This is a genomic window from Mesotoga sp. H07.pep.5.3, assembly GCF_002752615.1.
GTDB lineage: Bacteria > Thermotogota > Thermotogae > Petrotogales > Kosmotogaceae > Mesotoga > Mesotoga prima.
On sequence record NZ_AYTV01000026.1, the window covers coordinates 1 to 57671 of the forward strand.

The 57671-nt window shown below is 46.2% G+C and carries 57 protein-coding genes and 1 pseudogene; 38 read left to right on the forward strand and 20 right to left on the reverse strand.

Annotated features, from left to right (window positions below):
* Positions 1 to 316: 316 nt before the first annotated feature.
* From V513_RS12895 to V513_RS12905, 3 genes are read left to right on the forward strand one after another with little or no spacing between them, the layout of a single operon-like run.
* Positions 317 to 1945: an ABC transporter substrate-binding protein gene (locus V513_RS12895; RefSeq protein WP_099773058.1), complete on the forward strand. Its 1629-nt coding sequence runs from the start codon at positions 317 to 319 to the stop codon at positions 1943 to 1945.
* Between the two features lie 27 nt (positions 1946 to 1972).
* On the forward strand, positions 1973 to 2893 hold the full coding sequence (locus tag V513_RS12900; RefSeq protein WP_099773059.1) for a hypothetical protein: 921 nt from the start codon (positions 1973 to 1975) through the stop codon (positions 2891 to 2893).
* Between the two features lie 25 nt (positions 2894 to 2918).
* Positions 2919 to 3527: a bifunctional 4-hydroxy-2-oxoglutarate aldolase/2-dehydro-3-deoxy-phosphogluconate aldolase gene (locus V513_RS12905; protein WP_099773060.1), complete on the forward strand. Its 609-nt coding sequence runs from the start codon at positions 2919 to 2921 to the stop codon at positions 3525 to 3527.
* Here V513_RS12905 and V513_RS12910 read toward each other — a convergent pair.
* From V513_RS12910 to V513_RS12930, 5 genes are read right to left on the reverse strand one after another with little or no spacing between them, the layout of a single operon-like run.
* On the reverse strand, positions 3508 to 4941 hold the full coding sequence (locus tag V513_RS12910) for a rhamnulokinase (protein ID WP_099773061.1): 1434 nt from the start codon (positions 4939 to 4941) through the stop codon (positions 3508 to 3510). The genes V513_RS12905 and V513_RS12910 overlap by 20 nt on opposite strands.
* Complete coding sequence (locus tag V513_RS12915; RefSeq protein ID WP_099773062.1) at positions 4938 to 5927, reverse strand: carbohydrate kinase family protein; 990 nt, start codon at positions 5925 to 5927, stop codon at positions 4938 to 4940. Before V513_RS12915 ends, V513_RS12910 begins: the two co-directional genes overlap by 4 nt.
* Positions 5924 to 6571: a transaldolase family protein gene (locus V513_RS12920; protein WP_099773063.1), complete on the reverse strand. Its 648-nt coding sequence runs from the start codon at positions 6569 to 6571 to the stop codon at positions 5924 to 5926. Before V513_RS12920 ends, V513_RS12915 begins: the two co-directional genes overlap by 4 nt.
* A 43-nt stretch (positions 6572 to 6614) precedes the next feature.
* On the reverse strand, positions 6615 to 8033 hold the full coding sequence (locus V513_RS12925; RefSeq protein ID WP_099773064.1) for an L-fucose/L-arabinose isomerase family protein: 1419 nt from the start codon (positions 8031 to 8033) through the stop codon (positions 6615 to 6617).
* A 40-nt stretch (positions 8034 to 8073) separates the two neighbouring features.
* Positions 8074 to 9099 carry a LacI family DNA-binding transcriptional regulator gene (locus V513_RS12930; protein ID WP_257212155.1) on the reverse strand — a complete coding sequence of 342 codons (1026 nt, stop codon included), beginning with the start codon at positions 9097 to 9099 and terminating at the stop codon, positions 8074 to 8076.
* Positions 9100 to 9447: 348 nt separating this feature from the next.
* Between V513_RS12930 and V513_RS12935 the strand changes: the two genes are divergently transcribed.
* Positions 9448 to 13902 (forward strand): ABC transporter substrate-binding protein, encoded by a 4455-nt coding sequence (locus V513_RS12935; protein ID WP_099773065.1) that lies wholly within the window; start codon positions 9448 to 9450, stop codon positions 13900 to 13902.
* A gap of 390 nt (positions 13903 to 14292) precedes the next feature.
* Here the strand turns inward: V513_RS12935 and V513_RS12940 are convergent, their stop codons facing one another.
* Positions 14293 to 15864, reverse strand: coding sequence for an IS1634 family transposase (locus tag V513_RS12940; RefSeq protein ID WP_099773066.1), 1572 nt, complete (start codon positions 15862 to 15864; stop codon positions 14293 to 14295).
* 240 nt (positions 15865 to 16104) lie between these two features.
* Here V513_RS12940 and V513_RS12945 point away from each other — a divergent pair, with 240 nt between their 5' ends.
* The 3 genes from V513_RS12945 to V513_RS12955 are packed head-to-tail and all read left to right on the forward strand — an operon-like array spanning position 16105 to position 19144.
* A complete protein-coding gene (locus V513_RS12945) occupies positions 16105 to 17601 on the forward strand; it encodes an ABC transporter substrate-binding protein (protein ID WP_099773067.1) in 1497 nt (498 codons plus the stop codon).
* Positions 17598 to 18224: an ABC transporter substrate-binding protein gene (locus V513_RS12950; protein WP_180274904.1), complete on the forward strand. Its 627-nt coding sequence runs from the start codon at positions 17598 to 17600 to the stop codon at positions 18222 to 18224. The genes V513_RS12945 and V513_RS12950 overlap by 4 nt, the downstream gene beginning before the upstream one ends.
* Before the next feature lie 53 nt (positions 18225 to 18277).
* On the forward strand, positions 18278 to 19144 hold the full coding sequence (locus V513_RS12955; protein WP_099773069.1) for a DUF6305 family protein: 867 nt from the start codon (positions 18278 to 18280) through the stop codon (positions 19142 to 19144).
* 369 nt (positions 19145 to 19513) lie between these two features.
* Here V513_RS12955 and V513_RS12960 read toward each other — a convergent pair whose 3' ends face one another.
* The 4 genes and pseudogenes from V513_RS12960 to V513_RS13785 all read right to left on the reverse strand — a co-directional run bounded on the left by V513_RS12960 (position 19514) and on the right by V513_RS13785 (position 21841).
* Positions 19514 to 20413 (reverse strand): ROK family protein, encoded by a 900-nt coding sequence (locus tag V513_RS12960; protein ID WP_099773070.1) that lies wholly within the window; start codon positions 20411 to 20413, stop codon positions 19514 to 19516.
* Positions 20400 to 21026, reverse strand: a complete 627-nt coding sequence (locus tag V513_RS12965; protein WP_099773071.1) for a bifunctional 4-hydroxy-2-oxoglutarate aldolase/2-dehydro-3-deoxy-phosphogluconate aldolase — start codon at positions 21024 to 21026, stop codon at positions 20400 to 20402. The genes V513_RS12960 and V513_RS12965 overlap by 14 nt, the downstream gene beginning before the upstream one ends.
* Before the next feature lie 186 nt (positions 21027 to 21212).
* Positions 21213 to 21503 (reverse strand): annotated as a pseudogene (locus V513_RS12970) (protease inhibitor I42 family protein); the annotation flags it as partial.
* A gap of 128 nt (positions 21504 to 21631) precedes the next feature.
* Positions 21632 to 21841, reverse strand: coding sequence for a protease inhibitor I42 family protein (locus V513_RS13785; protein ID WP_373561620.1), 210 nt, complete (start codon positions 21839 to 21841; stop codon positions 21632 to 21634).
* Between the two features lie 453 nt (positions 21842 to 22294).
* Here V513_RS13785 and heR point away from each other — a divergent pair, with 453 nt between their 5' ends.
* From heR to msrA, 17 genes are all read left to right on the forward strand, one after another.
* Positions 22295 to 23059 (forward strand): heliorhodopsin HeR, encoded by a 765-nt coding sequence (gene heR, locus V513_RS12980; protein ID WP_099773074.1) that lies wholly within the window; start codon positions 22295 to 22297, stop codon positions 23057 to 23059.
* Positions 23060 to 23131: 72 nt separating this feature from the next.
* Positions 23132 to 23869 (forward strand): class I SAM-dependent methyltransferase, encoded by a 738-nt coding sequence (locus tag V513_RS12985; RefSeq protein WP_099773075.1) that lies wholly within the window; start codon positions 23132 to 23134, stop codon positions 23867 to 23869.
* Positions 23870 to 24094: 225 nt separating this feature from the next.
* Positions 24095 to 24586: a Na+/H+ antiporter subunit E gene (locus V513_RS12990; protein WP_014731278.1), complete on the forward strand. Its 492-nt coding sequence runs from the start codon at positions 24095 to 24097 to the stop codon at positions 24584 to 24586.
* Positions 24583 to 24837, forward strand: a complete 255-nt coding sequence (locus V513_RS12995) for a cation:proton antiporter (RefSeq protein ID WP_014731279.1) — start codon at positions 24583 to 24585, stop codon at positions 24835 to 24837. The genes V513_RS12990 and V513_RS12995 overlap by 4 nt, the downstream gene beginning before the upstream one ends.
* Entirely contained in the window at positions 24834 to 25178 is a 345-nt protein-coding gene (gene mnhG / locus V513_RS13000) for a monovalent cation/H(+) antiporter subunit G (protein WP_014731280.1), read from the forward strand. The genes V513_RS12995 and mnhG overlap by 4 nt, the downstream gene beginning before the upstream one ends.
* Positions 25175 to 25417, forward strand: coding sequence for a Na(+)/H(+) antiporter subunit B (locus tag V513_RS13005; protein ID WP_014731281.1), 243 nt, complete (start codon positions 25175 to 25177; stop codon positions 25415 to 25417). Before mnhG ends, V513_RS13005 begins: the two co-directional genes overlap by 4 nt.
* Complete coding sequence (locus V513_RS13010; RefSeq protein ID WP_099773076.1) at positions 25414 to 26172, forward strand: Na(+)/H(+) antiporter subunit B; 759 nt, start codon at positions 25414 to 25416, stop codon at positions 26170 to 26172. Before V513_RS13005 ends, V513_RS13010 begins: the two co-directional genes overlap by 4 nt.
* Positions 26169 to 26519, forward strand: coding sequence for a sodium:proton antiporter (locus tag V513_RS13015; RefSeq protein ID WP_099773077.1), 351 nt, complete (start codon positions 26169 to 26171; stop codon positions 26517 to 26519). Before V513_RS13010 ends, V513_RS13015 begins: the two co-directional genes overlap by 4 nt.
* Complete coding sequence (locus tag V513_RS13020) at positions 26516 to 27964, forward strand: complex I subunit 5 family protein (protein WP_099773078.1); 1449 nt, start codon at positions 26516 to 26518, stop codon at positions 27962 to 27964. The genes V513_RS13015 and V513_RS13020 overlap by 4 nt, the downstream gene beginning before the upstream one ends.
* On the forward strand, positions 27965 to 29797 hold the full coding sequence (locus V513_RS13025; protein WP_099773079.1) for a proton-conducting transporter transmembrane domain-containing protein: 1833 nt from the start codon (positions 27965 to 27967) through the stop codon (positions 29795 to 29797).
* A gap of 4 nt (positions 29798 to 29801) precedes the next feature.
* Positions 29802 to 30710: a respiratory chain complex I subunit 1 family protein gene (locus V513_RS13030; protein ID WP_099773080.1), complete on the forward strand. Its 909-nt coding sequence runs from the start codon at positions 29802 to 29804 to the stop codon at positions 30708 to 30710.
* Between the two features lie 4 nt (positions 30711 to 30714).
* Entirely contained in the window at positions 30715 to 31254 is a 540-nt protein-coding gene (gene nuoB / locus V513_RS13035) for an NADH-quinone oxidoreductase subunit NuoB (protein ID WP_099773081.1), read from the forward strand.
* Positions 31238 to 31753 carry an NADH-quinone oxidoreductase subunit C gene (locus V513_RS13040; RefSeq protein WP_099773082.1) on the forward strand — a complete coding sequence of 172 codons (516 nt, stop codon included), beginning with the start codon at positions 31238 to 31240 and terminating at the stop codon, positions 31751 to 31753. Before nuoB ends, V513_RS13040 begins: the two co-directional genes overlap by 17 nt.
* Positions 31746 to 32852, forward strand: a complete 1107-nt coding sequence (locus V513_RS13045; protein WP_099773150.1) for an NADH-quinone oxidoreductase subunit D — start codon at positions 31746 to 31748, stop codon at positions 32850 to 32852. Before V513_RS13040 ends, V513_RS13045 begins: the two co-directional genes overlap by 8 nt.
* A gap of 12 nt (positions 32853 to 32864) precedes the next feature.
* Positions 32865 to 34694, forward strand: coding sequence for an FAD-dependent oxidoreductase (locus tag V513_RS13050; RefSeq protein WP_099773083.1), 1830 nt, complete (start codon positions 32865 to 32867; stop codon positions 34692 to 34694).
* Positions 34694 to 35191, forward strand: a complete 498-nt coding sequence (locus V513_RS13055; RefSeq protein WP_099773084.1) for a ferritin-like domain-containing protein — start codon at positions 34694 to 34696, stop codon at positions 35189 to 35191. The genes V513_RS13050 and V513_RS13055 overlap by 1 nt, the downstream gene beginning before the upstream one ends.
* A 1024-nt stretch (positions 35192 to 36215) precedes the next feature.
* Entirely contained in the window at positions 36216 to 36917 is a 702-nt protein-coding gene (gene msrA / locus V513_RS13060) for a peptide-methionine (S)-S-oxide reductase MsrA (protein ID WP_099773085.1), read from the forward strand.
* Between the two features lie 660 nt (positions 36918 to 37577).
* Here the strand turns inward: msrA and pncA are convergent.
* Genes pncA through V513_RS13075 form a run of 3 tightly spaced genes read right to left on the reverse strand, consistent with a single transcriptional unit; the run spans position 37578 to position 40117 of the window.
* Positions 37578 to 38186: a bifunctional nicotinamidase/pyrazinamidase gene (gene pncA / locus V513_RS13065; protein WP_099773086.1), complete on the reverse strand. Its 609-nt coding sequence runs from the start codon at positions 38184 to 38186 to the stop codon at positions 37578 to 37580.
* Positions 38187 to 38210: 24 nt separating this feature from the next.
* Positions 38211 to 39224, reverse strand: a complete 1014-nt coding sequence (locus tag V513_RS13070) for a glycoside hydrolase family 10 protein (protein ID WP_257212134.1) — start codon at positions 39222 to 39224, stop codon at positions 38211 to 38213.
* Positions 39225 to 39265: 41 nt separating this feature from the next.
* Entirely contained in the window at positions 39266 to 40117 is an 852-nt protein-coding gene (locus V513_RS13075; protein WP_014731295.1) for a DUF4438 domain-containing protein, read from the reverse strand.
* Between the two features lie 108 nt (positions 40118 to 40225).
* Here V513_RS13075 and ylqF point away from each other — a divergent pair, with 108 nt between their 5' ends.
* The gene (ylqF, locus tag V513_RS13080) at positions 40226 to 41062 is read left to right on the forward strand and encodes a ribosome biogenesis GTPase YlqF (RefSeq protein ID WP_099773088.1); all 837 of its coding nucleotides are present in this window, start codon (positions 40226 to 40228) and stop codon (positions 41060 to 41062) included.
* Here ylqF and V513_RS13085 read toward each other — a convergent pair.
* Positions 41032 to 42267: a radical SAM protein gene (locus V513_RS13085; RefSeq protein ID WP_099773089.1), complete on the reverse strand. Its 1236-nt coding sequence runs from the start codon at positions 42265 to 42267 to the stop codon at positions 41032 to 41034. The two genes, ylqF and V513_RS13085, sit on opposite strands and share 31 nt — an antisense overlap.
* A 90-nt stretch (positions 42268 to 42357) precedes the next feature.
* On the opposite strand from V513_RS13085, the gene V513_RS13090 reads away from it, so the two are divergent.
* The gene (locus tag V513_RS13090; protein ID WP_099773090.1) at positions 42358 to 43704 is read left to right on the forward strand and encodes an FAD-dependent oxidoreductase; all 1347 of its coding nucleotides are present in this window, start codon (positions 42358 to 42360) and stop codon (positions 43702 to 43704) included.
* A gap of 59 nt (positions 43705 to 43763) precedes the next feature.
* On the opposite strand, the gene gpmA is transcribed toward V513_RS13090, so the two are convergent.
* From gpmA to V513_RS13105, 3 genes are all read right to left on the reverse strand, one after another.
* Complete coding sequence (gpmA, locus tag V513_RS13095) at positions 43764 to 44510, reverse strand: 2,3-diphosphoglycerate-dependent phosphoglycerate mutase (RefSeq protein WP_006488416.1); 747 nt, start codon at positions 44508 to 44510, stop codon at positions 43764 to 43766.
* 98 nt (positions 44511 to 44608) lie between these two features.
* Positions 44609 to 45430, reverse strand: coding sequence for an aminoglycoside N(3)-acetyltransferase (locus tag V513_RS13100; protein ID WP_099773091.1), 822 nt, complete (start codon positions 45428 to 45430; stop codon positions 44609 to 44611).
* Positions 45431 to 45465: 35 nt separating this feature from the next.
* The gene (locus V513_RS13105) at positions 45466 to 45861 is read right to left on the reverse strand and encodes a hypothetical protein (protein ID WP_236609133.1); all 396 of its coding nucleotides are present in this window, start codon (positions 45859 to 45861) and stop codon (positions 45466 to 45468) included.
* A 277-nt stretch (positions 45862 to 46138) separates the two neighbouring features.
* Between V513_RS13105 and V513_RS13110 the strand changes: the two genes are divergently transcribed.
* The 12 genes from V513_RS13110 to V513_RS13165 all read left to right on the forward strand — a co-directional run bounded on the left by V513_RS13110 (position 46139) and on the right by V513_RS13165 (position 56161).
* Entirely contained in the window at positions 46139 to 46765 is a 627-nt protein-coding gene (locus tag V513_RS13110; RefSeq protein WP_099773092.1) for an NAD(P)-dependent oxidoreductase, read from the forward strand.
* Between the two features lie 12 nt (positions 46766 to 46777).
* Positions 46778 to 47389, forward strand: a complete 612-nt coding sequence (locus V513_RS13115; protein ID WP_099773093.1) for a TMEM175 family protein — start codon at positions 46778 to 46780, stop codon at positions 47387 to 47389.
* Between the two features lie 50 nt (positions 47390 to 47439).
* On the forward strand, positions 47440 to 47796 hold the full coding sequence (locus V513_RS13120) for a DUF4345 family protein (RefSeq protein ID WP_006488403.1): 357 nt from the start codon (positions 47440 to 47442) through the stop codon (positions 47794 to 47796).
* Positions 47797 to 47882: 86 nt separating this feature from the next.
* Positions 47883 to 48599, forward strand: coding sequence for a GNAT family N-acetyltransferase (locus V513_RS13125; RefSeq protein WP_099773094.1), 717 nt, complete (start codon positions 47883 to 47885; stop codon positions 48597 to 48599).
* A 361-nt stretch (positions 48600 to 48960) separates the two neighbouring features.
* Positions 48961 to 49977 carry a 3-deoxy-7-phosphoheptulonate synthase gene (gene aroF / locus V513_RS13130; RefSeq protein ID WP_006488399.1) on the forward strand — a complete coding sequence of 339 codons (1017 nt, stop codon included), beginning with the start codon at positions 48961 to 48963 and terminating at the stop codon, positions 49975 to 49977.
* Positions 49978 to 49994: 17 nt separating this feature from the next.
* Entirely contained in the window at positions 49995 to 51254 is a 1260-nt protein-coding gene (gene aroA / locus V513_RS13135) for a 3-phosphoshikimate 1-carboxyvinyltransferase (RefSeq protein ID WP_099773095.1), read from the forward strand.
* Positions 51251 to 52033: a shikimate dehydrogenase family protein gene (locus V513_RS13140; RefSeq protein ID WP_099773096.1), complete on the forward strand. Its 783-nt coding sequence runs from the start codon at positions 51251 to 51253 to the stop codon at positions 52031 to 52033. The genes aroA and V513_RS13140 overlap by 4 nt, the downstream gene beginning before the upstream one ends.
* Positions 52030 to 53157 carry a chorismate synthase gene (gene aroC, locus V513_RS13145; RefSeq protein WP_099773097.1) on the forward strand — a complete coding sequence of 376 codons (1128 nt, stop codon included), beginning with the start codon at positions 52030 to 52032 and terminating at the stop codon, positions 53155 to 53157. The genes V513_RS13140 and aroC overlap by 4 nt, the downstream gene beginning before the upstream one ends.
* On the forward strand, positions 53105 to 54592 hold the full coding sequence (gene aroB / locus V513_RS13150; protein WP_099773098.1) for a bifunctional shikimate kinase AroK/3-dehydroquinate synthase AroB: 1488 nt from the start codon (positions 53105 to 53107) through the stop codon (positions 54590 to 54592). The genes aroC and aroB overlap by 53 nt, the downstream gene beginning before the upstream one ends.
* Positions 54589 to 55041 (forward strand): type II 3-dehydroquinate dehydratase, encoded by a 453-nt coding sequence (gene aroQ / locus V513_RS13155; RefSeq protein WP_006488389.1) that lies wholly within the window; start codon positions 54589 to 54591, stop codon positions 55039 to 55041. Before aroB ends, aroQ begins: the two co-directional genes overlap by 4 nt.
* Positions 55038 to 55397, forward strand: a complete 360-nt coding sequence (aroH, locus tag V513_RS13160) for a chorismate mutase (protein WP_006488387.1) — start codon at positions 55038 to 55040, stop codon at positions 55395 to 55397. Before aroQ ends, aroH begins: the two co-directional genes overlap by 4 nt.
* Positions 55394 to 56161 (forward strand): prephenate dehydrogenase, encoded by a 768-nt coding sequence (locus tag V513_RS13165; protein ID WP_006488385.1) that lies wholly within the window; start codon positions 55394 to 55396, stop codon positions 56159 to 56161. The genes aroH and V513_RS13165 overlap by 4 nt, the downstream gene beginning before the upstream one ends.
* Positions 56162 to 56268: 107 nt before the next feature.
* Here V513_RS13165 and V513_RS13170 read toward each other — a convergent pair whose 3' ends face one another.
* From V513_RS13170 to V513_RS13175, 3 genes are all read right to left on the reverse strand, one after another.
* Positions 56269 to 56574 (reverse strand): hypothetical protein, encoded by a 306-nt coding sequence (locus tag V513_RS13170; RefSeq protein WP_257212135.1) that lies wholly within the window; start codon positions 56572 to 56574, stop codon positions 56269 to 56271.
* A 14-nt stretch (positions 56575 to 56588) separates the two neighbouring features.
* Positions 56589 to 56939, reverse strand: coding sequence for a hypothetical protein (locus tag V513_RS14295; RefSeq protein WP_257212136.1), 351 nt, complete (start codon positions 56937 to 56939; stop codon positions 56589 to 56591).
* A gap of 111 nt (positions 56940 to 57050) precedes the next feature.
* Positions 57051 to 57671 carry a hypothetical protein gene (locus V513_RS13175; protein ID WP_006488378.1) on the reverse strand — a complete coding sequence of 207 codons (621 nt, stop codon included), beginning with the start codon at positions 57669 to 57671 and terminating at the stop codon, positions 57051 to 57053.

Genomic DNA, 57671 nt, shown 5'->3' on the forward strand with positions numbered 1-57671 from the left:
TCCTGAAGCATTCCTGCTCCGGATATTCTACTATCGTTCCTGAACACTCTTGGATGCAAGATGTTCTTGCCCAACTGGGCCTCGCAGGCTATAACCAAGGACTGGACTTATCTTGCATCCCCTGCCTCTCTTATTCTAACAAACACCAAGAACGAAAAACAGATCCTTGCTCTGGAACCAAGAACATGCTCTATTCAGTGAACGGTGAACCATTCAACGAAGAACCATTTTCTCCTGCTCTTTGTCTTTCCGAACGAAATCGAATTAGGTTTATCTAATATAATAGTGGAGAGACTTGAAGCTTTGGAGGTACCCTGTGCGGAGATTATTTCTAGTCGGTGTATTGCTAATCTTGTTGACCAGTAGTTTCTCCGAGGTTCTTAAAAGAAGAGGTACGGAAGAAGAATTCTCTTACTCGGAGTTAGCCGGAGGTTCGATTACACTGCCGGTCGATACTACGTTCAGATTCATTCCAGGCTTTGAGCTTTCGGAGGGTGATTTCTGGGTTACTTTTGCGATCCAGGATCCGCTTTTCAGATGGGCAAGCGGCGACGAATTGAGTCCTTGCCTGGTGGAAAAGTACGAGCTGTTGAATTCGAACAAGTCACTTATCATAAAGCTCAGAGACGATATTTTCTGGTATGACGGAACGCCTATAACCAGTGCGGATTTAGAGTACTCGATAAAAGCCTGGAAGAGCACCGAAAGCTCTCCGGTCTATGAGGCTCTCAATGATCCGCGGTTTGGCTGGTTTTCCGTCGTCGACAGCAAGACCGTGGTTTTCAATTTCAATGATTCGTATCCCGAATTCTTGAACTCTTTGAGAACGGGCATGCTCGCCAAACATATTTACTCCGACAGACTTGGAATCGAACCGGAGAGCCTGGAAGAGAACATGGAGATGGATAAACCACCCGTGGGAGCTACATCAGGGTCGTTCATGCTCGATCCGGCAAGCGTGAAAGGCAACATTATTCTAAAGAGAAACCCGAACTGGCACGGAGGATCTGGAGACGATCTCTTTCCGCTAGTATTCGAGAGTTGGCCTGAAAAGAGCCTTCTGGATGAAATAAGGCTCGTGGAAGTGGCGGAGCCTCTTGACAGAATTGAGATGTTCGATGCGGGCGAGCTGCATCTTCTCTTCAGTGAACCGGACCATAACGAGTCTCTTCTTAGTGAAGCTGCTTCCGGAAAGTTCAAATCGGGAAGCTTCCCGGATGGTAGTTATCACGTTATCCTCATAAATCATAGAAACGCGCTCCTGGCAGAAAGGGGAGTGAGACAGGCACTCAAGATGTCTCTTGACTACGAATCTCTTCTTGAAGCCCTCCCCAACTCCATAGGGACTTTCATCCCTGTAGATCCCAGAACGGCTATCTCTAAGACCCTGCAAGCTCAGATAGTGGATCTTCCCTACGATCCGGATAAGGCAAAGACCTTTCTTTCAAATGCAGGTTATCCCGGTAGCATAACTTTGTCGATCAAGGTCTATCATGGAGTTGAGAATATATTGCTGGAGGAGCTCCAGAAGAGCTGGGACAAGATAGGTGTGAAGCTCGAAGTTGAAAGGCTCGATTGGGGAAGCCTTCTTCGTGACATAGATGAAGGCGATTATGAGCTGGTCTATCTTCGAGTTGAGGCCTTCGATTATCCCGAGATAGCCCCATGGACCAATGAGTATGAGCATGATTTGAAGACAGGCTGGGAAGTGGGTTATGTAAATCCACAGATTTTCAGGATTATGAGAAGGGCCGCCATTGAAACTGACTGGCGAAAACGTGCTCCCTATTATCTTGGGTCATACAGGATATGGACGAACGATGTACCGGTTCTAGTTCTTGCCTACAATCTCTCTTACGCTTTCTGGAATAGCCAGCTCAGCGGGCCGGTCCCGGGCAGAGGGGAGCTTTACGAGAATCTTGCTGAATGGTATTTGCAGAAATGAAAGGACAACATAAAGGGGGTATTAAAAATGCTCTATCTTGAAAAGGAGCCTTTTAGGAGAGCACAATATACGATCCTTGAGAACGGGAGAGAACTGGAAAAGAGACTTTTCGCCTATTATTTCATGGATGGCCCGGCAAACATTGTTGTTGAGGAGATCGCCAGTTATCAGAATGTCGATGGCGGGTTTGGAAACGCTATAGAGCCGGACTTCAGATTGCCAGCGTCTTCTCCAATGGCAACGTCCGTAGCGCTTCAACACCTTGTTCACTTCGATGATTTGCCACTTGCAAAGGGAGTAATCTCGAAAGCGATTGCTTATCTGGACAACACATATGTTTCGGAAAGAAAGGGATGGTTCGCCGTTCCACGAACCGTCAATGACTACCCCCACGCTCCTTGGTGGGGATGCGATGAAGAGAAGGAAATTTGCGCAATCGATGCAAACTGGGGGAACCCAACGGCCGAGATCATAGGATATTTAACCAGGTACAGGGAGTTCACCAATCTAGATGTAGATGAGCTTATTTCTCAGGCAACCAGGTATCTGGAAAGTATGAACACGTTTACCTCTTTTCACGAGATATTATGCTTTGTAAGGCTCTACAGATTACTTGACGAAAAGACGGCCGCAAGTTTAAGGCCAAAGCTCTATGAAGCAGTCTGCACTTTGATCAGCAAGGATGAGGAGGAATGGCGGACGGAGTATGTAGCCAAGCCGCTGGATTTTGTTACCTCTCCCGAAGAGTTCTTCTGCGTCGATAGAGAGCTGATTGAAAAGAATATCGAATTCTACATTAACGAGCTTCAGACGCACGGTAAGATAAAGCCCACTTGGTCCAAGAGCTTCTACGATGGCGAGATGAGCAGGGCCTGGGATGAGTGGGTTGCTATAATAACCTTGAGAGTTCTTTTGATTCTCAAATCATTTGGAAGAATATTGCTCTAAATAGAATTCGAATGGGGGGATAGAAGTGAAGAATATTATCCTGCAGGAAAGGATAATGGCTGTCATTAGAAGCGACAGCGTGGAGAGATGTGTCGAGATTGGAAGAAGCTGTTTCAGAGGAGGCGTGAAGATCCTGGAAATAACCTTCACGGTTCCAGACGCCCCAAAGGCGATTGCAGTTCTCTCAAAAGAAATAGAGGGTGCTTACGTTGGAGCTGGAACGGTTATCACTGACGACCAGTTCAGCAAGGCAGTTAAGAGCGGCGCAAAGTACGTTGTAAGTCCGCATCTTTCCGAAGAACTTGCGATTCAGTCCAGAGCGCTTGAGACGCTATATCTTCCCGGAATCATGACGCCGACGGAGTATGTAAAGGCGACTGCGCTGGGCAGCTCGATGGTCAAAGTCTTCCCCGGCGATGTCCTTTCGCCATCCTTTGTGAAATCACTTAGGGGTCCCTTCCCCGAGGCGCTGTGTGTGGTGTCGGGAGGAGTCAATCTCGACAACATTGACACGTGGTTCAAGGCAGGCACCGCCGCCGTCGGTATAGGATCCGATCTGACTAAGGGGAGCCCGGAAGAAATAGAGGAGAAGGCAAGACAGTACGTCGCCAAAGTCAAGAATTTCTTTGGATGAAGTGTAACTTTTTCGGAGTGTATTCTTGAAAGTTGAATGAGCGTTGAATAAGATCGTGAGCCTGCGATAGGTCGCTTAGTTCTCCAAGGCCAAGCATCTGGACTATGATGTTACCCGTGGCAGTTCCTTCAGCCGGTCCTGCGACTACCGGAAGCCCTGTGTAGTCTGACACTAACTGGCAGAGAAGGCTGTTGCGAATGCCGCCGCCCACCATTCTAATGTTCCTTATTGATCGGCCGGTTATTGACTGCAGTTGTTTTCTTGTTTTCTCTGTCTGGTAAGCGATTCCTTCGATCGCGGCTCTCACGATCTCTCCCCTATTTTTCAAAGAGATTCCGAGCTTCTCGGCTTCGGAGAGTATAGCCTTCTCCATGCTTCTCGGTTTTCTGAAGGCTTCGGATTCCACATCTATTTTTCTCTCATAGCTTCTGACGGTCAGCGCCATCTCGGTCAATGCAAAGTGATCGAGATTCGGATTCGATTTCTTCCACTCCCTGAGGAGCTCTTGAACCAACCATAGACCGGTTAGATTCTTGAGCAGGCGGTACCTTCTTCCGTAGCAGCCCTCGTTGGCAAGGTTGTTTTCGATAACATCTTCATTTCTGGAAGGTTTGTCGATCAACACCCCCTCTAGGCACCAGGTTCCGGCGCTGACGAACATCGAATCATCTGAAAGATCCATGGACGAAACGGCCGACGCCGTGTCATGGCTCGCTGGCAGAATAACCTTCAAGCCCTTTATGCCAAGCTCTTCCGCGACTGAGGGGAGCAGTTCTCCGGCGATTTCCCCTGGATCTACGATCGGAGTCATTATGTCCGGTAGATCGAAGAATCTTATAAGCTCTTCGCTCCAGTCGTTTCGATCGGGATCGAAGAGTTGTGTGGTAGTGGCGAAAGTGAACTCTGTCAGCTTCTCCCCTGTGAGGAAGTAGGTTAGGAGTGAAGGCATCGGGAGAAGGGCGTCTGCCTTTTGAAGGTGACGGCTGTTTTTACGTTTGAGAGATATGAGCTGATAGAGAGTGTTGAATGGCTGAAACTGGGTTGGAGCTCTGTCGAAGATCCATCGCTTGCCTGCCTTCTTTATTGCGTAATCCATGGAATCATCTTTGAACATATCTCTGTAATGTCTGGGATCACCCTGAATCGAACCAGAACTGTCGATGAGACCGAAATCCACTCCCCATGTGTCGATTCCTACGCTCCGGATCTCAATTCCCAGAGTTGAAGCCACCTTAATGCTTTCCACGACATTCTTGTAAAGCGAAATGAGGTTCCAGTGAGTCGAACCTGCGACATGGATAGGCTCGTTCGAAAAGCGATGTACTTCTTCCAGAACCAGCCTGTTTCTACCGTACTTTCCAACGAAGGCCTTGCCGCTGGAGGCACCGATGTCTATGGCGAGAAATCCGATCAATGGTCCATACCCCGTTCATTAAGGAACTGGTTCACTTCGCTTTCGGCTGGCATCGAGCTTGCTCCGCCATATCTTGTTGCGACGATCGCCGCCTCTGCGTTTGCGAAAGTGAGAATGCTTCCCAGATCTTCTTCGGTAAGACTACGCAGTTCTTCATCGCCCATATTGTAGAGCTTAGAGATTACTGCGGCCATAAAAGAGTCTCCGCAGCCCGTTGTCTCGGCCACTTTCACCTTGAACCCCTCTCTCTTAACAGAAGTCCTTCCGTGATAAACAGTGGATCCTCTGCTGCCGAGGGTGAGAAAGACGAGCGTGTCTGGTTTGACTTCGAGCCGAGACAGGGCCTCATCTAAATTGTCGCTGTCACATATGTATAGCAGATCGTCGTCGCTGAGCTTGAGAATGTCGACTCTTGAGATGATTTCTCTGACTATGGCCCTGAATGAATCGTGATCTTCTATTGCGCTTCTTCGAATGTTGGGGTCGAATGAAGTCTTGACTCCTCTTGAACTGAACCTTTCGAACAGCTCTAGATAAGTGGATGCCGACGGTTCTTCCAGGAGTACTATCGCGCCAAAATGAAAGAGGGAAAAGTTAAGAGGGTCGATCTCTTCGATTTCTTCTGATTTGAGCGATAGATGGGCTGCATGATCCCAGTAGAATCTAAATTCCGGCTTTCCCTCGCCGTCCAGAGCGGCAAAGGCTATCGGTGTCTTCGTTCCATGTTCTCTAATCACGTAGCTGGTAGAAATTCCAAGAGACTTCAGATATTCGAGAAGTGCGCTACCAAATTCGTCCATGCCAATTTTGGCGAGAAATTCCATAGGAACTCCCAGTCTGTGAAGACCGACAGATATGTTGAAAGGTGCACCACCCGGTTTCTTTTCAAACAGGGTGGTGCCTTCCAGGCCTTTCATAGGTTCTCTAGAGATAAAATCGAAGAGGATCTCTCCAGAGCATAAAACCGGTTTGGACCGATCTCTCATAACTTGAAGTCAGCCTCGAACCTGTTGAGATCATCTGCCGGAAAACTACCCTGAACGTATTCAGCTGCGATCTCGATGGGCAACGTGAGATCATGGACACCCAGTGAGATAAGTTTGTTTGCGCTCTCGATATCCTTTATACTTGCCGCAATGATTCTAGGGGCGTTTGAGTGCCAGTCACCAATGTCTAACATCTCCGTAATTCTCAAGTCAGCATCTATTCCCGCCTTCACCATTCTGTCGAAGTACACGGCCACATACTCAACTTCCATGCTTACCGCGGCGTAGTACTGCTGTAAAGTGTAAACGGCCGTAGCACAAACTCCAACTCCAATATCGTTCAGCTGAGGAACAATATTAGAGGCCTTCTGCGGATCCCAGGGCAGTTTGATAGTAAAGAATTCGGGATCGAAATCGCTCTTCTTTATGAATTCCTTCACCTTCTGAATCCAGTCGGTCGAAGAGAGGCTACCCTGAACGAAGTGTCTCTCGCCCGGGACCTTTGAGAGGAATTTCATTGCATCCATAAGACCCCATCCCGGCCTATCTCTTTTCAGTATTGTAGGGTTAGTGGTGATTCCGGCAAAGACAGGCTGTTCAACGAGTTCAACGCTCTTTTCACAAATACCGTCAATGTATAACATTATCAGGCTCCTTTCTTAGTAACTATATGTCCCGAAATGCAGTTTACTCTCCAAGAATCTGGTAATCAATACCCTTTATATCACAGAACTGTACCAGTTCCTCTACGAAATCGCCGTAAACACCGTGAGTGTGGTTGCATGGGTAGTATCTCAGGAAGGTATCCATGTCCGTATCCAGCTTCACATAGGCATGTGGCCATTCGATCTGAACCTTCTCCGACAGCTTCTTTTCTTCTGCTTCGGAGAGCTTAACGAACTCTCCCGGTACTATTGTCATGATGTACTCGCCGTTCTGTCTCGCAAGCCTGGCAAGGGTAACTCGCCCAGGTGCCGCAAAATGCTTTACGGCAGCTCCTCCGGCCGGGAAGTAGAAGTCCTCGGGATACAGTTCTACGTGTTTGAGATTGTCTTCGGGATTCATAGATTTTCCTGCAAAGTAGGTCGCGTGAGTGCCCGAGTTACAGAGGTCAAGAAGGTCTTCTTCCTCGAAGTAATGTCTCACGTCTGCAAACAGAACTGGAGACTGAGCGATATGCTTGAAGATTTCCATAGTCAGAGCTCCATCCATATCCGTTTCGGTGGCCGCAACGATTGTTTCCTTTGAACCGTGCCAGTCGTATGGATCATTGAGGAAGGCCTCTACTATGTCCATCGTTGCGTAGTTGTTTGTCATCTCGGGCTGACCTTTGAATCCAACAAAATCCAGTTCGTACTCTTTTATGATACTGAGCGCGGCCTCGTAGAGCGCGATCTGCTTCTCCAGTTTTTCAGGTGTAAGCTGTTTGCCGTCATACTTTACAGTTGCAAGCCTTTCAAGCCACTCTCTAGCTGCTTTTGTGACGTCTTTTGGTACTTTCTCCGCCCTGACTACCAGTTCATACTGGTCGATCTGTTCCACATCGACACCGAACTCCTTCAGCCATTGATCACCGTTGGCCGAAGCCGTGTACATTCCCATCGGACGGCCGCCGAACATACCGTATCTTTCGCCCTTCAGCCTTGCGGCTGCTGAAGCAGCCCTCACGAAGTGCATTACCCTTTCGATCACATCTGAATCTTCGGGATTGCCCCATACCCTTTCAGGCATTATTCCGACCTGTTCGAGGGCACCTGCTGCCGCCAGCTGGCCTACCATACCGGGGTAAGAGGGATTGATCTGTCCGTAGGTTAGGAAAGGACCTGGTGCATAAAGCGAGGCCATTACGGAAAGATGCGGCCAGCACCAGATAGCATAGTTGAATATCGTGGCCTCAACCTCGGCCTTCATCAGCTCCTTGCCGGCCTTCTTCGCGAGAGAAGGCTTCCAGACTATATCGGAGGCTGTGACAACTTTCACTTCACCCGTTGCTTCAAGGGCCTTAACCAGCCTGTCTTGAAACCCCTTGTTCATTTCGATCAGATCGTTGTGAACGAAATCGCGCCCGTCGGAAAAAGTGATCACTCCAACCTTTCTCTTTTTCATTGAGCATTCCTCCTCTTTTTAGTGTTTTGTTCGAGCTTGTCTATATGAGCTTTGACACAGATTTTCTTTGAAGCAGTTCCGCCTTCAGCACAACTTTCGATTTATCACCTCTTGTTCCGTCTATTTCGCTCAGCATAATCGTGGCGGCAATCCTGCCGATGTCCTTCACAGGCTGTCTGATCGTCGTCAAGGGTGGCTCGATCAGTTCGTTCATGGAATGGTCATCGAAGCCTACAATCGATAGATCACCGGGGATTTTCAGGCCCATCTGCCTTACGGTTGCAACTATGACCTCATTGAGAAACTGGTTTGTGGATATGATCGCATCCGGTCTCCTGTTCGATTTCAGAACAGACTCCAGTGACAGCGAAGCCCTTTCCGCGTCCACTGCATTCTCGATAATCCAGTCTGCGTTTATTTCAATGTCCAGCATCTTGCAAGCCTCCAAAAAGCCCATACGTCTCTCTTCTATTGTATAGATTCCCTTTTTGTGAAGGACTATTCCAAATTTCCTGTGACCGTTCTCCTTTAAGTGCAACACTCCCTGGAGAATCGCCTGTCGGTTGTCGAGGGTTACCGAGCTTATCCTATCAAGTCCTTCGAGAATCCTATCGTAGAAGACTACGGGGATGTTTCTCCTGACTGCCTCTCTGTAAAGTCGTGAGTTGTTTCTTCCATCCTCACCCCCACAGGGCGAGGAAAGTATCCCCTCGACGCCGTGTTCGAGGAGCCATTTGATGTAGATTCTCTCTTTCTCGAAATCCTCGCCGATGTCGCAGACGATGAATTTGTAGCCTCTAGGAAAGAGCACGGTCTCGACTCCGCTCATGAAATCCAGAAAGAATGGATTCCTGATATCCGATACGATGAGACCCACAGTCTGGGTCTTTCTTGTTTTAAGTGATTTTGCGGAGGAATTGGGAATATAGTTCAATCTCTCGGCCGCGTCAACTATCTCTTTCCTCAGGGAAGGACTCACTCCCGGCTCGTGGGAAAGCGCTCGCGATACGGACGACGGCGATATGTTCAATTCGTTTGCTATGTCTTTTATCGTTGTCTTCTTCATCACTAAGGTCGCAACCTTTCGCAAACGTTTGCGTTCATTTTCATTATACTATGGGTCGTCCTTGATTGAAAAGCAAAGTGGTAGCAGACAGACGTAGAGAGAGCTCAAGTAGAATAAGTCAGTCTCTATTTACTCTCTTTGATAGAAAAAATCGAGATTTCAACAAAATTGGAAAACTCTTTTTCCTGCGATCATGAACACTTATTTGAATTACTAAGGTCATCTCTTTGTAAATAATGTAACAAGTGCTATATTAGTTGTATGAGTGCGTAGCACTACTTGCCGTATATTACCTGAGTCTTCACGTGCTTACTTCTAGTGGGAAGGCTCACTTATGGAGGTGGGGTAATGAAAAGGCATGTTCTACGATTCGAGCAGGCAGCTTTTCTTATAGTAGTAATGTTAAGCTCATTTGTAATGATTTCATGTATTCCTCGCAATCCAAATACACCACCGGTTGCCGACTTCAAATTGGTGGAAAGCTCCGCAACGGAACTGCGACAGTTACACTTTGATGCATCAACATCCACAGACAAAGAAGACAGCACAGACAAACTAATAGCCAGATGGGACTTCAACGGTGACGGAGTGTGGGAGATAGACTATTCCGCAAACAAGAAAGCAAACGAAATAATCAACCACTTATATAATGTTGCAGGTACAACCACAGTTGTTGTTGAAGTCAAGGACAGCAAGGGTCTCACTTCAAGAAAGGAGAAGGAGATACAGATAAACCTTGCTCCTCCCCAGAGTCTATATCTGGAATCTTTTTCGGATAATGAAATCACAATTGTATGGAATGATATATCTACCAGTGAAGATTCGTACAATGTTTCTTTGAACGATAATCCATTAGAGCAGCTTCCAGCAAACACCGAAGAGTACACATTTGAACTAGATACAAGCGCAACTCAGACTATCTCTGTCTACTGTACAAAAGGAACCATGAAATCGAATAAGACAGAGCTTGTTATGGGAATGAACCTGTCTGAATCGACAACGGTATTTGAAGAAGTGTCTATAACGCTGCCTGCTTCTCATGTGGGTAAGAAAGTGACGATTGCCGTAACTGAACCATCTGAAGAGCTTCCTGAGGGATGTAATGTTGAGAGCACGGCATATGACATAAATGTTGATGGACTTACAGATGAAGCTACAGAGTCTCCAGTGGAAGTCACATTTACTTCCGAGTTTGTTGAAAGCGAAGAAAACAACGATCTAATAATAATGCATTATGATGATTATCTAGGAGAATGGATACCTGCATACACAGTCTTCCAGAACGGAAAATACAAAACATTCACCACTCACTTTTCCACTTATGTTCTCACATCTGTTGAGACAAGCTCGGAAATCTTGAGCAAGAGAGTTGACAGTTACTCAGTACAAGACTATGGACTTAATTTTGTGAACAGACCTGGGGACGTTTTGGATGCAGGAAAACTGCTTGATGTGGCCGATTTCACCAGTCAAAGGGGGGTTTGCTACGGAATGGTGATGACGAGTCTTGGGCTCTTCAAAATGGGGCTCGGATTTGCGGACCCCTTCTTTGACATAGCTGGTGATCTCGAACCGAGATTGTATTGTCGTTCCGCATTTAATATTGATCATGGAATTACTTGTACTCCTATAGCGGAATTTGTTGAAATTAAACAGGAAGATGGACCGGGGCTTATTAGTTGTGTAGAAAAACTGATTGACAGAACTTTTACCAACAACATAACAAATGCAAATGATACGTATTTATTGCTTGCAGAAGGGATTCCCGTTGTCCTGAGTCTAGGAAGATATGAACAAGATGTTGGTGACGAAGATAATGATGGAGATAAGACAGAAATAATTCGGATTGGACATGCCGTCCTTGCATACGGGGTCAAGGTTGAGGGGTCATCAGTTTATGTCTTCTCTATCTATGATCCAAATTTTCCTCAAGTTAATAGAGAGCTTACACTCAATGATGGCAAAATCACTGGATACTATGGTTATTTTTCGGAGATGTTGTGCATCGGAGTTGATAGTAGGACAGGTCCGGGGCGGATGACTCTACTCACGGAAAATCTTGACAAAAGCTATTCTCCTTGGTTCAAGGACATCTATTACTACATAAATGACAATTCGATAAAGCTTTCATGGTGGAACCACTGTCGACCAGACAGGTCACTACCTTCTTCTCAGTACATAAAGAGAAGTGAAGGAGGCACCTTCTCGAATATATCGACAATAAATAGCATGTCGGTGGAGAACTACGCTGATACCAACATAGAAGTCAATGAAGAGTACAAATACAAAGTCTCCAGGAGCGATGGCAAGGAAACCCCTGAAGTTTCAGTTTTCACAAGATACTATGATGCAGTGCCTGAAACTGGAGCAAAGGTTAATGGAGAAGGTTTCACTGTCACTTTCCCCCAGTTACCTAGCGGGAATATCATTGTCGACATACTCTATTTCACAGAAGGGACCTGGAAACATTTGACCTTTAACGAAAAGTTTTCGAACTATGTCATTTTCACAGAAGATGACTGCGACAAGCTATTTAGAAACTCGGATAGTGCGACAATTCGTTTTGTTGCATACAATAACGATTATGATCGTACGTACGCAGTAAGAGATGTCACTTATTATCTCACTGACAACACACCTCCAACGGTAACGAAAGTCAGCGGTCCAGATGGAGAGATCTCAGAAAACAGCAGTACCTTCACCTGGACTGGAAGCGACTCAGACGGAACGATTGTCAAATACGAATACAGAAAGGATGAAGGCAACTGGATGAGTAACGGCACGAGCACAAGTTACACCTGGAGCGACTACTCAGAAGGAGAGCACAAGTTTGAGGTCAGGGCGCAAGATGACAAGGGGGCATACTCCAAATCGGTTGAATGGATTTTCATACACACTGTAGAAAAGTTTACTAAACTGAGAGGGCCATCGGGCAGTATAGCAACTAACAGCAGCGTTTTTGAATGGCAAGAGATCGCATTTGCAGATCAAGAAGGTAGTGAAGAAGTAGAGATAGTCAAATACGAGTACAGAAAAGACGAGGGAGACTGGACAGAAAACGGAACAAACACAAGCTATACATGGTCAGGATACTCTGAAGGCGAACATACTTTTGAAGTCAGGGCACAGTACAACGAGGGAGTGTATTCTAATGCAATTAGATGGGACTTTATTTATCTTCGCTCTGAAAATCATGGCGGAACACTATATTTATTTGCCAGTAACGAACCTGCGACTCTCAATCCATTGTGGGCACAGGAAACCAGTTCTACCGACATAATTCGCTTTAACCATATGTCTCTTCTCAGAAACGACACTGGCGGACTGCTTACTATTGCTGGACTTGCCTCAGAATGGTGGTTTACTGACAGTGGTAAAACAGCAAACTTCAGGGTTAAAGAAGGATTACACTGGTCGAATGGAATTCCTTTTACGATCGAAGATGTCAGATGGACTTTTGAAGATGTAGTGTTTATAGAAGAGAATATCGCAAACGGCAATGCTACGTATAAAGATTCTTCCGGTAACCTTCCAACAGTAGGTGTGAATGGCGATGTTATATCCTTTACCTGGACAGAACCAAATGTTTGGTGTTATAAGGCCATAGGAATGACGACCATACTGCCTAAGCATATATTGAAGGAAGCAGTAGATGAGGGGTGGATAGCTGATGCTTGGAGTGTTGAAGAGTGGAATGAAGTCGTCGGCTTGGGGCCTTTCATAATCTCTGAGTTTATCGAAGGAGAAAAGATAAGACTCTCAAGAAATCCATACTATTTCGAATATGAACCCGGGGGTGCCAGACTTCCTTATCTTGATAACGTGGAGTTCAAATTTAGCACCATTGATCCTCTACTCTTGTTCGAAGCCGGGGAAATAGATGTAATTTCTCCTAACGTAAGTTCCTGGCAGAGAATAGTAGACCAAGCAGAAGAAAAAGGTTGGATAACGGGTGTTGGTGGCCCTGCTCTTGGATCCCAATTCGTGACTTTTAATTTCAACAACCAGGATTCTAACAAAAGAGGTTGGTTCAGAAATCCGAATTTTAGAAGGGCGTTCCAGTATGCTATGCCCAAAGAGGCAATAATTGCAGGACCTTTCTATGGTCTTGGAACCGCAATATACGGACCCGTTAGTCCTTCTTCAGGATTTTTCAACCCTGAAATTCTTGAAGCTTTCCCCTACAAATACTCAGTAACGAGAGCAAGGTTAGAATTGAAGAGAGGAGGATTCGATTGGGATGACGAAGGTAATCTTGTTGACTCTGGAGGAACAATAGTTGAGTTTGATCTTGTCACCACAGAGGGTTCTCACTTCATCTGCGATATAATTATCGATAGTGCCAAGAAACTAGGTATGAAAATAAACCTTGTTCTTACCGATTTCAACACTTTAGTGACCAAACTTTTGACGCCTGATTACGATGCGGTTCTGACCAGTCTTACTGGTACCGTCGATCCGGGTTCTGCTTGGAATATTTGGAGGACGGACGCAGGTATGCATTTCTTCAATTTCACCCCAGAAGTCAGACCTGGTGTTGTGGATCCAGATATTTACGAGTCTTTCGACTGGGAAATCCGGATTCATGAGATATTCGTTGAACAGACCGCTGAAACAGATGAACAGAAGAGGTGGGATCTGTTCGCGGAATTCCAGATGCTTGCTACGGAGTATCAGCCTTTAGTCTACACAATCGCACAAAACTTTCTTTATGCTCACAAGAAGACAATTCATTTGGCAAATCCTTCTCCCAGTCCTGCAGCTGGTGTTTTGTGGGGGATCGAGAGTATTTGGAAAGAGTGAGTACTTCTTCTGCTCATGTATATTTGAGAAAGTTTGGCATTCATGTCATGTATGAGTAGAACTGCGGTTATACAAGACATAAGACTGGTATGGAAGTGATGGAAATATTGAAGAAAGCAAAGATCGGAAACAAAAGAGAAAAGGACAAGTGTTTAAAGAGTTATCGTAGTTGAACGCACTCCAAAACAGAACAACCAGAATTAATTCTCTAAAGGCGTGTAAATAGCTAGATGGATACTGAGACTATTATTCTTTAACACAAAGTCTAGCTCAGAATATTGATAATACAAATATTAATCGTATGACTCAACTTTGACAGCAAGAAATCTGAAAACAGCTAAACAAGGGAAAAAATGAAAAGAAAAACAGACGTACCACCACAGTGGTCTATTATGCAATCTCTTTGAGTAGATCCGGCGGTCTTATCTTGAGAGCTTTGAAAGCGTCGTAAGCATTGCCCATAGTTTCAGTCCTTGCAAGAAAGCGTTTGTTTTCTACCGTTAGCTCAACTGCCCTTATCTCTGTCAAGTCTTCGAGTATTTCTGCGTAGGAGAAAGTACTTCCAATCTCTTTCAGCTTTCTGCATAAGGCAGTCTCCATTACAAGCGCAAGGAAACAGATCATTATGTGTCCCTTCACCCTCGTGTCTGTGTAATGGTATATGGGGCGAAGATCGAGTCCGCTCTTCAGTTCCCTGAAGGCCCTCTCTACTTTCCACAGTAGCTTGTATGATTGAGCAACCTCTCTATTGGTTAGTTTTGTGTTCGTTCTTAGAACGTATTTGCCATCATATTTGATTTCGGAGGCCATCTTTTCCTGGTCTATCTTCACATCTGTTTTCTGCATGCTCAGATATCTTCTGTATCCTCTGTTTCCAACAAGACTCTTTGGCCCCTGTTTAAGTTTCTTAGTAAGGTTCTTCACTATCTCTTCTCTCTTTATTCTGTCTCTTTCTGCCTGAAATGGATTGAAACAGATTACGTATCTCTCCCCCTCATGCAGAACTTCCTTTACCTTCAGATTCTCTTCCACTTCTTCGTAATCACCGGGCTGATTCAATACCGCTTCAACTCTCTTGCTTCTTCTCATCTTCACTCCGAATATGTATGAAAGCCCGGCCTTATCTATCTCCTCAATGAGTCCGTTGCTTATCATTCCTCTATCGGCTACCACTATAACCCTGTCTATGTTGAATCTCCTTCGTATATCCTCAAGAGCTATCCTGAAGGTATCTATGTCTGCTGTGTTCCCGGGAAAGATTTGGTGAGCAACGGGGAAACCATCCTTCGTCATTAGTACCCCTATCATCACTTGCTTGCAATCAGACCTGTGATCCTTAGAACGACCATACATTGAAAGTTCAGGTCCTTCTCCCTGGAAGTACGTACTCGTTGTATCCCAGAAGACTAGATCGAGATTCAAGTTGAAGAGAGTCTTCACATTACTGAATAGCTCTTCCTCCACTTCTTCCTTGAACTTCTCGAGATAATCCAGTCCACGGTAGTAATGCTGAAGACTCAACTGCTCGAACTCAGGTCTGTAAACCTTGCTTACCCACCTGTCTACTCCCCTCTTCGATCTCGGTTCGACAAGTCTGTTAAGTACCATAGCGAATATAGCCTCAACGTAATCGCTAACTGCATCCGTATCTCCCAGAAGTCTCCTCAATACTCTTTCGATACCCAGTTCCTTCCATAACTGCTCGAAGATAATCACAGGTCCCCACAGATAGGTTTGATTCACATTAAGGGCTTCTTTCCTAATCCATTCTTTCGTCGAGAAGTTCTTCAGACTTTCAATAAGCCTATCTATCTGGCCACTGTTCTGAAGATCATCTACCCTCCCCAGATTAACCAGAACTTTCTGTCTAGTCTTATTCCCCACTCGTATATTCTCTACGAGCTGCAGGTAACTCCTGGTGGAACCGTCCTTGTTTTTGAAGTGCTTCAGTCTAAGAAACATGGCACCTATATTATATCACTATAACTAAATACAAGTCAAGCACTAACAAAGTGACAAGCAAACACACATGGCACCGCATTTCAAAAACGATTCAAATATCTACCACGAACTTATGCACCTTTCAGAACTTATTCCCACCATTTATTCTCTTTTGCTGTCAAAGTTGAGTGTGAGTGCATTGCACTTCATTTTGTTTATTGCCTGAGTCTTCACGTGCTTACTTAGAGTGCGAAGGCTCACTTGTGGAAGTGGGGTAATGAAGAAATGGTCTATTTCAATTTTGTTGTTTGTACTGCTAACGGCTTCAATGTTTCTTATCACAGGATGTCCACGTGTTCAGAACAAACAGTAATCAAAGTCACTGGCCCATCTGGAACTATTACCCAGAGTAGTACGACCTTCAGCTGGACTGAAAGTAACTTTAACGGAACGATTGTCAAATACGAATACAGAAAGGATGGAGCTAGCTGGACAAATCACGGGCTGAACACAAGCTACACCTGGAGCGGCTACTCAGAAGGGCCACACAGCTTCGAAGTAAGGGCACAGGACGACAAGGGGGCATACTCCGAATCGGTTAAATGGAATTTTACTTTCTCTGCCAGTGAATCGCAGCTAATAGTTCTGAAGTCCGATTATTCTGTAGAGACGTTAGACCCAAACAATTGGCTATCTTCTTATGAAATTGAAATTATTAGCAACTTGTATGACAACCTCATAATGTATGACGGAGAATCGCTTACTGACTTCCTTCCAATGTTATCTACCGAAGTGCCGTCGGTAGATAACGGTTTGATTGGGCAGGACGGGGCAGTGTACACGTTCCAGATAAGGCAGGGCGTGAAATTCCATTCTGGAAACGAGTTAACTCCTGAAGATGTCAAGTATTCCTTTGAAAGAAGTCTTCTCGCAGGTGAAACCTATGCAAATTGGCTTCTAGTGCATGCGCTTTCCGGCGGAAGGTTTTCAGCCCTGGATGATTGGTTCAGAGACTATTCTGGAATGATGATGTCCGAAGCGCTCAATCCATCAGGAGTGCCTGTATCGGCTTCAGCAAGAGAGAAGCTAATCGGCTTTTATGAAAATGTGATTGGGAAAATCATAGAGATCGACGGTTGGGACGTGACGTTCAATATTGGACAATCTTTTGCTCCATTTCTAAGTATAATAGTTCACTTCAGTCCCGCTGGTGCAATTATCGACTCGAAATGGGCGAAGAGTAACGGAGCGTGGGATGGGGAAGCCGACGGCTGGTGGCGATGGTATTCTGAATCAGCCGTTTCACCCTTAGTGTCGGCCGAAGGGGGATCGGGTCCTTACAAGCTTGAGGCATGGAACCAACAGGAGGATGGAATAGCCCTGGAAAGTTTTGAAGACTATTGGAGAGGGAAACCTTCAATAGATAGAGTGATAATCAATAGCGAGTCCGATCACAACAGAAGGAAGGCCGAACTGGAAGAAGGTTTTGCAGATATAGTAGATCTTAATCTCTCGACGGCACTTGAACTTCAGGCGGAAGGAAAGTGCAAAGTAGAAATATATCCAGTGACTGCAGTTCACGAAATCATGTTCAACTGGGAAATAAATGACTCAAGCCCTTACATAGGAAGCGGTAAGCTAGATGAAAATGGAATTCCACCAGATTTCTTCTCCGACCTCCACATCCGAAAAGCCTTCTCTTATGCACACGATGGAGTTGCATTTATTGATTCTGACTCGGTGGTATGGGAGAGATGATACCCACGGTTATAACCAGAGGATTTCTAGGGTACGATGAAACGCTTCCCCTTGTAGAATTCAATCTTGCGAAGGCAGTACAGGAATTCAAATTAGCTTTTGATGGGGAAGTGTGGGAAAAGGGATTTAAGGTGCAGCTGATTTATAACAGCGGAAACTATATTCGAGAGAACGTTGTGGAAATGCTTGCCTATTTCATAGGTTCAATAAATCCTTTGTTCATTATAGAAACTGTCTCAGTACAATGGCCAACTTATTTGCAGGCACGACAAAACGGTCAGATTCCGCTGACTGTGTCGGGTTGGATGGCCGATTATTGCGATCCCGAGAATTATATCGTTGCATTCTACTCGAGCCAGGGTACATACGGCTCACAACGAGGGCAGGCTTATAGAGAGTGGGCTGCAATCAACGTGGATGAGGATATTCTGGCGGCTAGATCAACAGTGGATATCTCTGTTCGTGAAGAACTTTACAGAGAGATACAGGAGAAGATAATTGAGGCTGCCGTTGGAATACCAATGTTTCTAGAACATAGCCATCACGTCCACTCAACGAAAGTCAACGGATGGTTTCCTAATCAGGCGCGCAAAGGTGATTATTACTACGATCTTTCTAAGTGATCCGCTTTACGCCTATAGTTGAGCAAAGTTAGATCGAATTCGGGGGTGAGAGAATGAAAAGAAGTGTTGTATTATTCATGATCATTATGGCTCTTGTCTTTGTTTTCTCCGGTTGCGATGCTTTGCAAGGGTTACTTTCACCAGAGCCGGTCGAGGTCATTGTAGAAGAAGAAACAGTAGAATTCAGGATCGCAAAAGTCAAAGGACCATCTGGAAGGACAGATGAGGAAACGGCAGTATTCACCTGGACCATAGAAGACCCGGATAGGCAAATCGCAAATTACGAGTTCAGAAAAGACGGCGGAGACTGGTTAGAATTCTGTCTAGAAACAGAATATGCGTGGACCTCATATTCAAGAGGGCCGCACAGCTTCGAAGTCAGGGCGCAGGATATCAATGGAGCGTATTCATATGCTCTGATCTGGAAATTTACGTATGGCGTGAAATATCCGGTGATTATTACTTCTGCCGGGCAAAGTATTGGTACGTTGCCAACGTCAATGAATGCAAGAAAAGCCAATCTAGAGTTTCTCCAGGATGACACAATACTGGCCGAAGAGCTGACTGAAGAAAACGCCGGAACGCTAATAATTGTGGTTGGTGTTAGTCTCAGGGGATTAGGCGCTAAAGGATTAACTTTGGAGCAGGAGAAACAAAGGATAAGATCACTTCTGGATAAGGCAGAGGCCATTGGCGTGGATGTGATACTTGCCTACGTTGAGGGAAAAGCGAACAGGGGTGGATCTACTGATGAGCTCATTGACATCGTACTTCCCAGAAGCATAACTGTGTGGATTGTTGAAGAGAGCGACTTTGACAAGAAGTTCACCCGGCTTTGCGAAAAGCATTCTGTAAAACTCGTGACGATGATCAAACGGGATTCACTTGTTGAGGCTATCCGGGATCATTTTGGTTTGTGAATAGCTAATAGGACTCAGAATTTGAGATTCAAATTCACAGCGGTTTTTCCACAAATGCTTTTGGATGAAGCAATTTGCGAATAAGATCTATTGACGTCAGGGCAAAAAACAAATCTTGTTGAGTTCTTTCAGCTTTCAGTTAAGATCTATTGGAGTGCTTTTACAGAACATGAGGAGATAGAGGATAGAAGCTCTGAAAAGCTGACATAACAGCAATGCAAAGGATAAAGGGAAGTATTCGAAAAGCCAAAGGACCAGAAGAAGAAAAAAAGGTTACAAACTCGGCTTTCCCGGTTCGTATAGCATGCTTTTGCTTTTTTGATTGGCTTCATTGCCTAACTTCTGAAGTCAAGATAAAGGCTACATAAGTCAGTCTTTGTGTGTTCTTCTTGATAGGGAGAGTATTCCAAGTATGTTTGGATTGGGTTCTATAGAGGAAAGCTCAATCTTTACCTTCTTTCCTGGAACTCTGTAGTAGTTCTCCTCAATGGTCTTGAGTATTCTATCGAAATAGTACCGGTTCTTCCCGAGACTTCCTCCGATTACCAGTACCGAAGGATCGAGAGAATCCATGAGGTTGCAGAGAAATCGTCCAAGAGTTTCAGAGGCTTCGGTTATCATTTCTTTGAAGACCGGCTCGTTCAATTCTGCGCGATCTATTATCTCTTTTGTGCCGATCTCGATTCCAAGCGAATCATTTGCTCTAATTTCAAGGCCCCTGCCGCCTGAAATCGATTGCAGGCAACCGCGGCGACCACAAGTGCAAAGCGGGCCATTCCGTTTCACTATTGTGTGGCCGATCTCTCCCGCTGCGTTGTTTGCTCCCCGCAAGATTTTCCCCCGGACGACCATTCCCATGCCTATTCCCGTACTGACGGTAACGTAGATGAGCGATTCAATATCCTTTCTAAATGCCCATTCTCCAAAAGCGGCTGCATTACAGTCGTTTTCGATTACACCTTTGGTACCGAGAAAGGAGGAAGCTCTTTTGAAGAGCTCCACGTCTTTCCACCCGAGGTTCGGCGACCAGATCAACTTGCCCTTTTCGGGACTGACGGCACCTGCCGTGCAAAGCCCCCAGCGGTTTATATTTCTACTTCCTTTCATGCGAAGACAGATGTTACTAAGTCGCTCGAAGAAACTGTCAATTCCTTCAGCCGGCCTGGTGGGAATTTCTTCCGATGAATAAGGCTCCACTTCTTTCTCATCGAAAGCCGATACGAGAGTCTTGGTACCTCCAACGTCGATCGCTATGTCAACTGCTGGCATTTACTGCTCTCCGAATTTTCAGGATCCTTTCAAGAACCTCCCCTTCTCTTTCCTCATCAAAAAGGTTTCTGTTTGCTATGTAGGAACCGATTCCGAGCGCAACGGCGCCTGCTTTCATGTATTCTGTAGCGTTTTCGGCCGTTACTCCGCCGAAAGGCATGAATTTGACTGTGGGAAACGGACCCCTGTACGCTTTTAGCAAATTCAGACCCTCTGCATCGCCGGGGAAGAGTTTCAGAAAGCTGAATCCGTTGTTCAGCGCCGTCTGTATATCTGTAGAAGTGTAGACTCCGGGTATATAACTTATTCCATCCCTTGTCGACAACTTTGCGATTTTCTCACTAAATCCAGGGCTGAGAACGAAATCGGCATTCGAGCGAAGCGCTCTCGAATAAGCCGTATCATCGTATACTGTACCGGCCCCGATCACGAGCTTTCCGTAGAATTCCTTCTTGAGTTCGTGCAGTATCTCAGATGAAGATTCGTCGGAGAAACTGACTTCCAGAATCGTCAAGTCGTTTTCCAGCAGCATTTCACACAACTTCCTCGATTGATCAAGCGTAAGACCCCTAATTACTGTCAAGACCTTTTCTGTCATTAGTCTTTCAAACACGGTAAAATACCCCTCCTTTCGCTTACCGGCAGAAGATAATCTCTGCATTTAGTATATCAGGAGGTATCGCCACATTTCCCCGCTGAAAAGGAAACTGTCCATTTGAGTATTATGTCTTTTGTGGCATATCGTTGCTCATGTTAATGTAATAATGTGCTTCTGAAAACATTTTCAGATCTCTCATCGCTATTCAACAGAGACACCCGCGTAAAGTGTCGAAACATTTCCATGGTTTTCAACCGTGCTATAGAATTCGAACTCTATTAGAGAGACTCCTATTTTTAGAGCTTTGAAATCGAATAACCGCTTTCCGGGTTCGGTGCTTGCTATTGGAAAGTTCGAGATGTCACCGGGAGAGGATTGGCTCTTCGAAGGGTCGATGTACCTGTTATCTATGAGTCTCAGGATTTCGCTATCGCCCCGCACGCTCCATGAAAATCCAGCCGATAAGTCTTCCTCAGTAGTGGCTGCGAATAGATCACCCGACTTATGGAACCCGGAGAACTGTCAAGGACCGTTACATAATCAGGAATACACTCACTTAAAGTTCTGTCGTCCATTTCTACATTGAATACCCTTATGTCAACAGCTTTTTCTTCGCCTTCTCATTCTCTGTAGAGGTTGAAAATAATCGCAAAGCTTCCCAAGGTTTCTGGACTGAATAACCAGGTCACTTTCGAACCGCCACCTTGGACAGCTTTTTCAGATTGGTCAACGGAGCTTTCCTTCGAAAAGAGTGAAAAGGCGTTAGCTTCTGATGAATAGTAGTGCCATGTATAACCGGTCAAAGCTTTCTCCACAAGTTGGGCCTTCAAGCGTTGTTCGTAGCTGATTCTGTTTAACTATCGGGATATTTGATTCTTCTGAATCTCCTATGCCGGCAAGAAGAGTTCCATAGAAAGCCACAAATACAATCGTCATTATTAAAGAGATTATGTGATAGTCTTTGAAAGCCATAAGTACCGCCTATTCTGCTTCTGTTAGAAAACCTAATAGTGTAGGTATTTGACGATCTCCAGAGAGAAAGGATCAAACGGGAAGAAAGGATCCAAAGAAGAAGTCCTGTTTTCAGCTAAACTCTTCTCTTGTATTTCATAGAGGAGGAATGTCAAAACGGCCGAATTCAATCGCGTCTAATCGTGAAAGACAAGCTCCAATGACGTCTTTCGACTTTTCATCTTTTATCTAATAGTGTGGATTTTTATGACTCAACAAATCAATCATTTGTGTTAATATTTCTTCATGCTATGAAAAAGGGGGGAAAGTAAATGGAATCCGTTTACAAAAAGCTTCGTATATACAACTTGATAATGGGTTTTCTCCACCTTGTTCAGGGAATCATAATGCTGATAGTAAGCAACGATTCTTCTTTGACGATTACGAGAAACTACCTGGAGTTTGACCGGGAGATAATGCGACTGGTTCCAGCAACCGAGAACTTCATGGATCTGAAGATGGGTCCTTTCATCGCGAGTTTCCTCTTCATGTCCGCCATAGCGCATTTCATAGTCTCAACCTTTGGCTTTGGGTGGTACGCAAGAAATCTTCAGAGAGGGATTAATTACGCCAGATGGTACGAGTATTCCATCAGCTCTTCGGTAATGATTGTTGCCATCGCTATGTTCTCGGGTATGCTTGACATAGTGAGCCTCATGCTGCTGTTCACTGTCAACGCCCTAATGAACCTCTTCGGGCTTATGATGGAACTTCACAATCAGACAACCGAAAGGACAAACTGGACGGCCTTTATCTTCGGCTGTATTGCCGGGGCGGTCACATGGATAGCTGTCTTCGTATACTTTTTTACATCTCTTGGAAAGGCAAATGTTGAATTCCCGTCTTTTGTTTATGCGATTCTCATTACTTTCCTAGTTTTCTTCAACAGCTTTGCGATAAACATGTTTCTTCAGTACAAGAAGATCGGTCCCTGGAAGAACTACCTCTTCGGCGAAAGTATGTATGTTCTTCTCAGCCTTGTTGCTAAGAGTGTCCTTGCGTGGCAGGTTTTTGCCGGAACGCTCAGGCCAGTTTGATAAAAGTTTTTAAGGAGTATCGTGAGACCCCGAAAGGGGTCTCTTTGTTAAGATAATTCCAGGAGGATATAGATGCCAAATCTCTACTTCTATGCCGGTTCAACAAATCCGGAGCTGTACGAGCTTCAGAATGAATTGATCGACCCAGAAAGGAAAATAGAGAAGGTTATGGAAGAGTTCTGCGATTTCGAAGGCAGCGTGATTGTCGATGTTGGAGCAGGCTCAGGCTTTCATTCACATATGTACGCAAGCACTGCCTCCATGGTTTACGCCGTGGAGCCGGATTCGGGAATGTTAAAACAATTGATATCGAGGCAAGCCCGTGACTTCAGATCGAACTTCTGTGTGTTGAAGGGATTTGCTGAGGACCTTCCACTGAAATCTGATCTGGCAGATATCGTGCACGCCAGGCTTGCGTATTTCTTTGGCCCGCCCATGAAATACACAGAGAGTTGTGAAGAGGGGATTGAGGAAGTCAAAAGGGTCCTGAAGACCGGCGGGTATTTCTTCAATATTCAGAACAACTACTCTTCAGGCCAGTATGCGGACTTTCTCGAACTATCATATGGTCGGGACCTTAAAGGGCTTCAAAAAGAGATTTCCGATTACTTCGCATCGAGGGGCTTTTTGGAAAGGATCGTGAGAACGAAATGGAGAGCAAAGAACCGTGGGGAAATCGAAAAGGCCCTTACGCTGGAATTTCCGATCGAGAAGGTGGGGCAAATCATGAAAGCCTTTTCCGGCAACGAGTTCTCACACGACTTTTCAATATTCGTCTTCAAGAAAAGAACCAGAGGCGAAAATGATTAGAGTCTATCTTTTAGGTCATTCGAGTTGGTTATTGAATTATCATGGACACATAGTTTTTCCCCGGATCGATAGGGTTACGAAAGTTCAGTGGTTTTTCGGTTTATTGCAGGGGTAGTGATGTGGAAACATGAAAAGAAGAATTGTAATACCCTATACCAGTTTATGGTATGATACTTTCATTAGTAAGTGGAATATTTCACAAATTTCACATAAAGGGGTGGTGTAATGGCCCTGCAATTCATCTCTCTACTGGTGATCTCCTTTATCATCTGGCTGGGCTTAGCCGGGAGTTTTGCCCTTGCCGAGATACTTCTTGGGCTTGTGGTTTCGACTGTTGTAGCCATAATCTTGAGCAAGTACTCAAGATTCCGGATCGGTCTGGATTTTCCTGTTCGCGTCTTCAGATTCGTATTCTCCTTCCTTCCAATCTTCATTATGGAAATGGTAAAGGCAAATATCGATGTAGCCAAAAGAGTCTTGAATCCTTCTCTTCCGATAAACCCTTCGATGGTAGAAGTTGAAACGGATTTGAAAGGGGAGATCTCGAAGCTCACTCTGGCCAACTCAATAACTCTCACACCTGGAACCTTGACAGTTGACATTGGTGAAGACCGGCTTCTGGTTCACTGGATAGACAAGAAGACCAGTGAACCCGAGAGAATAAGAGAAGAGATCTCGGGAAAGTTTGAGAAGAGAATAGGGGGGATCTTCGAATGATAGGCTTCTCCATCTTCTTTTCGCTAATACTCATTGGCGCCGCTCTGACTCTATACAGATTACTGAGAGGGCCGACGGTTCCCGACAGAGTCGCAGCACTGGATATATTGAACGTGATGATTACTAGTGCAATAGTATTGTTTTCTCTAATCGATGGCAATCCTCTCTTTCTAGATATAGCGCTTGTTTATGCTGCGCTCTCGTTTCTTGAGACCATAGTGGTTGCCAGGTATCTGGAGGGGAGAAGATGATCATACTAGATATTGTGGGATATGGGCTCTTATCTGTCGGCACATTTTTCTTTTTCCTGGGAGGCCTTGGAATGCTGAGGATGCCCGATGTTTTCAACAGGCTGCAGGCCGGAACGAAGGCAACTACACTGGGTTCGTTCTCCGTGATACTTGGTGTGGGACTGATAAATCCACAGTGGCTGCTGAAGACTATAATCATAGTCGCCTTCATTGCTATTACAAATCCTGTCGGGAGTTCAGCGATAGCCAGAACGGCCCTGAAGAAAGGAATAATACCGATAACTTATCAGGAATCTCATAAGGAACCGGACGGTCTCCCCAAAGGGGGTGGGGAAGAGTGAACGTATTCTCGTTCATAATCGGAGTGGTAATGGTGGGACTGGCTATTTTCGCGATTGAGGCGAATAAGCTGTTGACTTCCGTGATAATGCTCTCCGCAATGGGGCTTCTGTCTGTCATACTGTTTGTTATCATGAAAGCTCCGGATGTCGCAATAACGGAAGCTTCTGTTGGAGCCGGCCTCACTACGGCCATATTCCTCCTCTCCCTTAGGAAGCTGAAACGAGCTGATGTAGAATGAAGCGGATGATCTCTGCACTTATAGCTCTTCTTTTCTTCTTCATGATCGTAACCGTTCTGAATACCGACTCTTCAGATTCTATGGGGATTCCAGGATACGGTGATGTGAAGCTCTCGGAAAGAGTCTCAGCGAAATACATCGAGAAATCGGTCAATGGTAATGAAGATGAGATTAAGTTCGGAGTAACTGCAAACGCCGAAACGGGTTCGGCAAACATGGTTACTTCGATAGTCGTCAATTACAGATCATTCGACACCCTTGGAGAGGTGACGGTCCTCTTCATTTCGGCGACCGGGGTTGGACTGCTTCTTGGAGGGGGGAGAAAGAGGATTCGTTCGGCAATATCCGTTAGCCCAGTTGTCAAGATCGCCTCGCGCGTAATCTCCCCATTGCTAATGGTGCTGGGGATATACGTATTCGTTCACGGCCATCTAACACCGGGCGGAGGATTCCCCGGTGGAGCGATAATCGCAGCCGGTTTCTTGCTGCTCGTTGCGGTTGACGATGAAAAGAGGGCTTCAAAGGGACTTAAGATACTGGAGGGTACAATGGGACTTCTCTACGTTCTCATAGGTATAGCCGGCCTGTTGATCTCAGGTTCCTTCCTTAAGAATTTTCTTCCCACGGGTGTGGTAGGAGAGCTTTTCAGCGCAGGAATTATACCGGTTGTTTACTCTGTAATCGGTCTCAAGGTTGGAGCAGAGCTTTCCGGAATTGTAGATGACTTAATTTCGGAAGGGGGCGATGAAGTATGATCCAGTACTTCTCTATGATGCTGGTAGCCGTGGGTTTATACGGCCTTCTTTCGCAGAAGAATCTCGTTAAGCTAATAATATCTCTAAATATCGCAGAGATCGGAGTCAACCTCTTCATTGTCTCTATAGGTTACATAGAAGGGGGAGCAGCTCCTATTCTTTCATCGGTCAGCGACAACTCGTCTCTTCTCTTTGTCGATCCTCTTCCCCAGGCTCTAGTTTTGACTTCTATAGTCATCGGGGTTGGCATAACAGCCCTCGCGCTTGCGCTTATTGTTTCTGTAAACAAATCAAGGGGCACGATAGATATCTCGGAGCTCTCGAGTAGAGGAGGAGATTCCGAATGAATCCCGTATGGTTAATTGCGATACCCCTCGCGCTGGCCTTTGTGAGCGCCTTCTGGAGAAGTGTATCCGGTTGGGCTCTGCTTGTAGCAGCCTTCTTCAACGCTTTCGCTGGGGTTTTCGGAGTAATGTTCCTCACCGATACAAGCTTCTCTATTGGCGGGTGGAAGGCTCCGTATGGTATCAGCTTGCTCGTCAACGACGCTACGAAGCTTTTGCTTCCCGTTGCAAATATTCTCTTTCTTTTTGCAGTGTTGAGTTACCTACGAAAAGGGAATGAGACAACGAAGTACTCGGTGGTTTTCTTGGTGGCTCTTGCCTCACTTAACGGGGTTCTCTTGACAAACGATCTCTTCAACCTCTTCGTTTTTCTCGAGATCGCCGGTATCTCCGCCTATCTTCTGGCATCTACTGGAGAAGGCAGCGGTTCAAAGGTTGCATCTTTCAAGTATCTGATGATAGGATCGGTAGGATCGCTGTTGTATCTTCTTGGGATTGCGATTCTTTACGGGGCAGCGGGCACTCTGAACATTTCCGAACTTGCTGCCAGGGTATCATCCGGCCAGATAAGCGGGGATGTGACACTAGTTTCTTCACTTCTTATTGTTGCGGGTCTTGGCGTCGAATCGAAATTGCTCCCCTTCAACGGTTGGGTTCCCGACGTTCTGACGAAATCGTCGCGTGTGGCGACACTGGTTCTTGCGTCGGTCTATCCGCTCGCAATGGTGAATGCATTTTCAAAGGTCCTTCTCGCCGTTGGAGATGATCGCGCGATGACTCTCGTCATTCTTCTTGGAACGGCAACTGTCCTTGTAGGCGAGGTCCTTGCTTTCAGTCAGAAGTCGTTGAGAAGAACGCTTGCCTATTCAAGCATCGCTCAGTCGGGTCTAGCGATCTTTCTTGTAGGGATCGGAAGCATTGAGGCAATCACGGCATCGATAATGCTTCTTATAAACAACGCCCTCTCTAAATTTATGCTATTCTCCGTTGACGACCAGGTTATAGATGAACTGGGCCGAGACGATAGAAACGCCCTTAACGGGTACGGCCGAAAGTCACCGATAGTCGGGGTAACATTCGTTGTCTCCGCGCTTTCTATCGCAGGTATGCCACTCTTCTTCGGATTCAGGGGAAAGCTGAACGCAATCTCGGCCAGTTTCGAAACCTCTATTGCCGTTCCTGTAATAATTCTCATTGCAGCGGCCATTGAAGTTACATATTACTTCAGTTGGATCTTCTCCTTCTTCAAGCCGGTCGGAACAGCTCATACGCCTGAGAAGAGAATGGTTCCATCGGTGGAGTTCGTTGCCTTCGGGCTGGTGCTAAGTACGGTTATAGTCTTCCTCGGGGTAAGCTCCGGGGAGGCTTTCACAATGTTTGAGAGAGCCGCGGATTCTCTTGTAAATGGCGTTCTGGCAATCGGAATGGCCATTCTGGGAGGGATGTAGATGAATATACTCTTTGTGATAGCGGCATCTCTCTTTGCCGCTCCGTTGTTCTTTCTGGTTTCGAAATTTAAGAAGAATGCTGCATATGTTGCGTACGCCGCGTTCCAGATATTTATCTTTGTCTATGTATTTTTCTGGGGAGGTAACGGAGCATCATATGAAGTGGTTGGGATAACTGGAAGACTCAACTTCAATTTCTCTATGACCCCCGTTAACTGGTTTTTCGCTTCGATAGTGATGCTAATTATATCCATGACTGCAGTCTTCATGCTTCCTCTAAAGAAAAGCCCCGTCAAGGTCTTTCTGCTTAGTCTTGTAACTTCAGGAGCGATCGGGGCGGTCTTCTCGGCCGATTTCCTTACTTTGATGATCTTCTGGGAGATTTCCACATGGGCCTCTCTGATTCTCATAATTCAAGACAAGGAAAAGTCGACTGGAGAGGCGATAAAGTATGCCGCTATCGCGGCGGTGGGAAGTTATTCAATGTTGTTCGCGATCTTTTATATGGAAAGCAGGCTGGGAACCGTCGAATTTTCCAGTGTGGCTTTGAAGATCGAGAGCCAACCGATCGGTGTTCAGCTCACAATCTTCATAGCCTTGGCGGTAATGGTTCTTGCAAAGATGGGAACTTTCCCTCTCCATACATGGCTTAGGGGCTCACATTCTTCTGCACCAGACGAATTCAGCCCCATCCTTTCCGGAGGACTCACAAAACTCGGTGGCTTTCTACTCTTCACCATGACGATTGTTTTCCCCTCCTTTAAGGTTTTCGGCAAACTTCCCCTATTTAACGGCATTCCGATCGTAAATTATGGATTTGCCCTCCTTGGGGGCATTTCGATAGTCGTGGGAACGGTTATGGCTATACGAATGGAAGACGCCAAAGAACTCATCGCCTTTTCGACTGTAAGCAATTCAGGCTATATAGTGTTGGCCCTCGCCATTGGTGGAACCTACGCGACTGCCGGAGGAATGATGCACATTCTCAACCACGCAATGGCATCTGCCGCCATGTTTATGGCGATAGCTGCGGTAGCCTACAGGACAAAGACTACGAAAATGCACGAGATGGGAGGACTCATAATGAAGATGCCCGTCACCTTCGCCGTTTATCTCGTTGCGATTATTTCGGTGGCTGGAATTCCTCCTACAAGCGGATTCGTGTCGAAGTGGTTGATCTATCAGCAGCTAGTGCAGGATGGTTTGCCGTTTCTAGCCTTTGCCGCTTTCTTTGGAAGCATAGGGTCATTCATGTATGTCTTCAAACCTCTAGCGGGGATTTTCCTGGGACAACTGAAGCCCGAACATGAGAAAGTTAGAGAAGCACCGCTGATTATGCTTGCTCCGATGGCCTTTCTGACATTTCTTACTGTTTTCTGGGGAGTCTTCCCGAGCAACGCTATAAGATCGATCAACAGGATTACGGAATCGGTTGGCGGAGGAACTGTCGACGTGACTTTCTCGAGAATTGTCGCACTTACTGGGGAATGGGACTCAGTTTTGGTTACGACTGCCTTCGCGATAGGATTCGTGATATCGTTGTTAATCTTCATGCGCGCAAAGAAGGCCAGACAGGTAGATCTTCTAGACAATTACACGGGCGGGGATTTTCTGTACACCGCAGAGCTTTATCACTTTTCTTACAGGATGTACAGGCCGTTCGACAGGTTATTCGAAAAGTGGCCTTCGATGGAAAACTGGCTTTCATCGACTTCTGAGAAGATTAAGGAGCTTGGAGCCCTGTTCAAGGCAGTCTTTTTCAACCGTAATCCTCAGGTTTACATTGCTTTGACTGTTATTGTGCTTCTTGGCGCCTTCTGGTGGTTGAGGTGATGACATGTTTATGAATATCATAATCACAATACTTTCGGGGATCGCGCTTCTAATAGTCGCGTTCGTATATACCGTAACCCTTGAAGGAATTGCAAGAAAGATAGATGCAAGAATTCAGAGAAGATACGGCCCGCCTTTCTGGCAGAACTTCATAGATATTTTCAAGTCTCTGACGAAGCACTCGATTTCCCACGGCTTCATCTTCGACTTTGGTTTACTTATGGCTCTGGGAGGGACGATTGCGACGGTCTTCTTCGTCCCGGCCGGCAGTCTCGCCGTCTTTCCGGGAATCGACAATGTCTTTGTAGTGATCTATCTTCTGGCAATTGGCCTTCTTGGAATGGCGATGTCTGCCGTAGGGTCGGGAAATCCAAATGCATCCATAGGAATCGGAAGGGCACTGGCCCAGATGCTTGGATACGAACTTCCCTTCATGATAGTGATTCTCGGGGTCTTTTTCCACCATGGGACTTCATCTCTATCCGATCTTGTAAGCATCCAGATAGCGCAGGGTGCTTACAACGCTTGGTTAATGCCGATTGGCGGAGTAGTTGCCTTTATTTCTCTGATAGGGATGCTCGGAAAGAAGCCCTTCGACACCTTCATTGCACCGGCCGAGATAGCTTCCGGACCACTTGTGGAGTACAGCGGGAAGTATCTTGGTATGCTGATGATCCAGCACGCATTTGCGACATTCATTGAGATCGGATTGTTTGTGAACCTCTTCCTTGGAGGCGGTAGGACTTTATGGGAATTCCTCTTGAAGTTCCTTATAGTGTACTTCTCCATAGTAATCATCTCCGCCACTATTCCAAGATTCAGGGTCGAGCAGGCGATCAAATTCTACTGGAAATGGCCGCTCATTCTCTCCTTCGTTCAAGTAATCATAGTGGTCTTTGTGATGGGGAGGTGATGGCATGAGCGAAGAACGCAAAGCGTGGAAAAAAGTAGCAAATATGCTCAGATCACGCTCGCTGTGGATGCTTTATTACTGTACCGGATGTGGAGCTATAGAGCTGCCTCCAACGATGACTTCGCGCTTCGATATGGAGCGTCTCGGGATTGGGCCTATGGCAACTCCTAGGCAGGCCGACATTATGTTAATCACCGGATACCTAAGTACTAAGACTCTCAGGAGAGTCATTTACTCATACGAACAGATGCAGTCGCCGAAGTATATAGTCGGCTTTGGTTCTTGCACTTTAAATGGGGGAATATACTACGACTCGTACGCGACGATAAACAAACTGGATCTTTATGTGCCTGTGGATCTTTATCTGGCCGGTTGTATGCCCCGCCCGGAAGCTATAGTAAGCGGATTCACCGCGCTGATGAGCAAGATTGACAGAGGAGAGGCCAACGGCTGGAAAGAGTATCAGGATAAGAACGATTGGTACAAGAAGAATCAGATAGAGGCTCTCGGGGAGGTGTATGTGCACGATGAATTCCATGAATGAGATACTTGCAGAAGTGACGACTATTGCCGGAGAATTGTCGGTCAAGGAAGTAACCGCCCGTGAGTCGATCGTATCCGTTGAAGCTTCAATGCTGAACGCGGTTCTTGAGCTCTTGAAGAGAAAAGGCTTCTCTCATCTCTCATTAATAACCGGCGTCGATAGGATAAAAGACGGAGTCTTCGAGGTGTTCTACACCCTTTTCAGATGGGAGACGGGAGAGACTCTGTTGGTGAAGAGTTCTGTTAGTAGAGACAGGCCCGTCATTACTAGCGTGATGCACCTTTGGCCTACAGCAAGGTTTTATGAAAGAGACGTTCACGAGTTCTTTGGTATAGTGTTCGATGGCAACCCCGATCTCAAACCACTCATACTCGAAAACTGGAAGGAAATGCCACCGATGAGAAAAGACTTCGATCCGCAGAAATATTCAAACGAGCACTTTCCGGACAGGAGTTACGAAACAGAGTTCCTGGTCGAAGGGGGCGATGAGAATGAGTAAGGAAGTCAAGCTGTTCTTGGGCCCTAACCACCCCGGGATGCATGGCAATTCAAGCGTTCACCTCTACGTGGAGGGTGACACCGTCGTCAGATCGAGACTCGTTCCTGGCTTCCTTCACAGGGGCTTCGAGAAGTTGATGGAGAGAAGAGGCTGGATGCAAAACCTGGCCTTGATCCCCCGAATCTGCGTGCCCGAACCGGACATAAACGAAATGGTTTACGCAATGGCAGTCGAAGCGCTCACCGGGACGGAAGTGCCAGAAAGGGCTCACTGGATAAGGATGATAATTCTCGAGCTGGCGAGAATAGCTTCCCATCTAATGGCTTTGGGTGGAGTCGGAGGATCTACGGGTCTCTACACGATTTCGCACTGGACTCTTGCGGACAGGGACAGGATTCTAGATATTTTCGAGAAAATTACAGGCGCAAGGGTCTATCACATGTATATCGTTCCTGGGGGTGTAAGAAAGGATCTGCCCGAAGGGATAGAATCTGAGATAGTTGAATTTCTGGATTACATAGAAAGCAGGAGCGATGAATTTGAGAACCTGCTCCTGAAAAACAGGATAATCAGAACGAGGACAGAGGGTCTCGCGCTTCTAACCAGAGAAGAGGCGCTGGAAATAGGCGTAACCGGCGTGGGACTGAGAGCAACAGGTCTGCCCTATGACATAAGAAAGATAGATCCTTATGCAAAATATGACAGTGTGGCTTTCGACATTCCCACCGCAACTGAAGGGGATGCATTTGCCAGATTCACTTTGAAATACTATGAGATGATGCAGAGTATCAGGATACTGAGGCAGGTACTTGAGAAAATGCCGGAGGGACCTGTGAACGCAAAGATCTCATCTGGCAGCGCTCTCAGATGGAGGGTGCCGGAGGGAACTGTCTACACTCACATAGAGTCATCCAGGGGCGAGTACGGATACTTTGTTGTCTCAGATGGAGGGGAAAGACCCTACAGGATAAACGTCAGAGGGGCTTCCTTTCCTCAGGGTTTGTACGGTGTCGAGAAACTGCTAGCAGGCACAAGAATAGAAGACGTTGCTCTCTGGCTAACCACTATGGACTTCTGTCCGCCAGAGATCGACAGATAGGGGGCTGGTAACGTGAGCGTATACGATGATTTCAAAAAGACTTTCTGGGGTCCTACTGTAGCCTGGAAGAGACTGTTCACGAAGCCGGTTACAATAAAAGTTCCACAGGTTTATCGCGAAGCAGCCGAAAGATACAGGGGGTTCCACGTTAACGATTGGGACAAATGCTCCGGATGTGGAACTTGCGCAAAGATATGCCCCACCGACGCCATTAAGATGGTGCCAGTGGATATTACGGTCGATATCGGAAAGAAGGCACAGCGACCGGCTATAGACTATGGAAGATGTTCCTTCTGCGGTATGTGTGTCGACATATGTACGACGGGTTCACTGAACATGACCAGGGAGTATATTCATATATCCGACGACCCTGATAGTTTTTTCTTCCTACCAGATGAAACTGGCATCCATCATGATAGTCAACCTATAGGCTATTCACGCGATGAAAACTCGGAACTGCTCGATCTTGAAAGGGTAGAAATGGAAGAGCTCTCGGGTGAAGAGAGAGTTCAGTCGTTTATAGAATTTGTCAAGGGATTCTCGAAAGAGCAGGCCATAGCGGAGGCGGCAAGATGTGTGGACTGCGAACTCTGCATAGATGCCTGCCCGGCAAAAATGGATATTCCTAGATACATAGAGAGCGTCTTCAAGAACGATACAAAAGAGGGCGTCGAATGGATATACAGGACCAATCCTTTGCCGTCGGTTTGTGGACGCGTCTGTACCCACAAGTGTGAGACCGTCTGTTCAATAGGTAACAGGGGAGAGCCCGTTGCCATAAGATGGCTGAAGAGATATCTCATGGATCAGGAGAAGACGGAAGACGTTATAAGATATGCGAAAGAACAAGAGATAGTCAGAAAGGGAAGTGGCAGAGTTGCGATAATAGGCAGTGGCCCGGCCGGTCTGTCTGCCGCATATTACCTTTCGCTAATGGGCTACTCTGTTACAGTCTATGAAAGCAAAGAGCATGCGGGTGGTGTCATGAGGTATGGTATACCACGCTATCGTCTCCCCGATGAAGCATTGGATGCAGACTTAGAAGTAATAGAAGCCTTGGGTGTGAAGATCGAATGCGGTAAGACAGTTGGAAAGGACGTCACTATAGAACACCTTCATGAGAAGTTCGATGCGGTCTTTCTCGGAACGGGGTTCATGAAGGGAAGAAGCACCGGAGTCAAAGGAGCTGACAGCGAAGGGGTTTTGATGGCCATGCCTCTTCTCGAGTCTATTCGCGATTATCTCAGAGGGGATTCAAGCAAGAAACCGGAGGTGCCAGAAAGCCTTGTCGTAATAGGCGGAGGAAACGTTGCAATGGACGTGGCTCGTAGCGTTGCCCGTCTCCAGAAGATGGAAGGAATGCCGATAGATATCAAAGTAACATGTCTCGAATCCTCGGATGAGATGCCAGCCGACCTTGAGGAGATAGTAGAGGGAAGGGAAGAGGGAATCAAATTCTTTCCTAGTCGAGGACCGAAGGAAGTCTGTCTCAAGGGCGGCAAAGTCTTCGGATTATCTACGATTGCTTGCACAGCAGTCTTTGATAAAGACGGAAGATTCAACCCAAGATTCGATGAAAGCGACGAAAGTATGATCGAAGGAAAAATGATTGTTGAGGCAATAGGTCAGGCGCCGGACTACGATTATCTTCCAGAATCGATCAGAGAGAAGATACAGTTCGTAAGGGGAAGAATACTCGTTAACGAGAAAGGTCAAACAGATCTTCCCTGGCTTTTCGCGGGAGGAGATATCGTGAATGGTCCGGACATCATTCATGGCGTTGCCGACGGTCACAAAGCGGCAGTTGGTATCGACGAGTACCTTAGTAAAGGGGTGAAGTGATGAGCGATTTCAAGAGCATTCTGGAGGTAGCACTCAGTTTCGAAAAATCAGGCCGGGAGTTCTATAAAAATAATATGCAGAAGGTCAATCAATCCGTAGCCAAAAAGACCTTCGAATATCTTATGGAAATGGAAGACTCTCATGTGAAGTTCATTGAGGGTATGATCGAAGCTCTTGAAGATAACAAGAAGGTTGATTTTGCCCTACAGGAAGAAGCGGAGGAGATATTCGTAGAGAGGCTGAAATCGCAAGCGCTCTCAAACAACTCTTACAGCAGCGATCTTGCCGATCTTTCGATTTTAAGAATGGCCTACCTCATTGAGAGGGATTTTGTTGATTACTACGAAAATGCCTCCAAAAACGTGGAAGACACGAGTGCAAAGAAACTCATGGTAAAGCTAATGAACTGGGAAAAAGGGCATGTTACTCTTGTCAAAGACCTCATGGAAAAGATATACGAAAAGAACGCAATTGATCTTGGCTTCTATCCCTTTTGATTGGAGAGAACGTTCTCGAGAAGAGAGACGAAGAAGCCGTTACGCTTTGCGGGAGAAGAGCCGCTGCACGCTTAAAAGCGGAGAACCCGCTGAATGCTATGAAGAACCATCCTTGGTCCTTCAAGAACATGGACCCGTCCCTCGTAATTACCGCTGTACGCTGATGAAAACCACGTTATCCGTCAACGGTCTTCTGAGAAGAGCGTGTCCTTCGATAAGATCAAAGAAACTAAAGAGGTCAGAGGTATGAGGGTAGACGTATGAAGATCAAGATCAAACATCACATACCAACATCATGAACTATTTTCAGCATCTTGTGTTCCGTAGCTCTTTTCGGACCTGCAACCACCTACCTGCAGCCCCGATCGGTTCAAAACATCCCGAAACAAGTTCGGGATGACAGCGAGTGATTATTCCGAAAAGGATAGATTCCGTCATTCCGACAAAGCTCCTGGTCGGAATCTTGATGCTATTGCTTCACGGCTCTCCTCGGCGAACAGAGAACCTCTCAACGGTCAACCAGTTTCTCTTGCTTTTCCTACCACGAACCGCGACCCCCAACCACGGTTTCTCCAAAACCCAGATCCCGAAACAAGTTCGGGATGACCCTTAACAGGAGACCCCAAACAGGAGCCCTGAACAAGAGCATTTCAGGGCAGGCTCAGCGGGATGATAACTAACGATTAATGCGGGAAGGCTAGATTCCGTTATTCCGACAAAGCTCCTGGTCGGAATCTGGATGCTCTTGCTTCGCGATTTAACGAAGAACGAAGAACAAATCCTTGCTCTGGAATAACAGATTCTCCTCGGAGAACGGTGAACCAGTTTTGTTGCTCTTCCTACCACGAACCCGCAACCCCCAACCCCGGTCTTTCCAGTTTTCAGCGTCTCTTAGCAATCGGCCAGCGGCTCTTCTCGTGAACGGTGAACAGCCCGACGGATAACCCATGCCTTGAACTTGTAACCATTCTAAATAGTCATAAGAAGACCGATAATATTTGTCTAGAATTACATGGAGGTATTTATGAAAAGGATTGTCACAATAATGTTTTTACTCGCATTGATAGGAGTGTTTACTATGGCCAGTACTGAAATACCAGTAGTTGATGCTAATTTGCCAGAGAATCTAGAAACCGCGACCTTCGGATTAGGCTGTTTCTGGGGTTCTGAAGCGATATTTGGAGGGATAAGCGGAGTATATAGGACCAGCGTTGGATACGCAGGAGGCACGAAGGTTAATCCAAGCTACTATTCTCTTGGAGACCACACTGAGGTAGTTCAGATACAGTTTGATTCTTCAGTAATCTCCTATGAAGAACTTTTGGAGCTTTTTTGGCTTTCTCACAACCCTTATGTGAATTACAAGATTCAGTATATGTCTCTCATTCTCTATCACAATGAACAACAGAAAGAGACCGCTGAAATGTTCATTGATTCGAAGGAGAACGAAGCCGGCAGGAAGGCGGCCACAGAAGTCTCGCGGATGACCGAGTTCTACAGAGCCGAGGATTACCATCTCAAGTTTTACCTCCAGAGAGATAAGGAGATTCTAAACGATCTTCTAAGATATTACGAAGACATCTTCGCTTTGAACGATTCAACTGTGGCGGCCAGGTTAAACTCTCTCCTGGCTGGCAAGGGAGACCCCGATCTTATGAAAAACGAATATGAAGATTACGGTCTCCAGAATAGAGCTCTCGAAAAGGTGAGGGAGATGCTCTTTTAGAGTGAAAAGAGATTCTGAAAAACTAATTCTAAATAAAGCCTGGTCTGAATTAAGGAATAAGAGAGAAAAGTAGATAAAGCTCATTATCGAGAACTAGGCTTCGATATACGAGACATGATGATAGTTGTCCGTCAACGATCCACCGTCGCCGCCGAGAAGACCGGTTGTCCGTTCCTACGCTAAGCGTCTGGGTTGTTTGTTCTTGGAATTAGATCCCGAAACAAGTTCGGGATGACAGCGAATGATTATTCCGAAAAGGATACATTCCGTCATTCCGACAGAGCTCCTGGTCGGAATCCGGATGCTCTTGCTTCAAGGCTCTCCTCGGAGAACTGAGAACCATTCAGTGGTGATCCGGTTTTCAGTCGCTCTTTCCAACCCCCGATTTCCGACCCCCAACCCCGATTCTTGAAAAACCCAGATCCCGAAACAAGTTCGGGATGACAGAGTGAGGAGCTTCCGAAAGTCGATGTTTGGATAACTTCCTAAGTTGCAGCAAAACCTTGAACTGGTGACCCGGTTTTGTTCACGAAACCCCAGACTCGAGACGAGACCCGTCTTGTTAGGTCTTTTTACTTGCAACTTGGAACTTGCATCTTGCAACTGATTTTTCGCTCTTTCCAACCCCCTACCTGCTACCCCCAACCCCGTTCTTACAACTCATCTCTCGATAAGTTTTACTCCCGCGCTTTTGAACTCCTCTATAGTCCTCTGAATATCGCCCTGGTTAGCCTCAACCCCTTTTGTTCCGTTTATTATTACGTTTGTCTTGAAGCCTGCCAGGAGCGCATCGTGAACAGTATATTTTAGGCAGTAGTCAAGAGCGAGCCCGCAAATGTCAAGTTCCTCGATTCCAAGTGCCTTGAGAAGTCCGTCGGTTCCAAGCTGTGTTCCATCGTTCTCCTTGAAGATCGAGTAGCTGTCGACGTGGGGGTGAGTCCCCTTTCTTACTATATAGTCGAAGCGCCAACTCTCTATGTCTTGATGAAACTCCGCTCCATGACTTCCCTGTTGACAGTGAACAGGCCACAAAACGGGGCCGATCCCTTTCCCGTTGTCAAACGGTGTAAAAGGGTCTTTCCCATGATTGACCGCAAAGCTCATGTGATTCGACGGATGCCAGTCCTGGCTCGCAACTATCACCTTGTACACGGGGTCTTTCATTGTTCTGTTTACCACTGTGTTGATCTTGCTCGCATCGTTTACGGGCAGTGCGCCGGTTTCATAGAAGTCGTTCTGAACATCTACGACTAGCAGTGCTTTACGCATTTCAATCGCCTCACTTTCAAATTTCTAAAGCGCCCTTAACTTTTTGCGAAGTTCTTCATCAACTGAGCCAAGGGCGAAAAGCGTGATCTCGTCCGGTCTTAGCTTCTGAACCCTCTTGATCAGTTCAGCGAACTCGTCCCATCGACCTGTGTAATTGAATGCTCCAAGTCCGATTCTAATATCTTTCAGCGATCCATGAAGACTGCGGATCTTCTCTATCCTGGTGATCACTTCATCCGGTTCCTTTCCATATGCCATAACGACGGCCGAATCAATCAACCCGCTCTTCAACCACTCTATCCAGGGTTGCAGACGCTCACTTACAGCTCTTTCTGAATAATCATCGTAGACCGCACAGGATAACTTTTTCCCTTTGGCTCTTACGACTTCGGAGATCATCGAGACCTGTCTCGTGATGGAATAGATTCTGAAGCGAACGAAGGTGTCCTTACTTTCGATAAGTTCCTCTCGATTGAGCCACTTTCTGTATTCAGCCAGAGCAAGCGGATTGTAGCCGAAGCTCTTGAATGGGTACCTTATGAAGTCAAGATGAACCTCTTCCACATCGTAATTTGAAATTTCCGAAGCAATTTGGGCAGTGAATTCTCTCACATCTGGGATACCGGGATCTATGTACGGCCCGAATACTTCTTCTAAATTGCTAGATGAACACTCAAGCATAGAATTGCCGCTCTCGTCTACGGTGATCCATTCCGGTCTCCTGTTCAATACATGCTTTTCGGAAAGGGGTCTTTGCTTTCCAAAACCCCAAACAAGGTTAACGTTCATCCATGCCGAAATCTTGAACTCCCTTCCGCAAGCCTTTTCTATGGTCATCTGAAGTGCATCAAAGTCTTGAACTAATTCTTCGGCAGGAGGGAGCATATTTGAGGAGTAGTAAGAATCGGCGCGATTAACAACCTGTATGTAAGCCCTGAAGGCATTTATCCCGTCTAGCTTTTCGATCATTCTGCTCAGAGATTCCCGAGATACGAGTTCCTTGCTAGGAACCCACACTTCCGGTCTGAATCCGCTCATCTTCTCCTCCATTCAATATGTCGGCAATTCTGTCCAGACTATCAGATGAAGTCGATCACGTTAGATTTTTCGCTTATTTCCGGGATTATTATGCCCTTGCCGTCCGCCATTACTACCGTTACGCCGGGGCCGTGACCGGTAATTATACAGTCTCCGTGCACAACTACTCCGATAGTAACGGAGCCCTCCATATAACCTCCAAGTCCGAAAGAATCGTTGTGGTTCTCAAGGGCTACAAAATCGCCTATTCTTAGCCTGTCGAGACCGACTTTCTTTATGAGTGCCCTGTCATTTGTAATGATGTCGTAGTCTCCGCCGGAAGGATCTCCCGATCCTGAGCCGGAACCCATGAGATAGCCCGGTACTATTGCCCTAACTGGAAAGTGGATCTTTCCATCTCCTTCTCCAACGGGAATTCTATCGAGAAGTTCTGGATCGATATTGTAAACCCTTATCGAAGGATAGTCCTCAAGCACCAATCCTTGGCCGAATCCGACAACCTGTATCTTGTCTCCAATCGCCATCTTCTTCTTTATGTCTTCTTTGAAGTGAATCAAGACATGATTTATGCCGCCATGTTTGCCTATTACTATTCCCTTCTCCCCTTTTGCATCTCCGCTGATCAAAGTGGCCGAATTGCCGATACAGGAATAGCCGACATATGCCGCGTTTTTGTCGTTGTCCGGGTTCTTCGTAGAAACATCCGGTTCAACATGGTCGCCCACCATCTTGAATGCGCTGTCCCCAAGAGCGAAGTTATAGGTTATTCCACCAGTGCCGGGAAAGAGTCTGGGAGTCCCATCGACTTCCAGTCTGAAGGGGCTTCTCCTCAAGGGATGGGCAACTTCTCCGCTTACCGAGATCTTCACTACAGAAGCTTTGTTTGTACGCAATGTACTTTCCTCCATTCAATCGTTGTGTTGTTTTGAAGTACATATATATTATATCAACCCGATAACGCTTGTCCGAACCGTGATATAATCCACGCTGGAGGTTATAAGATGTTTTATCCGGGACATATACAGAAGGCAAAAAGACAGATTCAGAATTACATAAAATCGGTTGATGGAATAGTCGAGCTACTCGATGCGAGAATCCCTCTTTCGAGCAGAGCCTATGAAGCAGAGAAATTGTTTCAAAAGAAACAGCGCATTGTCGTTCTAAACAAATCCGATCTCGCCGATCCGAAGATCACTTCGATGTGGAGAGACTATTTCAAGTCAGAGGAAAGTGACGTTGTCGAAGCCTCGCTGAGATCGACCGACGCAAAGCAGTTCATTATAAGAGAAATAGTACCGTTATTGAAAAGCAGATTCTACGAAAAGAGATTCATGGTTGTAGGAATGCCAAACGTTGGGAAGTCGACATTTATCAACAGACTCAAAGGCAAGAAATCACTGGCCGTTGGAAATAGGCCGGGAATAACTCGAGGGGTCCAGTGGATAAACGTCTCGGAGAGTATAGCAGTTCTCGACACGCCGGGGATACTATATTCAGATCTCCGATCTCCACACATAACTACGAAGCTTCTTGCGGTTGGTTCCCTACCGTACGAGAAGTTTGACCCTCTTGACGCCTTCGAAAGGGTGCTTGCCCTAATTGTCGAGAGGTATGGGAAAGGTCTCCTCGAGGATTACCTCGGTGAGGAATTCTCCAATCAAGAAGAGTTTGTCGAGAAGTTCTGCAGAAGAAGAAACTATCTTGCCAAACAGGGAGCGCTCGACACTACCAGAGGAGCCCACACTTTTCTCAGGGAGGTCGCTGCCGGGAAGGCAGGCAGACTCTCTTTCGAAGATCCTGAAAGCTTTTACACCAGTGATTCGTCAGAAGCGGAGTGATTTCTCGCTTTGTTTCTCAAATCGCTCCATATGCGATCGATGAAGCTATAGGTCAGCCACTCTTCTACTATGTGCAGTTTTCTCGTGCCGATTCTGGTTGGTTTGACGATGCCCTCCTCTCTTTGGAAATATCCCCTTGCTATTGCGGAGTGAAGGAGATATCTCATCCTCACCGGAAGCCTTCCGAAGTGTTCTTCAAGACGGCGGAGATCTAGTTGACCACCGTAAAGTGCCCAGAAAGAGTAATAAAGAATCGCTGAAAACTTCACCATTTTGATTGTCTTACTGACAGGAAGCTTTCCAGAATCGAGAAATGAGTAGTATTCATCGAGCGAAAAGGTGTTGGTTCGAAACTCCTTTCCATTAAAGGAAGAAGCGCTCGTGCCAATTCCCATAAAGAACTCGCGTGAAACAGAGCTATATTTTCTTCCTTCGTTTCTCTTCTTGAAGGTCCAGAGTGAGTCCCTAATATAACCTTTTGAGAGAGCGACGTTTTCCAGTTCTTCCAGAATCTCGAGTTCCTTCTCGGGATCGTTCTTAGTGTTTTTGTACGCCGTATCTGCGAAACGCATCATTGGATAGACTGATACCTGTTCCGGGCCGTAAGAAATAGCCGTCTCAAGATCCTCTACGATTCTTCTCCGCTCAAGCTGGTAATCGAAGATCAAGTCAACGTCAACAAAGTCAAAGCCCGCCGAAGTAGTCGCGGCTATCGAATTCAGCGAAACGACGGAATCCTGTCTCCTTCGCCCCATCGAGTTCAAAGTGAAATCGTCGAAGGATTGGATCCCGAGACTAACGAAGTTAACGCCAGTCTCTCTTATTTCCTCAAGCCTCTTGCTGGAGACATCTGCCGGGTGGATTTCAAGAGCGATTTCGCCATCAGTCATTTCCCTGAAATGGGAGACGACTCCCTTTAGAAGGTCCAGGTCATAAGAAGGTGTCCCGCCCCCTATGTATATGGAACTGAATTGTCCAACTCTCTGTAGTTCGGATTCGCGCTTCAAAGCCGTCAAGTATTTGTTTGTCAGTTTAGAGTCGTATTTGATTTTGTTGTAGGGGCAGAAGCTGCAAAACTCCGGGCAAAATGGCACGTGAATATACAGCCCTGGAGATGAATCGAAGGCCATCGGGCCACTACCATCAACGTTTTGTATTCTGAACAGCTTTTTTCCAAGTTCCATGACTCTTTCGGCCAGACCCATTTTTCGCCCTCCCGCTCCATTCTAGTACGTAAAGTGTGTTAATATAATATATGTTCTGAGCATATATCTCATCCTATCTGGAGGCGTTACATGAAAAAGGACGTAGTAATAGTGGGAGGAGGTCCAGCCGGAATCGTCACGGCGACGACGGCAAAGAAGACCTATCCCGACAAGAGCATTGTGGTTATTAGAAGGGAACGTGAAGGAGTAGTCCCCTGTGGAATTCCCTACATATTTCATACTCTTCCGACTGTAGATGCCAATACCATGCCTATTAAAGGCGCTGAGGATCTGGGAATCGATTTTATTTTCGATGAAGTTGATGAGATCAGCACTGATTCCAAAATGGTTAAGCTCTCCGGTGGGGAGTCTATCGAATATGAGAAGCTGGTTATCGCCACTGGTTCACAACCGATATTTCCTCCAATAAAGGGCAGCAAGCTTCCTGGTGTCTTTACCATAGCCAAGGACAAAGAGTATCTGAAGAGTGTATACGCTGCCGCCAAATCGGCGAAGAAAGTAGTGGTCGTTGGTGGAGGTTTTATAGGAGTTGAGGTTTCGGACGAGATCCTCTCCGACGGCAAAGAAGTCTATCTGGTCGAGGCCGTTGACCAGATATTGATGGCGGCCTTTGACAAGGAATTTGGAACCATGGTAAGCGAAAGACTTGAAAAGAAAGGCATGAAACTGCGCACCGGGATGAAGCTGTGTGAGATCAAAGGAGAAGACAAGGTCTCCGGAGTCGTACTTGACAATGGTGAAGAAATCGAAGCAGATATGGTGATACTTTCAATAGGGTACAGGCCGAACGTGAAGCTTCTGGAGAACATCCCCGTTCACAGGGGTATAACCGGTGGAATATGGGCCGATGAATACATGAGAACCAGTGTTCAAGACGTCTTTGCAGCCGGTGACTGCGTCGAACACAAGTGCTTCTTCACGAGAAAGCCCAGTAGACTGATGCTGGCCTCTACAGCTGCTTTTGAGGCAAGAGTGGCTGGTTCGAATCTTTTCAGCCTAAAGATGGTAAGGGAGAATCACGGAAATCTTGGAGTGTTCTCCACTTCGGTGGCCGGGCTTACGGTCGCTGCTGCAGGTCTTACTGAGTGTACAGCAAAGATGGAGAATTTTGATTACGTGGTCGGGGTTGCAAAGGGAATAGACAGACATCCCGGTTCGCTTCCCGACAAGTCGGAAATCTTTGTCAAGATGGTCTTCTCCAAGGAGAGCGGGATTCTTCTTGGAGCCCAGATGGCAGGCGGAAAGAGTGTCGGAGAGATGATCAATATTATCGGGCTAGGTTTGCAGAAAGGAATAACCGTGAACGATTTCCTCACGATGCAAATCGGTTCCCATCCACTACTCACGGCTGCCCCTACTAGCTATCCGTTAACTTTAGCGGCTGAAAATGCTCTAATGAATTTGAGAAAGGAATAAGAAACACTACAAATAGAAGAAGCTACCTTTAGGGTAGCTTCTTTTTATCTTGAAGGATATCACTTTGCTTTCCCCTGATTAGCGACGGCCTGTTGTGCCTTTGCAATCTCTTCGGGGTCGCCCAGATAATAGTGCTTTATTGGTTTTAGACCGTCATCCAGTTCATAGACTAGAGGTATTCCGGTCGGAATGTTCAATCCTACGATCTCCTCGTCTGGGATATTGTCCAGATACTTGACAAGTGCCCTAAGGCTATTTCCGTGGGCAACTATCAGCACTTTCTTTCCAGACTTTATCTGTGTGGATATCTCATTTTTCCAAAGTGGCAGGAATCTTGCCACTGTGTCCTTAAGACATTCGGTTCTGGGGAGTTCCTCGTCTGAAAGAGACCTGTATTTCGGGTCGTGACCTGGAAATCTCTCGTCACTCTCTTCGAGCGCAGGCGGCCGAATATCATAGCTCCTCCTCCAGATCTTCACCTGTTCTTCGCCGTGTTTTGCGGCGGTCTCAGCTTTGTTAAGGCCCTGGAGGGCTCCATAGTGTCTCTCGTTCAGTCTCCAGTCCTTGATCACCGGAATCCACATGAGATCCATTTCGTCCATTATGTACCAAAGGGTTCTTATTGCCCTCTTCAGAACTGAAGTGTAGGCAAGATCGAAATCGTATCCATCGGCCTTCAGCACCTTCCCCGCATTCTCTGCTTCCTCTCTTCCCTTTTCGGAGAGATCAACATCGGTCCAGCCGGTGAAACGGTTCTCTTTGTTCCATGTGCTTTCTCCGTGTCTTACCAGTACGAGTTTGGTCATCTTTCTCCTCCTTCCTTATATCTCCTACATTATAAACTATTCTTCAAACTGAGGTAGATCGGTCCATCTTTTGAAAAAAAATTCAATAGTTCGCGGTCTTATTTCCTGTTCTTTGTCATCCATTCGACCGCGAAATCTACCAGTTCTACTTGGGGAATTAAGACTGCTTTTCCATATCCAACCACTCCCCTATTGACAGTTGTTGGGAAGGCTTCTTCGAAAGTTTTTCCTATCGTTTCAAAGTCTTCCGTTTCAAGCTCATAGTCGATGAACTCTCTCCAGACTCTCTTTCCGTTTTCAATTATAGGGGCTCCATCTTTGCAAAGTTTTCTCGATGGAAAATCGGCGCGGTACTCTGCAAGATGTAAAGAGCTGTTATTCCGATGGCTCACCCCCAGGAGCAATATGTAAGCATTGAGATCATACAATCTGGCCAGAGGCGATCCCTCTCCCATTCCAAACTCCAGTTCGTGGTTATCTACTATGTAAGAGGCTCTCTTGCCTCTCGCAACGAAAGAAACCTGGGGGTGATCGCTCCTGATAACACCCTTCATCTTTCTAAAGGTCTCGGGGATTACACCCATTCCTCTGGTGGGGGTTTCGACCCTGTTGAAGGGAGGCATTGTCCTTCTAATTGGGTCGAACCAGCTCTCTGGAACAGGGGGATTTGTCCAGTTAGATGGCTCGCTTAGATCTCCGGAATGAGCCGGCATAACAAGAGTTCCATCCTCGTCTAGAATTGTTTCAAGTGCCTTTACTACGGCAACGGCACCGCCACAGACCCAGCCCAGCCTGCTCAGGGAAGAATGTACTAGCAGCACCATTCCCCTTTTAACTCCGAGTTGTTTAAGACTGGAGATAAGACTCTTCGTAGTTACCGGCCCGTTATTGCTCAGCTCCACTGCTTCTGCTTCACTCATTTACTACTCCCGAAAATCGATCACAATGAACTTCATCATTTCGCGATCAACCATTTTATTTCAATCTCGGCGCTTCTCCTGTCTGCGGAAGAGTCCTCAAAAATGACCTTCAGATTGTATTCACCATCGCCTTCAAAGATCAATTCATTTTTCGTTTCTTCCCAATCATCGGCGAGACTGGCGACTTCTTTCCCGTCCCTTTCCACTACCAGATATGCGTTGTTGCCGATCATAACTTTTTTGTCCATTCGCGCTATAAGCTGCTGACCCGGCCTGAGTGAGACGGTGGCAAAGCTGTTTCCCGAATCTCTGGCATAGAGTGTCTTACTCTCGTAGCCGTCGAATCCAGCCAGGCAGAGTGTCAAGATCACAAGCCCGATTATTCCCAGAATTGTAAAAAAACGACCTACATCGATAAGGGTCAAAGTCATTACCTCCGTAGTAGCCTGTAATAGATAAATTATAACCGAATTAATCCGAGATGTCGTTCTTAGAACCGCTGATAGAGCAGAAATTTGAGACTGTAATCACGTCTAATTAGGACGATTTCAGTCGATGTATAATTGAAAGGATAATTATGAGCCTCATGTCTAGAATTAATGGCTTTCCGTTTTCAAATATTAGATTCGCATTCACTATATCCATTTGGTTTTGGACATGAGAGACTATATTATTGTTATAGAGATAGTTGAAAGGGGGTAAACTGCCTTGAAGATAATTATCTTTGGTGGTACCGGAAGAGTGGGGAGGGTCATTCTAGATAGGGCCTTAGGCGAAAATCATATAGTCACAGTCTTCGTTGGAGACGTTTCAAAGTTGACCGTAAGAAAAGAGAATCTTAGGATCTTCCAGGGAGACGTCTTCAACAGTCAGAGTGTAAGGGACGCAATAAGAGGTCAGGATGCCATAATCAGTGCCCTCGGTCCAGACAATTCAGGCAGTGTCAACGATACCCTGGCAGTAGCTATGAGAAATATTGTCAGTGGCGCAAGAGAAACCGAGGTAAACAAGATAGTCACGATCGCGAATTCCGGGATTCTTCAGCTTTCCCCTAGAGAGCTAAGGCTCGATTCTCCCAACTATCCTCAGTACCTGAAAAAATCTTCAAGAGAATTTCTGGACGCGTTCGAAATCCTCAAGACTTCTGAACTGGATTGGGTTGTCGTATGTCCTCCATTCATGACTTTTTCGGAGGGCAACCAGAGTTACAGGGTTTCTGCCGATTTCCTTCCAGAAAATGGAGTGAAGATTTCGGTTCAGGATGTCGCTGAATTTGCCTTCAAACAGTTGTTCACCTCTGAGTACTCTCAGAAGAGAGTTGGAATAGCCTATTAGAATGGAGTTATCTTGAAAAGAGAAAGCCCCGGTTCGGAAATACGTATTAACAGGCTGGAGGCACTTACCGATGGTGTTTTTGCCATTGCCATGACTATTCTCGTCCTATCACTCGAAGTGCCAAACAGAAGTCAGGTCACGAGTCAAAGCGAACTTGTTGAGAACGTCATGGGCAAGGGTTATCAGTTTTTGAGCTACTTCATATCCTTCTTCGTTATTGGATCGATCTGGATCTCGACTATAAGGAGAACACACATTCTCAATAAGACCGATTACAAACACCTTTGGCTCAACATGCTCAATCTCTTTTTCGTCACGACGATTCCTTTCACTACATCCCTTTTGGGAGATTACGGCGAGTATGAATTTGCAGAGGTGCTCTTCCACTTAGATATCTTGATACTTGAGACAATCGCTCTAGTTCAGTGGCAGTATCTGATGAATAACAAGGATCTGATCCGTGAAGATGCAATAGATGATTCAAATTTAATCTACTATAGAAAAGTCTACATCTTTCATGTAATTGTTCCTTTGCTCGGTATTGCGGTCTCGGTGTTTACTCCCGTTTGGAGCAACCTTGTCTATCTCGTCATATTTTTCAGGGTGTTCTTTATCCGCAGGTAATACTACGGAACATAAATAATTGCTAGAATATATCCATAATCTAGGGGGCGATGGAAATAGCTTTCACCATTATTCGTTTTATAGTTGCGGTTCTAACTGCCGTAACCGGTGTGTATATAGTATTGAGACCTGAATCCTACGCAAAACTTGCCGAGTTTTCGACCGGCAATTCAAGAGGGAGAACCGAGGTAAAGACTATTATGGGGGGAACCTTTATAGGGCTGGGAGTGGCTCCAATAATTCTCCTTGGCTCAACGATTGCCTTCATTTTTTTGGGAATAGTTTATTTGTTCATCGCGGCAACGCGGATTTTATCAATGTTTGTGGACAAGTCATTCACGTTCACCAATTTAATTATCCTTCTTGTTGAAATGGCTTTTGGTCTAATTATGGTGATTCGTGTATGAACTTATAAAAACCGACTTAGGTCGGTTTTTTTATGCAAAGAATCCCTACCCTTGTGAGCTCGACTGAAGAAATGGAGGAAAAGAAATTGAGAGAGGAAGATCTGAAAAGGGCAATACTTGAAGCATGGTCAAAACGATTGGGTTTTTCATCCGATAGATTTTTTCTTGGAACGTATTTCTTTTTTCCCGATGAGAGCAAGAGAGGAAAGGGCGGGATCGAGCAACTGAGCTTTGAAAGGCAGACAGTCATCTTATACGATCCCTTGCTTGAAGATGTTTTCAAGTCTATAGAAATCCAGGATGAGAATCCCGGCGATTATTTGGCCGATTTGATTCGAGACTCGTTTCTTCTTTTGAAGAAGACTTCCATCAAATATCTCAATCCTTCAAATTACGTTCCTTTTTACCCGCCCGCTGAGTTCAGTGTAAGAAGGCTCAATCAAGGGGACAGAACGGCATTCTATCGCTTCAGAAACCAGTGCACCAGGGAGGATCTGGCCGAGGGGTTTGTAGAGCTTGATCATGTTGCCGTTTTCGGAGCCCTGTACGAGGACGAAATCGTTGCGGTTTCCAGCATAATTGTCTGTGATGAAATTGCAGATATCGGTATAATTACGATGCCTGATTTCAGAGAGCTCGGTCTTGGCAAGGCTCTCGGTTCTAGAGCGAGCGAGTGGGCTGTCATAAACAAAAAATTGATTCAGTACAGGCATAACGTCTTGAACTATGGATCGCTTAAGGTTTCTCGCGCTCTGGGGTTTAGAGAGTACATTGTAGATCAGGAATACTCATACAGAGGTTAGATTTTCTTGGGTGAAAGATAGAAGTGACAGGGGCTCTTCCGGTGAGTGATCATCTGTCCTTGATATTGTAACCTGTAAGTCAGAACTTCTTCTAATTAGAGATCGAATTGTAGCTTTAGGATTTGACACAGTAGAAGACAAAAGTGTAAAATCCTTTCATACCAGCGGGGAGTTGAGTAAATGATAGACTTCAGGTTTTCCTGGATAAATGCATATTCTTATTATTATAACAACAGAAGCATTTGCTTGTGAGTGATTAACTCCGGGTAAGTGCTTCTTGCATTTACTCCGGATGAAAGATACGAAAGGGTCTCCAATCCGGAGACCCTTTTCTTTTTCAACAGGAATGCGGGGTGGTGAGATGGTAGTCGTTCTTAAGAGAGGTACCGGTGAAGAGGAGATTAAGCAAGTGGAGTCTCTTTCTGAGAGTCTGAATCTCAGCTGTCATGTTTCCAGAGGATTGGAAAGAGTGGTAATAGGTGTGATTGGAGACGACCGATATATGTCGGTGGAACGCTTTGAGGCTCTTGAATGTGTTGAGCAGGTTGTACGTGTTCTTAAGCCTTTCAAGCTCGTATCGAGAGAGTTTCACAGTGAAGATATCTCAGTGGAGATCGGGGATTTGTCTGTTGGAGAAGGCAAGTTCATAGTCATGGCCGGTCCATGCGCGATTGAAGATCGACCTATGATGGAAGAGAGCGCAGCCTTTCTTTCGGAAATGGGAGTTAGGGTAATTAGAGGGGGAGCCTTCAAGCCGAGGACTTCCCCGTACTCTTTTCAAGGTCTCGGAGAGATTGGCTTGAGATACTTGAGAGAGGCCGCAGATCATTATGGCCTCAAGACGGTGACCGAAGTAACTGGCGAAGGGACGCTTGAAGCCGTGAGTGAAATGAGCGACATACTGCAAATTGGCGCGAGAAACTCGCAGAACTTTCAGCTTATACAGAAAGTGGCCGAAAAGAGAAAGCCTATTCTTCTGAAGAAGGGCTTCATGAATACGGTCGAAGAGCTTCTCCTTTCAGCAGAGTACATCGCATCGAGGGGAAACATGTCGATAATCCTTTGTGAAAGGGGAATCAGAACCTTTGAGACGGCCACGCGGAACACGCTAGACATCTCTGCCGTACCTCTAATAAAGCTGCAATCGCCTCTGCCGGTCATCGTGGATCCGAGCCACGCCTCGGGAAGAAGAGACTTGATAATACCACTTTCCAGAGCAGCTCTGGCTGTCGGGGCAAATGGTATCGAAGTAGAGGTTCACCCAAGGCCGGAGAAGGCTCTTTCGGACAGCAAACAGAGTCTCAGTTTCGGCGAATTTGAAAAGCTTATGAATAGTCTCGAACAGTTGGCCGATGCCACAGAGCTTTCGCTCACTTGATAGGTTGGGAGGAAAAGATGAGATTACTACCTTCAAAGAAAGTTGTCGGAGAAATTGCTGTACCTCCGGATAAATCGATTTCTCACAGGGCTCTAATGATGTGTTCTATGAGTAGCGGCGTTAGTGTCGTCCACAACCTGCTTGAAAGCGAAGACACTCTGAGGACGTTTAGAATAATCGGCGAACTTGGAGGGAACTTCAGAGGCGGCTTCGACAGAATGGAAATATCTTTGGCGTCGTGGAAAGAATCGTTAAGGCCTCTTGACTGTGGGAATTCCGGGACTACCGCTAGACTGATGGCCGGAGTTCTTTCGGGAAAGGAAGGTTTTCACGTTCTCTTTGGAGATGATTCTCTGTCAGGCAGGCCAATGGAGAGAGTCGTTAGACCCTTGAAAGAGATGGGGGCAAGCATATCGGCCCGCCAGGATTCACTTCTTCCAATGTGTATAACTGGTGGAAAGCTGAGCGGATCTGAGCATTCTCTCTCAGTTGCCAGCGCTCAGGTCAAGAGTGCGATTTTGCTGGCGGGGATTCAAGCGGAAGGTACTACGGCCGTTACTGAGCCACACTGCAGCAGGGACCACACAGAGAGACTACTCCACTCAATGGGTGCCAAAATCACTGTAAGTAATAAGAGAGTTGAAGTAGAAAAGAGCGAGCTTCTACCGATCCGGTTTTCGATTCCCGGGGACGTTTCATCGGCCGCCTTTCCGATAGCTCTGGCGGTTCTTCACGAAAACGGCAAGGTAACTATTAGAGAAGTCGGACTGAATCAAGGTAGGACCGGGTTCTTAAGGCTTCTTATCAAAATGGGTGCAGACATCGAGATGAAGGTTGAAGAGAGCTTGCCAGAACCGGTGGGCACAATCGTAGCCAGATCTTCCCGTCTTATAGGAGTGGAAGTCGGAAGTGATTTGATTCCTTCAATGATTGATGAACTCCCACTGATTGCGCTTGCAGGAGTTTTCGCGGAAGGTACAACGACTGTGAGAGGCGCCGGGGAGCTGAGAAAGAAAGAGTCGGACAGGATCTCCGTTACCGTTCAGAACTTCAGAAGAATTGGCGTAGAAATCCTTGAACATGAAGACGGCTTTAGTGTGGAAGGTCCTCAAAGAATAACGGGAGGAAAGGTCGACTCTTATGGTGATCACAGGATTGCGATGCTATTCTCATTAGCCGGACCGCTAAGCAGAGAAGGAGTGGAAGTAACTAACTCGAATGCAGTCAATGTTTCCTTTCCCGGGTTCTTCAAAACACTTGAGGAGGTTTGTCAGTGAAGTTGTGCATAATTGGACATCCAGTTTCCCACAGTTTATCGCCGGCCATTTACGGACGGTTTTTCGAAAGAATGGGCATCGATGCAACTTACGAGGCAGTTGACATTCTTCCAGATGAATTTTCAGAAGAGATAACTTCAGTTGCGGAGCATTTCGACGGGTTCAACGTTACTATTCCATTCAAGGAGAAGATTATCGCTCACGTGGTAAGCCAGGTTGAACCTCCGCTTTCGGCAATAAACTGTGTCTTCGAGAGAAGGGGATATAACACGGACTGGGTAGGTTTCGGCAAGCCTTTGCTCGAGAGATCAATAGAGGAGCCCGTAATGATTATTGGAGCAGGGGGTGCTGCGAGGGCAGTGATTTTCTTCTTGAGGAAAGCGGGCGTTAAGAGGATAGAGCTGCTTAACAGAACGCTTTCCAGGGCGGAAAAGATCAAAGAAGAGTTCGAGATACTGGGGCGGTTTGAAATATCTGTCTTTCCATTTGAGTCAATCAGAGAAGTTGCTTCGAGGAGCATGAGCATAGTCAACGCTTCCTCTCTTGGAATGAACGGAGAGGAAACGGGAATCACCTCTGAAGAACTTGCCGGTAAGAGCCTCGTTTACGATTTGATCTACTGGAAGACGCCCTTGATTGAGCTTTCACACAACTGCGGAGTAGAAACAGTTCTTGACGGAAGAGAAATGCTGCTTCACCAGGCTCTCGAGAATCTCAAAATATGGGGTCTACCTTCAGGCGATGTCTTCGAAAAGACGTTCTGGGAAGTGGTGCGATGAAGTTTACTGTAGCCGGAGACTCTCATGGCAGCGGCGTCTTCGGGGTTATCGAGGAGTTGCCGTCTGGTGTCTCTCTTTCGATCGAAAAGATAGATAGACAGCTTCAACGAAGGCAGAAGGGCTATGGCAGGGGACAGAGGATGAAGGGCGAAGAGGATAGGGCAATCGTGAAGTCGGGTCTTTGGAAGGATCTTACGACTGGTGCCCCTCTTTTGATTGAGATAGAGAACAAGGTTTCCAGTGCCGAGAAGAGCGTGAGAAGCATTCCAAGGCCCGGACATTCCGATTATGCTGCGTGGACTAGATACAAACTGAATGATCTGGCGATTTATGCAGAGCGAAGCAGTGCAAGATGGACTGCAGCCCTTACGGCGATCGGCTCAGTCGCGTCTCAGATTCTCCAAGAGCTTGGAATTAGCTTGTGCAGCTCAGTCATAGCGATCGGAAAGGTCAGCTGTGAACGTCCCACAGGGACAGAATGGATTTCGAGGGATCGTGGATCTCCGGTGTTTTGCCACGACGAAATCGCCTACCGGGAGATGTTGAAGGAGATCGATACGGCAAGCGAGCTTGGGGAAACACTTGGGGGGAAATTTGTTGTAATCGCCGATGGAATACCGGCGGGGACCGGAGGATACGGCAGTCTCTATGAAAGACTTGATTCGAGAATCGGGAAACACTTCATGGCGATTCCCTCAGTTAAGGGTATATTCATTGGAAATCCCGATGTGAGCCTTCGAGGAGGCGAATACCACGATAAGCTTTACATCAAAGACGGGATAGTTTTCAGGCAGTCGAATAACGCTGGCGGTATCGAGGGTGGGATATCAAACGGCGAACGAATCGTTGTTGAGGCAAGCGTGAAGCCGATCCCTTCGTTGAGGAGGGGAATCTCTTCCGTTGACTTGAGCGACTTGAATGAGACAAAGACTCCTTACGTTCGTTCCGACACTACAGCCGTTCCGGCGGCTGCAGTCGTAGGAGAGTCTATGCTTGCGCTCTTGTTACTTGACGCGATTCTCGAAAGATTTGGAAATGGTGATTTCTGCACGATAAAAAGGAGGGTGAAGGATGAGAGTATTCCTCATTGGAATGATGGGTTCGGGGAAGAGCACGATAGGTAGAATCCTCTCTTCGGTTCTCGACAAAAAATTCATAGATATGGATTCGGAGATCGAAAGGGCTAAGGGGATGAGCATAAGTGAGATTTTTGAGAAAGAGGGTGAGAAAGAATTCAGAAGACTGGAGAAGAACCTTCTGAAAGAGCTAGTCCGGAGCGACGAGATTGTCGTATCGACGGGAGGGGGTGTAATACTGGATAATGAGAACCGTCAGACATTAAAGGGAGAGAATTCCATCTATCTCAGACTTCCTCCAGCCGATCTATACAGAAGGGTAAGTGTGAAGGGTCGCCCTCTACTGAGGGAAGGGAAGGAAAGCATCTTCAGGATTTGGGAAGAACGAAGGGAGCTCTATGAGCAGTTTCCTTCCGTTGAAACTTCGAGTCAAACACAGTGGGAGACCGTTGCAGCGATATCTATGAAAATCGCCGCCGGTGAAAGAAAGACACTTAATAGCAGTTCTCACCCTGTCTCAATATCCCCGGGTGGGTTCAAATCTATAGGTAGGATGCCGAACACGGTAGTCTCAAAAAGGGTTCAAAGGATCTTTTCCGAATGGATTCCCTCTTCGGCTTTTTCCATAGATGACGGTGAAGAAGCAAAGGGATTTCATACACTTTTTCAAATCTATGAATATCTCATGGATCGAGGAGTTTCTAGAAGTGACATGGTGGTCGGTGCAGGTGGAGGAACCGTAACGGATCTCGTTGGATTCGCTTCCTCGACATTTAAGAGAGGTGTTCCAATAACCCTATATCCAACGACTCTTCTTGCTCAAGTAGATGCTTCAATAGGCGGGAAGAATGGGCTGAATTTCGAAGGATGCAAGAATGTTGTCGGCAACTTCTATATGCCCTATGAGACAATCATAGATCCAGTAGTAACGCTTTCGATGGACGAAGGACGGTTTGAAGAAGGCCTGGTAGAGGCCTTCAAGATATTCCTTATCACGGGCCGATGGTATGAGAATTTCAAGAGCCGATGCAGAGACCTGAAGAATAGGAATCTGAGAGCCCTGAGTGAGATGTTGGAAGAAGCCGTAAGGCAGAAGGATAGAATAGTGGCGATTGATACGCGTGAAACAGGAATGAGAAGGATTCTGAATCTTGGCCACACACTGGGGCATCTCTACGAGCCATTAGCCGGAGTTTCGCACGGCATGGCGGTGGCGTGGGGGCTGGAAAGAGAGATGCACTACTTCGCAAATCTAGGCCTTATAGATGAGGAAATGTACAGAGAAGTCTCGGAAACGCTATCCGAAATCGTCGGTCTTGATTTCCCACAGCTACCTGTCGAAGATGCTCTAAGATTACTTAGAAATGATAAGAAGGCAACGACCTCGGAGAGCATGGAGATAGAGATTCCTCTCGTAAGGAAGCCAGGTTCCTTTGAATTTGCAAAGGTGAGACTAGATGATCTATTGGCCGTGGTCGTATGAAAATACTTATATTGAACGGGCCAAACCTCAATATGCTTGGGATGAGAGAAAAAAGTCTGTATGGTAGCTTCACATACAGCGAACTTAGTGAAGCCATCGAAAGAAAGTGCCTGGAAAGCGGGGCTTCAAGTGAATTGTTCCAGTCCAATCACGAAGGAGACCTTATAGAGAGGATTCATAACATTGACTATGATGCGATCGTTATAAATGCAGGTGCACTAACTCATTACAGCTACTCGCTAAGAGACGCGCTTGAATTGTTTAGAGGGATCAAAATCGAAGTCCACATCTCAAACATCTTCGCCAGAGAAGAGTTCAGAAGCAAGTCGGTTATCTCTCCGGTATGCAGCGGAACGATCGCAGGACTTGGACTGAATGGATACTTGCTTGCGATAGAATATGCAGTTTCACATCTTAAATCGTTAACAGATCGGGAGGCGACAGAGTGAAAGCTATAAGGGGAGCAACATCTATTGAAGCAGATTGCCCTGAAGAGATAAGAAACTCCGTGATTGAACTCATGGAGGAGATATTCAGCAGGAATAAGATCACCGAACTGCACTCCGTGATATTTACCGTAACTAATGACATAACTTCATACAATCCAGCGACTGCTTTCAGAAAAGTGTTCAATCAAAGCGATGTTGCGCTTCTGTGCCTATATGAAGCCTCCTTCGAAAACTCTCCCGGGGGGATTATCAGAGTGCTTCTCCACTGTGAGTCGGAGACGAAGAATTTCGTTTATCTGCGACGAGCTAAAAATCTCCGGCCCGACAAGGTGCAGGCAGGAGATTCGAAGGCATGAAAGTCCACATAATAGGAGCCGGTTCGATCGGGGGATCGATTGCATTGAGGCTTTCGAAGCGCGGCCATAGGGTTTCGATCTTTGACCAGAATGTTGTGACAACAGAGATGCTTAGGAAGAAGGATCCGAGCATTGAAGTATCTTCAGATGCCTTTACCCCAGGGGACCTGACCGTTATCGCACTACCAATGAACTCCGAAGAGGAGCTGCTACTGTCAGCCGATTTCACCGGCCCGGCATTTGATGTTGCGAGCGTAATGCAACCCTTCCAGGAGATAGCTAGACTCAGGAAGATAAGATTGATAAGCGGCCATCCCATGGCCGGCAACGTACACAAGGGTGCGGCCGGCTGGGACGAATCTATGTTCGATGGCCGCGTATTCCTGTTTTCTCCGGGAGAGTTCGCAACCGGAGAGGACCTTGACCTTGTGCTGATGGTGGTATCTGAACTGGGGTCTTCTCCCGAATACCTCCCGCCAGAGAGGCACGATTATATAGTCGGTAGAATAAGCCAGACAGCCTATTTTCTTTCGAGAACTCTTCTGAAACTGGGTGGTGATTTTGAGAAGTATTCCGGACCCGGTTACGCTTCGACCTCAAGGCTTGGAAGACAGAACATGGATATGGTTCTCGATATGGCGAGATTCAATGGCAGGAATATCGCCTCGTCGCTCGAGGAAGCGGAGAGTTATCTCCATGACATAAGAACTGCAATCGAGGAGGGGGATCTCAGTAAGCTTGAAGAACTGATATCGGGATATTAGGAACGAAGAGTTTCTCTGAAAAGAGGTGTCTGGAGCTATATGATACGGTCTCGTTGGTTTCTTGATGTACTCGAACTCCCGCATAGTTTCTCTGAAACATCGGATAATCACAGATTTCTTATCAGGAGATCAATATCGTCTCTTCCGGAGAACATTATTACGGAGCTATCGACAGTTTCCAGGTCTTCGAATCCGTTTTGAAGGAAAAAGCTTGCCGGCCCGTTCGGAAATGAGCTTTTCTTCACAGATAGAGCGTCTACACTGCCGAAACCACGTTTTCTACACTCTTCAACGGAAAGCCGAATAAACTCGGAACGATAATCGTATGTGGAGTCATGTGAATTGTAGATACACGAGATGAGCGCGGTTGAAAGGGATTTCGGGATCGAGTATGGAGAAAGAAGCGAGGGCATGACTTCAAAGAAAGCTACAGGTATCTCTTCGGCATAAGAAACGAAGCCGAATAGGCTGTCTCTACCGTTAAAACCTTCATACCAGCTGATTTTTTTTCGGAGCCATTTCCCGTTCCATTAGTGCACACAAGGCACGCATCCCTCAACGACTCCCTTGAAAGTGTTTCAATCCGATCACAGTTTTTCGTGGGTCTTCTCTTTGCATCCCCGAAAGGTCTAACCGTCTTTCGCCCTTCAAGTACGTCAACAATAAAGTCAGAAGGAACTGGACCGGCGATCTTTAGATCACTGTAAATCAAAGCAAAGGGGAAAAATAAGGGAAGATCGGAAATAGTTCCCGAGAGATCGAATTTTACAAAATTCAAGCCGAGAAAGTCGGCAGCTATTCTTGCCTGTTCAAGAGCCAGTGAATTTCAGGGGCACTGGTCTCCAAAATAGTGAGCTCTGATCTCTTTGCAAGACATGGAAGGTCTTCTCTATTTCTTTATGAGCGAGTAGACAGTATCCCGGATCATCTCTTCTCTTAAAACGTAGAAGCCTGCGTTTTTAAGCCATTGATCGTACCAACTCTTCAAGGGTCTGAAATTGTAGTTCCCGTCGTCATCTATATACTCGCCAATGACGACGGGAAGGCCGCTTTTCTTAAGAGTCTCGCATCTCTTTTTTGACTCTTTTTCATTGCCTATACCGGTTACCAGGAGTCCTACACCGCTGGTCTTAACGGATCTAGCGATCCTTAGAAGCGTTTTTGACCATAATTCGGGGTGGAGGTTTTGAAGTATTCCTGAGGCGACAAACCCCTCAAAGATACCGAGAAAATTAAAGTCTGAAAACCCAATGTTCATGACTCGGATTCCCTGCGTCTGTTTTATAGCCTTACTGCAGGAAACGCCCACAACTCTCAGTTTCATTTCTCTCAACAAGGGCCAGAAGTCCTGTGCATGACAGCCAAAATCGGCGATAATGTTCGACTCTTCAAGAAAGCCAGTCATCCTAAGAATAAAGTCCTGCAGTTGCGACTTGTCTATTTCTAAACCGGTACAGGTTTGCTCAAGTACATCATTTCTATATCTTTCAAGCCATTCTCGTCTTTGCAA

Bases quoted from the DNA above. Each gene is read 5' to 3' on its own strand.
- V513_RS12900 (WP_099773059.1), top strand. From the start codon at position 1,973: ATGCTCTATCTTGAAAAGGAGCCTTTTAGGAGAGCACAATATACGATC.
- V513_RS12915 (WP_099773062.1), bottom strand. From the start codon at position 5,927: ATGAGAGATCGGTCCAAACCGGTTTTATGCTCTGGAGAGATCCTCTTC.
- V513_RS12920 (WP_099773063.1), bottom strand. From the start codon at position 6,571: ATGTTATACATTGACGGTATTTGTGAAAAGAGCGTTGAACTCGTTGAA.
- V513_RS12925 (WP_099773064.1), bottom strand. From the start codon at position 8,033: ATGAAAAAGAGAAAGGTTGGAGTGATCACTTTTTCCGACGGGCGCGAT.
- V513_RS12930 (WP_257212155.1), bottom strand. From the start codon at position 9,099: ATGAAGAAGACAACGATAAAAGACATAGCAAACGAATTGAACATATCG.
- V513_RS12935 (WP_099773065.1), top strand. From the start codon at position 9,448: ATGAAAAGGCATGTTCTACGATTCGAGCAGGCAGCTTTTCTTATAGTA.
- V513_RS12940 (WP_099773066.1), bottom strand. From the start codon at position 15,864: ATGTTTCTTAGACTGAAGCACTTCAAAAACAAGGACGGTTCCACCAGG.
- V513_RS12950 (WP_180274904.1), top strand. From the start codon at position 17,598: ATGATACCCACGGTTATAACCAGAGGATTTCTAGGGTACGATGAAACG.
- V513_RS12955 (WP_099773069.1), top strand. From the start codon at position 18,278: ATGAAAAGAAGTGTTGTATTATTCATGATCATTATGGCTCTTGTCTTT.
- V513_RS12960 (WP_099773070.1), bottom strand. From the start codon at position 20,413: ATGCCAGCAGTTGACATAGCGATCGACGTTGGAGGTACCAAGACTCTC.
- heR (WP_099773074.1), top strand. From the start codon at position 22,295: ATGGAATCCGTTTACAAAAAGCTTCGTATATACAACTTGATAATGGGT.
- V513_RS12985 (WP_099773075.1), top strand. From the start codon at position 23,132: ATGCCAAATCTCTACTTCTATGCCGGTTCAACAAATCCGGAGCTGTAC.
- V513_RS12990 (WP_014731278.1), top strand. From the start codon at position 24,095: ATGGCCCTGCAATTCATCTCTCTACTGGTGATCTCCTTTATCATCTGG.
- V513_RS12995 (WP_014731279.1), top strand. From the start codon at position 24,583: ATGATAGGCTTCTCCATCTTCTTTTCGCTAATACTCATTGGCGCCGCT.
- mnhG (WP_014731280.1), top strand. From the start codon at position 24,834: ATGATCATACTAGATATTGTGGGATATGGGCTCTTATCTGTCGGCACA.
- V513_RS13010 (WP_099773076.1), top strand. From the start codon at position 25,414: ATGAAGCGGATGATCTCTGCACTTATAGCTCTTCTTTTCTTCTTCATG.
- V513_RS13015 (WP_099773077.1), top strand. From the start codon at position 26,169: ATGATCCAGTACTTCTCTATGATGCTGGTAGCCGTGGGTTTATACGGC.
- V513_RS13020 (WP_099773078.1), top strand. From the start codon at position 26,516: ATGAATCCCGTATGGTTAATTGCGATACCCCTCGCGCTGGCCTTTGTG.
- V513_RS13025 (WP_099773079.1), top strand. From the start codon at position 27,965: ATGAATATACTCTTTGTGATAGCGGCATCTCTCTTTGCCGCTCCGTTG.
- V513_RS13030 (WP_099773080.1), top strand. From the start codon at position 29,802: ATGTTTATGAATATCATAATCACAATACTTTCGGGGATCGCGCTTCTA.
- nuoB (WP_099773081.1), top strand. From the start codon at position 30,715: ATGAGCGAAGAACGCAAAGCGTGGAAAAAAGTAGCAAATATGCTCAGA.
- V513_RS13040 (WP_099773082.1), top strand. From the start codon at position 31,238: ATGAATTCCATGAATGAGATACTTGCAGAAGTGACGACTATTGCCGGA.
- V513_RS13045 (WP_099773150.1), top strand. From the start codon at position 31,746: ATGAGTAAGGAAGTCAAGCTGTTCTTGGGCCCTAACCACCCCGGGATG.
- V513_RS13055 (WP_099773084.1), top strand. From the start codon at position 34,694: ATGAGCGATTTCAAGAGCATTCTGGAGGTAGCACTCAGTTTCGAAAAA.
- msrA (WP_099773085.1), top strand. From the start codon at position 36,216: ATGAAAAGGATTGTCACAATAATGTTTTTACTCGCATTGATAGGAGTG.
- pncA (WP_099773086.1), bottom strand. From the start codon at position 38,186: ATGCGTAAAGCACTGCTAGTCGTAGATGTTCAGAACGACTTCTATGAA.
- V513_RS13070 (WP_257212134.1), bottom strand. From the start codon at position 39,224: ATGAGCGGATTCAGACCGGAAGTGTGGGTTCCTAGCAAGGAACTCGTA.
- ylqF (WP_099773088.1), top strand. From the start codon at position 40,226: ATGTTTTATCCGGGACATATACAGAAGGCAAAAAGACAGATTCAGAAT.
- V513_RS13085 (WP_099773089.1), bottom strand. From the start codon at position 42,267: ATGGGTCTGGCCGAAAGAGTCATGGAACTTGGAAAAAAGCTGTTCAGA.
- V513_RS13090 (WP_099773090.1), top strand. From the start codon at position 42,358: ATGAAAAAGGACGTAGTAATAGTGGGAGGAGGTCCAGCCGGAATCGTC.
- gpmA (WP_006488416.1), bottom strand. From the start codon at position 44,510: ATGACCAAACTCGTACTGGTAAGACACGGAGAAAGCACATGGAACAAA.
- V513_RS13100 (WP_099773091.1), bottom strand. From the start codon at position 45,430: ATGAGTGAAGCAGAAGCAGTGGAGCTGAGCAATAACGGGCCGGTAACT.
- V513_RS13105 (WP_236609133.1), bottom strand. From the start codon at position 45,861: ATGACTTTGACCCTTATCGATGTAGGTCGTTTTTTTACAATTCTGGGA.
- V513_RS13120 (WP_006488403.1), top strand. From the start codon at position 47,440: ATGGAAATAGCTTTCACCATTATTCGTTTTATAGTTGCGGTTCTAACT.
- aroF (WP_006488399.1), top strand. From the start codon at position 48,961: ATGGTAGTCGTTCTTAAGAGAGGTACCGGTGAAGAGGAGATTAAGCAA.
- aroA (WP_099773095.1), top strand. From the start codon at position 49,995: ATGAGATTACTACCTTCAAAGAAAGTTGTCGGAGAAATTGCTGTACCT.
- aroC (WP_099773097.1), top strand. From the start codon at position 52,030: ATGAAGTTTACTGTAGCCGGAGACTCTCATGGCAGCGGCGTCTTCGGG.
- aroB (WP_099773098.1), top strand. From the start codon at position 53,105: ATGAGAGTATTCCTCATTGGAATGATGGGTTCGGGGAAGAGCACGATA.
- aroQ (WP_006488389.1), top strand. From the start codon at position 54,589: ATGAAAATACTTATATTGAACGGGCCAAACCTCAATATGCTTGGGATG.
- V513_RS13165 (WP_006488385.1), top strand. From the start codon at position 55,394: ATGAAAGTCCACATAATAGGAGCCGGTTCGATCGGGGGATCGATTGCA.
- V513_RS13170 (WP_257212135.1), bottom strand. From the start codon at position 56,574: ATGCCCTCGCTTCTTTCTCCATACTCGATCCCGAAATCCCTTTCAACC.